This is a genomic window from Kocuria sp. HSID17590 (genome assembly GCF_003989485.1).
GTDB lineage: Bacteria > Actinomycetota > Actinomycetes > Actinomycetales > Micrococcaceae > Kocuria > Kocuria salsicia.
The window spans coordinates 1-57,671 of record NZ_RBMB01000012.1 but is presented as its reverse complement, the minus strand read 5'-3'; the positions used below and the strand labels follow the sequence as shown (position 1 = coordinate 57,671).

Sequence of the window (57,671 nt, the reverse complement as noted above, 5' to 3'; positions counted from 1 at the left end):
AACAGTACACGGTGAGCCTTTGGGCCCCAAAATCGTCGCCAGGAGGAAAACACCATGCAGAACAGCACATCAACCACCCGCGCTGTTGTGCTCGGCGGTGGCGGAACGGCAGGTATCGCCTGGGAGAGCGGTCTCCTCGCGGGTCTCCTGGATTCTGGGGTGGACCTCGGGGCCGCGGACCTCGTAGTGGGTACGTCTGCGGGGTCTGTCGTGGCGGTGCAGCTGCGCGCCAACGCCCTCACCACGCATTTCCCGCGCACGGAGTCTCCCCAGGCCAGCGCGGACGCGCAGGGACCCGTCTCCTCACCGGCCGCACCGCCGTTCGACGCTGAGAAGTTCGTGCAGCTGATGGGAACGGCTGCCGAGAGCGCCACGGGTCCGCAGGATGCCCGCGCGCGGCTCGGGGCGCGGGGCGCGGGCGACGGCATCGACCGCGGTCATGACCGAGGAGGCGTGGCTCGCGCGCATCGGTCACACGCTGCCGCGCGACTGGCCGACGGGCGAGCTTGCACTCACCGCCGTGGACAGCGCGGACGGCGCCTTCACGGTCTTCAATGCCCGCAGCAGCGTGCTCCTGGAAAAGGCCGTGGCGGCAAGCTGCACGGTTCCCACGGTGTTCCCCCTGGTGCACATCGACGGCCACGCCTACATGGACGGTGGGATGCGCTCCGCGACCAACGCGGACCTCGCGGCCGGACACGACAAGGTGCTGGTGATCTCGTGCAACCCCGAACCGCGCACGAGCCCCTTCGGACCCACCCTGGACGAGTCGCTGCTGCTGATCGAGGAGACCGGCGACGCGTTCCACATCACCGCAGACGGCGCCAGCCGCGCGGCGTTCGGCAGGAATCCCCTGGATCCTGCGCGTCGGATACCCTCGTTCGAAGCCGGTCTCGCACAGGCGGAACAGCTCGCGGACCGCGTCAAGGAGTTCTGGAGCGCGTGAGCACGCGGTGCCCGTGTTCCGGGGACGGCACCCCAGCAACCAAGGAGTGGACAGTGGCATCGGAATCATCGTTCGACGTGGTCAGCAAGGTCGACAAGCAGGAGGTCTCCAACGCCCTGAACCAGGCGCAGAAGGAGGTCTCCCAGCGCTACGACTTCCGCGGTGTGGGCGCGGACATCGACTTCTCCGGGGAGAAGATCCTCATCAAGGCCAACTCGCAGGAGCGCGCGGAGGCCGTGCTGGACGTCTTCCAGTCCAAGCTGGTCAAGCGCGGCATCTCGCTGAAGTCCCTGGACTCCGGTGAGCCCTACGCCTCCGGCAAGGAGTACCGCATCGAGTCCACCGTCAAGGAGGGCATCGCCCAGGACCAGGCGAAGAAGATCACCAAGCTGATCCGGGACGAGGGCCCCAAGGGCGTGAAGGCCACCATCCAGGGCGACGAGCTGCGCGTCTCCTCCAAGTCCCGCGACGACCTGCAGGAGATCATCTCCCTGCTCAAGGGCTCGGACCTGGAGGTCGACCTGCAGTTCGTGAACTACCGCTGACCCCGGCCGCCGGAAAGCTTCCGGCACCGCTCGCGGACGAGCAGAACGAGACGGACGACGCCGCCCAGCCCGGGCGGCGTCGTCCGTCTCCTCGTGTCAGCGGTTGCCGTAGAAGCCGCCGGAGCGCGCCATGTTCTCCAGGCGCGCCACGCGGTCGTCGGTGCTCGGGTGGGTGCGGAACAGTCCGGAGACCGCCCCGCCGCGGAACGGGTTGGCGATCATCAGGTGGGAGGTGTTCACGAGCTTCTGGTCCTCCGGGTCCATGGGCCGCTGGTCCGCCCCGCCCTCGATCTTGCGCAGCGCGGAGGCCAGGGCCAGCGGGTCCCCGGTGAGCTTGGCGCCGTCCTCGTCCGCGTCGTACTCGCGCGTGCGGGAGATGGCCAGCTGGATGACCGAGGCGGCGAGCGGGGCGAGGAACGCCATGAGCAGACCCACCAGCATGTTGCCTCCCCCACCACGGTTGTCGTTGCTGCGTCCGCCGAACATGGCCGCGAACTGCAGCATCTGCGCCGCGGAGGTGATCAGCCCCGCCACGGCCGCGGCCACGGACGAGGTGAGGATGTCCCTGTTGTAGACGTGCATCAGCTCGTGGCCCAGCACGGCGCGCAGCTCGCGCTCGTCGAGCATCTGCAGGATCCCCTCGGTGCAGCACACCGCCGCGTGCTCCGGGTTGCGTCCTGTGGCGAACGCGTTGGGGCTCATGGTCGGGGCGATGTAGAGCCGCGGCATGGGCTGCCCGGCCGCCTGCGAGAGCTCGCGCACGATCCGGTACATGGCGGGCGCCTGTTGCGGGCTCACGGGGACCGCGCGCATGGATGCCAGCGCCAGCTTGTCCGAGTTCCAGTAGCTGTAGGCCGTGCCGGCCAGGCCGATCACCCCGAACAGGATGATGAAGAATGAGCTGCGCGTGGCGCCGGCGATGACCCAGCCGATCCCGAGCAGCACCGCCCACATCCCGCCCAGCAGCAGTGCGGTCTTCACGCCGTTGTAGTGCCGATGCATTAAGTCTTCTCCTCCGGGGCTCGCGCCCGTGGGTCGTGTGGGTTGGTATGAGGTTCCGCGCCCGGCGCCGGGGCCGCCGTTCGGCCCGTGGGCGCCGCCGCCGTACGCCCGGCCCATCACAACGGCAGGCAGAGGACGATGTCGCCGAGGACCAGCGAGATGGTGCAGTCGCTGGGCGAGGGGCTCGGGTTAGATTCCCCGGGCCTGGGATCGGTGCTCGGAACCACCGTGACCTGCGACTCGCCGCTCGGCAGCGGATCACCGGTCTGGACGGGGTCCGTCGACACAACCGGGGAGGACTCCCCCACCGGCTCACTCGGATCCGGGTTCAGTGGGCTCTGCGGATGGGGAAGCAGCGTGGAGCCGGGGAGTTCCGAGAGACCCGTACCGGGAGGATCGACGATGGTCGGCAGGGACGGCTCGACCGCCGGACGAGCCGGCGCGGCGTCGTCGACGTTCCGAACGGCTCCCGACTCCTGGTCGACGTCGCTGACCTGGTCGGTTTCCTCACCCGCCGCCTGCTGCCCAGCTGCGGCGTCGTCGGCACCGGCACCGGCCGCACCCTGGACCCCCGCAGCGCCCGCCGGGCGGTCCCCGCTGGCCGGTGACCGCCCACCCCCGGGCGCCACCCCGTCACCCGCGGTGGCATCGAGTCCCTGCGTGGGTTCGGCGGCCACGGAGACCGCGTCCCCTCCGCCCGAGTTGGTCGCGGCCACGATCCCCACGGCCGCGGCGGCAGCGACGAGGACGGCTGTGGCCGCGACGGCGAGCCCGGCCCCGGATCCCACCAGTGAGGCCACCCCACCGGCGGAGGAGGCGGCGCCTGCGCCAGAGGAGCCGACGGCGGTGCTTCCCTCGGACACCGAGGCGCCCGCGGCGCTCTCCGCCGCCACCCCGGCTCCGGCCGCCGCACCCGCGCCGAGCAGCGGCGTGCCGGCGAGTGCCGTGGCCAGGTGGGATCCCTCGGCGCCCCACAGGGGAAGCCCGGCGAGCACGGGCAGGATCCAGCCGCGCAGCCCGAGCCCCAGGTCCTGCAGCTGCAGGTACTCCGCCGTGCAGCGGGGGCACCCGTCCAGGTGGTCCTGGACGGCCTTGGTGCGCGGCGGGGTGAGCGAACCGCGGGTGAACGCGCCGAGCTGGGACGAGTACTCGCGGCAGTCCTCGAGCGCCCGCGCGGAGACGTGCTCCTGCACGTAGGCGGCACGCAGGCCCTCGCGTGCCCGCTTGCCGAGCGCGGAGACCGCATTGGGCTGGGCGCCGACGACGCCCGCCACCTGCCGCGGCCTGCGCCCCTCGACCTCGAGGTACCACAGGATCTCCTGCCAGCGCTCGGGCAGGGACGCGAACGCGCGGGCCACCACGGCGGAGTCCACCTGGCGCACCACGGTGTCGTCGAAGAGCTCCACCCGGTCCAGCGGCCCGTTCGGCTGGGGATCCTCGGGGCGGGTGCGCGTGAGCTCGTTGGCACGGTCAGCCGCCAGGCGCGAGACGGCGGTCACGAGGTAGGCGCGCAGGAACTCCCGGGGGCCCTTGCCCTCGCGCAGCAGCCCGAGCACACGCGTGAACGCCTCCGAGACGAGGTCCTGGGCGTCCGACTCGTTGCGAAAGTGCATCCGGGCGACGGCGAGCGCGGCTCCTCGGTGGCGCTCGTAGAGTTCCGCGAACGCCGCAGAGTCCCCGTTGCGCACGGCGGTGAGCAGCCGTTCGTCGCTGGCAGGAGGCTCGTCCCGGCCCTGGGGACGCGCGCTGCGGGAGGCTGCGCTGTGTGTCATGACGCTCTCTGGAAGAAGAAGACGGTGGTGCTGCTGAGCCCATTGTGTCAGTACCCGCGGGGAAGCGGCAGTGCGTTTGCTCCACGCGGGGCCGGGAGAACGGTCGGGGGTGGAGCCGGCCCCCACCGGCTCCACCCCCGTCTCCTAGCACCGCTCTCTCCCCCTGGCCGGGCAGCCCGCCCGGCCGAGAGTCGCTCTCACCCACCGTGTGCCACGCGATGTGTCCCCGTACGTGAGGTGGCACCGGTTCGTCGGCCCCGAGCGATCGGACCGTCCGGAATCCCGTGCGGCCCGCACGCGATTCACTGTGTAGACAGGCGGGGAGGGAAAACGTGACGCGGGATCCGAAAACTTTTTTCGCGGGCCCCGCCCGAGCCCGTCCGAGGCCGGGAGGGGCGGCGCCGGGCCCCCTCCAGGAAGCCGCACGACGTCGTCGTCCCCCGGCTCCGTGCCCACCTCCCGAGGCCGCGGAAGGCGCGGAATTCCACGGAATCCTGCGACTTAGGACACACTAACTATTGTGAATGGCTCAGAATAAGATTAGAGTGAGGCGCATGGAGACCACTGCTGCGGCCGAAACGCACCCCTCACGGGACGCGTGGACCTCGCACCTGCGCTCGCACGGGCGCAGGGTCACCAAGCAGCGTCTCGCGGTGCTGGACGCCGTGGACGCCGTGCCGCACGCCACCGCGGAGGACACGGTGCAGCAGGTCCGCGCGGTCCTGCCCACCATCTCCGTCCAGTCGGTGTACGTGGTCCTCTCGGACCTCGCGGCCATCGGCATGGTGTCGAAGTTCGAACCGCCCGGATCCCCGGCGCGGTACGAGATCCGCACCGGTGACAACCACCACCACGCGTACTGCATCTCCTGCGGCGTCATCCAGGACGTGCCGTGCGCGGTGGGACACGCTCCGTGTCTCACGCCCTCGGAGGACCACGGCTTCCAGCTGCTGTCCGCCGAGGTGGTCTTCAGGGGCATCTGCCCGAGCTGCCAGCACAGTGGCGCGCAGCAGGACCCCGAGGCCCCGTAGTACCGTCCACACCTTCGTCGGATCCCATCCATCACCCAGGAGGAACCATGTCTGACACCACTCCCCACGAGCACGGACTGCGCAAGACCGGCTCGTTCACCACGAACCAGGAGGGCCTGCCCCTCCCCACGAACGCCGACGCGCACTCGCTGAGCGTGGGCCCGGACGGGCCCATCGTCCTGCACGACTCCTACGTCGTGGAGAAGCTGGCGGCGTTCGACCGCGAGCGCGTTCCCGAGCGCGTGGTGCACGCCAAGGGCGCCGGTGCCTTCGGCGAGCTCGAGATCACCGAGGACGTCTCCCAGTACACGAAGGCCGCGGTGTTCCAGAAGGGCACCAAGACCCCCATGCTGGCGCGCTTCTCCACCGTTGCCGGTGAGCAGGGCTCCCCGGACACCTGGCGCGACCCCCGCGGCTTCGCCCTGAAGTTCTACACCACCGAGGGCAACCTGGACATCGTGGGCAACAACACCCCGATCTTCTTCGTGCGCGACGGCATCAAGTTCCCGGACTTCATCCACTCGCAGAAGCGCCTGCCCGGTTCCGGCATGCGCGACAACACCATGCAGTGGGACTTCTGGACCCAGTCGCCCGAGTCCGCCCACCAGGTCACCTACCTCATGGGCCCCCGCGGCATCCCGAAGTCCTACCGCCACATGAACGGCTACGGCTCCCACACCTACCAGTGGAGCAACGAGGCCGGTGAGCGCTTCTGGATCAAGTACCACTTCATCTCCGACCAGGGCGTCGAGGGCCTGACCGGGCCCGAGGCCGAGGAGATCGCGGGCAAGGACGCGGACGCGCACCGTCGCGACCTCTACGATTCCATCGAGAAGGGCGAGTTCCCCTCGTGGACCATGTACGTGCAGGTCATGCCGTACGAGGACGCCAAGACGTACCGGTTCAACCCGTTCGACGTCACCAAGACGATCTCCCAGAAGGACTACCCCCGCATCAAGGTGGGCAAGTTCACGCTGAACCAGAACCCGCTGAACTACTTCGCGCAGATCGAGCAGGCGGCGTTCTCCCCCAGCAACACCGTGCCCGGTGTGGAGATCTCCCCGGACAAGATGCTCATGACCCGCGTGTTCTCCTACCCGGACACGCACCGTCACCGCATCGGCGCGAACTTCGCGGACCTGCCCGTGAACTTCCCGTACCGCTCGGAGATGAACTCGTACTCGCAGGACGGGCCCATGCGGTACACGTTCAAGCACCCGAACCAGCCCGTCTACGCGCCGAACACCCAGGGCGGGCCCGTGGCCGGCTCCGGTCCGGTCAAGGCCGACGAGCTGCGCTGGGAGTCGGACGGGGACCTGCTGCGCGCCGCCGCGACCCTGCACTCCGAGGACGACGACTTCGGTCAGCCCGGCACCCTATACCGCGAGGTCTTCAGCGACGAGGAGAAGGCCGAGACGGTCGAGAACATCGCCGGTCACATCGGTGACGTGACGGACCCGACGATCAAGGAGGCCGCCTTCCAGTACTGGGAGAAGGTCGACGCCGATCTCGGCCGCCGCGTCCGCGAGGCCGAGGCCCGCAACGCAGGTTCGGACGCCTACGGCATCTGATCCCACACCGGTGAGCGGGCCGCGCGCCCGCTGACCCGGCTACGGCAGAGGCCCCGTTCCCTCTTCGGAGGGGACGGGGCCTCTGCCGTACCTGCTGCCCGGGGTCGGTGGCGGCGCCGCGCGGTGGTGAGATGGGGCTCAGGCCCCGGACGCGGCGTCGTCGCCCTTGGAACCCTCCGGCTGCTCACCCTGGGACTCGGCGAGGTCCTTCTCGTGCTGCGTGACCAGCTCGAGCATCTCCCGCAGCTGCTCGGTGGGCAGCGTGGTGACCGGGGCGATCGCGTTGATGCAGATGGCGGCGGCGTCCGAGTCCAGGACGAAGTCGAGGATCTGGCGGGTGGGGGCGGAGCGCACCGTGAGCTGCGGGTCCAGGGCGGCCACCTCGGCGGCGGAGGTGAACACCAGCAGGGTGTCCGGGGCCGCACCCTCCTGCGAGGGCTGCACCATGACCGGCACCGCGTTCTCCCCCTGCTCGCGCGTGCCGAGCAGCAGGTGCCCGCCGGGGTTGAAGAGGGCACCCAGGACGCCGGACATGTTGTTGTCCAGCAGCGCCTGCTTCAGCGCCTCGTTGTGCGGGGAGCGCGCCACCCACTCGATCTGCTGGCGCGGGATCCGCAGGGCGTGCTCGGAGGCCGGGTCCACCACCACCTCGTCGTACTGCCGGTCCTTGGCAACCATCTCCAGGGTGGCGCTCGCGCGCTGGCGCAGCAGCACGGGCTCCGCGAGCTCCTCGTTGCGGTTGCTGCGGGAGAACATCTCTCGGGCCTGCTCCGCGGAGGTGTAGACGGCCAGGGCGCGCGTGCCGTCCGCCTGGGACACGGTCTGCACGCGGATGTGGGACTCCGGGCCCACTGGCTGGCCGTCCTCCCCCGGCACCAGGTCCGAACCGGAGACGTCCAGCAGCACGGTTCCCACCAGTGCCTCGCGCAGGGCCCGGGCCATGGCCCGCTCCCCCGGCTCCCGGGTGTAGGCCTCTGCCGCGGCTCGCAGCCGGGGGTGGATGTCCCCGCCGGAGGCGTCCTCGGCGGAGTCAGCGAACGGCAGCTCGACACCGGCCTGCTCGGCCAGCTCCACGGCCCACTCCGGCGTCCGCTCACGGGTGCGGGGGAACGCCTCCAGCTGGGCGAGGACGTCCTGCGCCGTGTACGGGCCCTCCTGCGCGTAGACGTGCGGCAGGTCGTGGAAGTGGTAGGAGGCCGTGGTGCTCAGCTCCGGTTCTGGCCAGCCCTTCGCGGTGATCGTCACGGACGCCGAGAACCAGCTGCCGCGGCCCGGCACGTAGCAGCTGCGCTGCAGCTCCGTGAGGGTCTCCAGCACCGCGCTGTCCTGCTTGATCGGACCCGCCGCACCGGGGGTCGCCACCCCGCCGCGGTCCTCAATCACGCGCAGGTGCACGCGCCCGCCCTGGGGCTTGAACTCCACGAGCATGGCGTCCCACCCCGGTTCGCTGCGCAGGACGGACATCACCCACTCGCCCACCCGGGCGACGAGTTCGCGTTCGCCCGTGGTGGGGGCTCCGAATGCGGGCTGCGGCTCAGAGGTCATTCGTGTCAGTGTCCCTTCGACCCGCTCGCGCCGGGTCAGGTCGTCCGAGGGTGCGGGGAGTCCCGGGAGGTCCCGGGCCGCGCGCCCAGCCTAGCGAACGGGGCTGCGGGGCGCGGGGGAACGACGACGTCGTCCCGGGTCCCGCCCGGCACGTGTCCCGCCCGTGCCCCGGCACGTCCCGGCGCGGTCGCCGCCCCGGCGTCGTCGTCACCTCGGCGCGGTCGTCATTCCAGCGCGGTGGCGGTCCGGACGCAGTGGCCGCGGTGGTGCTAGTGACGCGGAGGGCGCCCCGGCGCAGAGGTTCCTGCGAAGCGCCCCTGACCCGCCACGACGGCGCTGTGGGAGTCCGAGGCAGTTGTTAGCCTGGACCCATGACAAAAACCTTGCAGGAGCTGATCGACGCGTCGATCTTCATTTCCACCGAGTACCAGGCAGTGCTGGCCGAGCTGTCCCAGGGTGCGGATTGGGACGTGGACTTCTCCGCGCCGTCGTTCACCTTGCAGACCACGCCTCCCGTCACGCTGACCCCGTACCTGCTGGGCACGGAGTCCGCGGCCCGCGGGTCCTTCGTGTGGTCGTGGCGCGAGCTGGGCCACTTCAACCCCCGCGTGGTCTCCGCGGCGGTGCAGGCCGAACAGGCCGGTGAGCGCCACGAGGTGGGCGAGCTGACCACGGACGAGCTCCCGCTGCAGGAGGGTCTCGCGCGCCGGCTCACGCTGGCCGCCAAGGCCGTCACCGGCCTCTACGCCCACTACCCCGCGCGCGCCGGCGGCAACATCACCGCGTGGCTGCTGCTGGACGGCCCGGAGTTCGAGCTCCCCCGCCTCACCGAGCAGCGCATGATGCAGGTCATCGGCGAGTCCCTCACCACGGACACCGCCGTGGACCACAACCTCGCCGTGGCCAGCTACGCCAAGCTGCGCGGCGCCCACGTGGAGTGGGACACGGACGCCACGTGCGTGGTCACCGTGCACGACGGCGCCCAGCGCTTCTGGTTCGACGACCACCAGATCACGGGCGTGGAGCCCGCCGAGCCCTCCGTGGGCGAGGACGAGCTGCGCGAGCTCGAGCGCCAGGCCGCCACCCACCGTGAGGCCCTGCTCGAGGACCGCCGTGCCGCCGAGCGCCGCGCCGAGCAGCTGGGTCAGGAGCAGCGCGAGGCCGACGCCGAGCGCAAGCGCCGGGAGCGCGAGGAGGCCGCCGCCGCGGCGTCGACCCCCGCACCCTCTGCCGTAGCCGGGCAGGACGCCGAGGAGCAGCCGCTGCCCAGCGAGCTCGCCCCCGAGGAGATCGAGGCGCCCGAGCCCGAGCAGCCCGCCGACGACGTCGCCGTGCCCGCCAGCCAGCTGCACGAGGCGGACCAGCCCTTCGACCAGGAGCCCACCCACGAGCCGGCCGCGCCGGGCCGCGTGGAGACCCGGGTGCTGCCCGGTCCCCAGGGCGAGCACGCCACGGCCGGTCCGGCCGCGTCCCCGCACCCGGACACCACCGCCATGTCCCGGATCCCGGACCCGGACTTCGCCGCCGGCCAGCCCGCCAGCCAGGATCCGGAGCGCGTCGAGTCGCAGCGCACCGAGTCGCAGGGTGTCGAGGCAGAGCGCCTCGAGTCGGAGCGCTTCGGAACTGCCCGCGACGAGGACCGCGTGGAGCGCGAGGTCGTGGTCGAGGAGGAGACCGTGGTCCGCGAGGACGCCCGTGCTCCCGAGCGGGACCGCACTCGCGCCGCCGGAGAGCGTCTCGGCCGTGGCGAGCGTGGCGTCCGCGAGGACCGCTTCGCCCGTGAGGAGCGCGAGGAGGTCGTGGAGCGCGAGACCGTGGCTGGTCCGGGCGCACCGGACGACGACCTCTCCGCCCCGGCCGTCGTGGACGGCGAAGAGGTCGAGACCAACGAGCAGGCCGAGCGCAAGGGCAAGAAGAAGCGCGGCTTCCTCAGCCGCTTCTTCGACCTGTGACCGGCGCCTGAACAGACGCATCACCGGAGCACCCGTCCCCCGTGGGGGCGGGTGCTCCGTCGTTGGTGGCGCCGCAGCCGCCGTGCACGCGTGACCCCTCGTGAACACCGCGGTGGGCGCCCCCAGATAGGATCGGTCGGTGACTTCCACCCTCAGCCCCGGCCCGGAGCCCGACCACCAGCGCAGAACCCGGGCCGGTGTGGGCTACGGGTTCGGGGCCTACGCGATCTGGGGGCTGCTGCCCCTGTACTTCGTGGTGCTCGCCCCCGCCACCCCGTACGAGATCGTGGCCCTGCGGGTGCTGTTCTCCCTGGCGTTCTGTCTTCTGCTGCTCGCCGTGACGCGCGGGCTGCGGCAGTTCGTGCGGGTCTTCCGGGACGGGCAGGCCGTGGCCGCGCTGTCCCTGGCGGGGGTGCTGATCGCGGGCAACTGGCTGCTGTACACGGTGGCCACCACCACGGGCCACACCCTCGAGGCGTCCCTGGGATACTTCATCAACCCCATCGTCGCGATCCTGCTGGGCGTGCTCGTCCTGCACGAGAAGCTGCGGGCGCTGCAGTGGGCGGCCATCGTGGTGGGTGTCCTGGCGGTGCTCGTGATGGCCGTGTTCTACGGCGCCGTCCCGTGGCTGTCCCTGGGGCTCGCGTTCTCCTTCGGCTTCTACGGGCTCGTGAAGTCCCGCCTCGGATCCCGCTACCCCGCACTGGTGACCCTGACGGCGGAGACCGCCACCATCACGCCGCTCGCCCTGGTGGCCGTCGCGCTGCTGGGCGCCAACGGCCAGATCACGCTGACCTCCGAGGGCCCCGGCCACTTCCTGCTGCTGCTCTCCGCGGGCGTCATCACCGCCGTGCCCCTGCTGCTCTTCGGTGCGGCGGCGTCCCGGCTGCCCCTGAGCACCGTGGGGATGATCCAGTACGTGGCCCCCATCGGCCAGTTCATCCTGGCGGTCGCCCTGTTCCACGAGGAGATGCCCCCGGAGCGCTGGGCCGGATTCGGTCTCGTGTGGGTGGCCGTGGTGCTTCTTCTGCTCGACGCCGTGCGCGCACCCCGTGCCCCGCGGCTGCCCAGGCGGCCGACCCCTGAGCCCGGGCAAACATCTGAGGTGTAGCAATGCGGCTCTTCACGAACGAGGGTGTAGTCGGTTGAGCGCGTCGGTGGCCGGGTAGGGGTCGAGGTCTCCCGGATGATGGAAGTTCTTCACGCTCACCATCGCCGAAAGACCTCGACGTGCTCCACCCTACGTTCGCGACCCCTGACCTGACCACGTTCTGCCGCCTCGATGAGCTCGGGCTCGTCGCCGTCGGCCAGTTGATCGAGCCGGATCGGGCGACGATCGAGTGCCGGCCAGTAGAGACGGACCCGTGGTGCCGGAGGTGCGGGTCGGAGGGCGTGCCGCGGGACACGGTCACGCGTCGACTGGCGCACGAGCCGTTCGGGCACCGGCCGACGACCCTGCTGGTGCGGGTGCGCCGGTACCGGTGCGGACACTGCCGGCGCACGTGGCGGCAGGACATGACGCGGGCAGCGGCGCCGCGTGCGAAGATCTCCCGCGGCGGCGTGGAGTGGGCGCTGCGGGGCATCGTCATCGACCACCTCACCGTCACCCGCGTCGCCGCAGGTCTCGGGGTGTCCTGGAGTGCCGCGAACGCCGCCGTCCTCGCGGAAGGCAAGCGGCGCCTGATCGACGACCCCGCCCGGTTCGACGGGGTCACCACGATCGGTGTCGACGAGCACGTCTGGCGACACACGAGGCTGGGCGACAAGTACGTCACCGTGATCATCGACCTCACGCCCGCGAGGAACAAGACCGGGCCGGCGAGGCTGCTGGACATGGTCGAGGGACGCTCGAAGGCGGTGTTCAAGCAGTGGCTCGCGGCGCGGCCGACCGAGTGGAGCAAGCAGATCGAAGTCGTCGCGATGGACGGGTTCGCAGGCTTCAAGACCGCCGCCGCCGAAGAACTCCCCGACGCCGTCCCGGTCATGGACCCGTTCCACGTGGTCCGCCTCGCCGGCGACGCGTTGGACCAGTGCCGCAGGCGCGTCCAGCAAGACCTGTTCGGGCGCCGCGGGATGAAGAACGACCCGCTCTACAAGGCCCGCCGCACCCTGCACACCGGCGCGGACCTGCTCACCGACCGGCAGCGCGTTCGACTGGACGCGGTGTTCGCGAGTGAGGAGCACGTCGAGGTCGAAGCGACTTGGGGCATCTACCAGCGCATCGTCGCCGCCTACCGGGAGTCCGACAAGAAGAAGGCCAAGGCGATGATGCAGGAGGTGATCGCTGCGATCAGCAGCGGCGTTCCCGCGGCGCTCGTCGAGGTCCGCAAGCTCGGCCGGACCATGAAGCAGCGGGCGGGCGACATCCTCGCGTTCTTCGACCGCCCCGGCACCAGCAACGGCCCGACCGAGGCCATCAACGGGCGACTCGAACACCTCCGCGGCTCCGCCCTCGGCTTCCGCAACCTCACCCACTACATCGCTCGGTCGCTGCTCGAAGCCGGAGGGTTCAGACCCGCGCTACACCCTCGTTCGTGAAGAGCCGCCAACCCGAAGGAGTACGACATGAGCACCCTCGAAGGCATGACCCCCGGCACCTGGACCCTGGACCCGGCTCACACGGAGGTGGGCTTCTCCGTCCGCCACGCGGGCATCTCCAAGGTCCGCGGCGTCTTCAGCGACGTTTCCGGCGAGCTGAACGTCACCGATGACTCCGCCAACAACACCGGCCTCGTCACCATCCAGACCAACTCCGTGGACACCAAGAACGAGGGCCGTGACAACCACGTGCGCAGCGCCGAGTTCTTCGACGTCGAGAACTACCCGCAGATGACCTACAAGATCACGGGCGTGGAGCTCAACGGCGACGAGGGCACCGTCAAGGGCCAGCTGACCCTGCGCGACGTGACCAAGGACGTGGACCTGGCCGTCGAGTTCAACGGCGTGGCCGTGGACCCGTTCGGCGCTACCCGCGCCGGTTTCAGCGCCTCCACCTCGATCTCCCGCAAGGAGTTCAACGTGACCTGGAACGCCGCCCTCGAGACCGGCGGGGTCATGGTCTCGGACAAGGTGAACATCACCCTGGACGTGGAGTTCACCGCTCCCGAGTCCAGCTCCAACTGAGCTCGGCTGCAACTGAGCCAGAGCTGGACGCAGTGAGCCACTGACTCCGGACAGCACTGAACGCGCCCCTCAGGACACAGTCCTGAGGGGCGCGTTCTGTGCGCACGCTGCCCGCTCTCGGGGCTGCCGTCAGCGCAGGGACTGCACCACGAAGTAGACGACCGGCACCAGGATGAGCCCGATCAGCGCAATGCGGCGCACCCGCACCTCCATGCGCGCGGGGTTGACGTGATGACGGGTCGGGTGGCGATCCGCCTCGGTGTTGAGGTCACTCGCTGTCTGATCGGCGACGTGGCGCGAGTCGCCCTCCTGCGGCGGGTTGGACGGGATGTTCACGGGCACTCCTGACGGGCCTGGCGGGCGGGATGGCTGACCGGGGCCGGGGTCATCGCCAGCGGGTGGTCATGATCAGGCCGGTGAGCATGAACCCGAGCCCGATCACGAGGTTCCAGACGCCGATCCCGGGAATGGGGATCAGGCCCTGGAAGAGGTAGTAGGAGATGATCCACAGCAGGGCCACGATCATCAGCCCCACCATGATGACCTTGTACCACGTGGGCGTGGGCTGGTAGTCGACAGCGCGGCGCTCGCGCTCCTCGGCCTTGGCCGCCTTCTCCTCGCGGCGCTTCGCGGCCAGTTCGCGCTTGCGGCGGGCCTTGAGCTCGGCCGGCGTCTCCTCGGCAGTCTCCGTACTCTTGGCGGCCGCGCCCGTGGCCCTCTCGCTCCTCGAGCCCTCAGCGGCAGCGGACGCCGCGGCGTCCGTCCGCGCCGTCGCACCGACCCTGCTCGCGCCCTTGCGGGGGTTGTTCCCGGCGCGCTTCTTGCGGCCCGCGGACTTTGCGCCCCCGGCGGACGCGGCATCGCCCTCGGCTCCGGTGGCTGCGTCCGCATCGGTGCCTGCCGTGGCGGTGCCCGTGCTCTTGCCCGCCGCCTTCTCCGAAGTGCCGTGCGCGCGGGCAGCGGGGGCGTCGTCGTCGACCAGCTCGTGGTCCGTGACCGCGTCCTTGGCGGAGACGGACGTGGAGCCGGCATTGCGCGCCGCGTGCCGTTCGAAGGAGGCCGCCGCGCTGTTACGGGGGAGGATCTCGGCGGCGAGGGCCGCGAGCTCGCGGTCCCGATCGGTCAGGACGAACTGCTGGGCGTCGTCGTCATCCTTGCGGGAGCGGCGGAAGCGCTTCTGGGACTGGGCCAATGCTGTTCATTCCTCCTGATGGGTGGGCTCCCGGTGAGGGGCCGGCCGGGGCGGAGCGCGGGTGGGCCGCTGCGGCCCGAGGCACCTCATCCGCCCGGCGCGGTGCGGGGCCCGGTGTGAGATCGGCGTTCAGTCTATCGGCCGCCTCGGGCGTAGACTTGCGCACGTTCTGTCAATTGGTGAACGCGCAGGAGTTCTTGAGTGTCCGTGAAGATTCTCGTGGTGGACAACTACGACAGCTTTGTCTACACCCTGGTGGGCTATCTCCAGCAGCTGGGCGCCCAGACCACCGTGGTCCGCAACGACGACCTCGACGTCTCCGCCGCCACCGCCTTGGCCGGTGAGCACCAGGGCGTGCTGCTCTCTCCGGGCCCCGGTGCCCCGGCGGACGCCGGCGTGTGCTCGGACCTGATCCGCTGGGCCGAGGTGAACCAGAAGCCCTTGCTCGGGGTGTGCCTGGGCCACCAGGCCCTCGGCGAGGTCTACGGCGCCCGCGTGGGTCACGCCCAGCAGCTGATGCACGGCAAGACCTCCCGCCTGGTCCACAACGAGGACAGCGTGTTCCCCGGCGTGCCCTCCCCGTTCACCGCCACCCGGTACCACTCCCTGGCCGTGGAAGCGGACACCGTCCCGGACTGCCTGGAGGTCACCGCCACCACCGACGACGGCCGCGCGGTCATGGGACTCAAGCACCGCAGCGCACCGCTGCACGGGGTCCAGTTCCACCCCGAGTCCGTCCTCACCGAGGGTGGTTACCTCATGCTCGGCAACTGGCTCGAAAGCGTGGGCCAGCACGGTGCGGCGGCCGCGGCGGCGGGGCTCTCCCCGCTCATGACCGCCTGAGCGGACTCCTTCGCCCCTCGCGGCACACCACGACGACGCCGCGCGCGAACCTTGCGGAGGCGGCGGACCGCCGCCGTTCGGAGATCCCAGACGCGCCGACCTGCGAGCCCCTCGAACCGTGAACGCACCACCAACGACGAACGCCCCGGACACCATCGAGTGTCCGGGGCGTTCGCTCATCCGCTCAGCCGTTGCCACGGCCCCCGCGTGACGCCGTGGGCCGTGGTGTGGCGTGGCTCTGGGTGTGTTGGGCCGTGGGCGCCGTCGTCTCCTCCTCAGTGGGCGTGGGCTCCGCGGTCTCCTCCTGCGTGGGGGTGGGGGAGGGCGTGGTTCTGCGCGCCACAGTCAGCGTGATCGTGGAGCCCTGGCTCACGGACGAGCCGGCGGGCGCGGACTGCGCGAGCACCGTGCCGGTCTCGGCGTCCTGCGTCTCCTCGATCTTCACGTCCGAGCCCAGCCGGACGTCCAGCGCGCGCAGCGCCTGCTCCGCCTCCGCGCGGGTCATGCCCACGACGTCCGGGACGGTGACCTTCCCGGAGGAGACCTGCAGCTTCACAGCGCTGCCGTGCGCCACGGAGGTGCCCGGAGTGGGATCGCTGGAGATCACCACGTTCTCCGCCACGGTGGCGCTGTTCACGGTGGTCACCTCGCCCACGCCCAGCCCGGCCTTCTGCAGCGCCTGACGGGCGTAGTCCAGCGACTGGCCCACGAGGTCCCCGGGGACGTCCACGTTCTCGGGCCCGTCCGAGACCACCACGGCCACGCTCGAGCCCTCGTCCACCTCTGTCCCGGCCGTGGGGTCCATGCTGATGACGTGCTTGTCCGGCACGCTGCTGTCGTGCTTGGTGGTGAACACGGGGTTCAGCCCGGCGTCGCGCAGGGTGTTCTCCGCGGTGGTGCTGTCCATCCCCACCACCTGGGGGACGCTTACGCGCGTCACCTGCTCGGCCTGCTGGGACTGCCACCACTGCACCCCCATGACCGTGCCGACGCCCAGCAGGGCGAGCAGCAGCAGGAGGAGGACGGGCAGCAGCCAGGCCCGCCGCTCGCGGGGCGCCGCAGCGGAGGAGTGGGCGGCCCCGGGCCCCGGGTCCGTGGCGTCGTCCGGATCGAGGTCCCCGTGCTGGGCGGGCGTGGGGCCCGAGGGTTCGGTGTCCTCGCTGCGCCCTGCCGCGGTCACCGCCGCGGCGGGTGCACCGGCCCCCACCGCGGGCAGGGTCTTGGTGCTGGAGTCCCCCGCCAGGGCGGTGTCGATGGGCTGGGTGGCCCCGAGGTCCCCGGGCAGCGCCGCACCGAGGTCGCGCAGGGCGCGTCGCATCTCCCCGGCGTCCGCGAAACGGTCCTCGGGGTTCTTCGCGAGCGCGCGCTCCATGAAGCGGTCCACGGCGGGCGGCAGCTGGGGATTCAGTGCCGACGGCGCCGGGGGAGCGTCCCGCACGTGCTGCGCGGCGATCGCCACGGAGGACTCGCCCACGAACGGCGCGCGCCCGGTGAGCATCTCGAACATCACGCACGCGGCGGAGTAGAGGTCGGAGCGGGGATCCACGGCGGCACCGCGGGCCTGCTCCGGGGAGAGGTACTGCGCGGTGCCGAGCACCGCCTGGGACTGCGTGAGCGCGGCCTGCGTGTCCTCCACGGCGCGCGCGATCCCGAAGTCCATGACCTTGACGCCGCCGTCCGGGGTGACCTTCACGTTGGCGGGCTTGATGTCCCGGTGCACGATCCCGGCGCGGTGGCTGAAGGACAGCGCGTCCATGATGCCGAGCATGTACTCGACGGCCTGCTCGGGGGTGACCCCGCCGCCGTGGATGAGCTCCCGCAGGGTCTGGCCGGGGACGTACTCCATCACGATGTAGGGCCGCAGGACGCCGTCCGGGCCCTGGGGTGTGATCTCGCCGGTGTCGTAGATGGCGACGATCGAGTGGTGGTTCAGGGACGCCACCGCGTGGGCCTCGCGCTGGAAGCGCTCGTGGAACGTCTCGTCCGCGGCGAGCTCCGGTCGCAGGATCTTGATCGCCACGCGGCGCCCGAGCCGGACGTCCTGGCCCAGGTGCACGGTGGCCATGCCGCCCCGGCCGATGACCTCGCCCACCTGGTAGCGGTCGTTGATCAGATCAGGAATCGAAGACGCCCCCATGCCCGCTACCCGTCCGTACCGGTGCCCGGACCGCCCGCAGTGGCGGGTACCGCCACGGCGTCGCCGTTCGAGCCCTGCCCGGACGTGTCCTGGCCGGAGGAGTCGTTGCCGGTGCTCGTGCCGGGGTCCTGGGCCTGCGCACCGGAACCGCCCTCGGCGGGGTCCGCCGCGCCGTTCGTGGCCGCACCGCCGTCGTCAACCCCGCCCTGGGTGGCGCCGCCGTTCGCGGGCTGGGTGGGAGCCGCGGGCGCGGCGGTCTCCTCACGCGCGGGCGTGGTGGCCTCGCCGGAGCGTCCGGTGCCGGCACCGGAGTCCTGCGTGGCGCTCGAGGACGGGGTCCAGGCCACGTAGAGCACCACCGTGGAACCGACCTCCACCTTGGAGCCGCCCTCGGGGTCCGAGGAGACCACGGTGTTCTCGGCCTTGCCGGTGCCCTGCTGCAGGCGCTTGTCCACGTTCACGCCGAGCGCGACGATCTCGTCCGAGACGCTCTGGGCGTCCCGGCCCACGATGTTGGCGGGCAGCGTGACGGTGTTGGCGTCCGTGGGGCTCACGGTGGAGGACGTCACGGTTCCCGGCTCGGGGGAGTCCGAGGAGTCCCGGCCGGTGAGGAACCAGACACCCGCCACGGCGAGCACCACGAGCAGGATCAGCAGCGGCAGGAACCAGGCCCAGACGGAGCGCTTGCCCGACTTCTCGGCCTTGCGGGACCCGCCCGCGGAGTGGTCCACGGCGTCGAACTGGGCCGTGGAGGGGTGCGCGCTGTACCTGGGGTCCGGGCGGTCCGCCGCGGCGGCGGACCCCGTGCCGATCGCCGCGGGGGAGGCGGCCGTGCCGTCCATGGCCCGCGTGCGGGGACCCGTGACGGGGGCGATCGCCTCCGTGGGCTGGTCGTCCTGCGTGTACTTCTCCGAGAGCAGCGGCGCCATGCCCGGGACCATGGCCACGGCGGACTTCATGTCCCCGCGGCGCAGCGCGTCCACGGCGTTGGCGAGCTTGCCGGCGTTCTCCGGCCGGTCCTCCGGGTCCTTCGCGAGCATCGACATGATGAGCGCGCGCACCGGCTCCGGCACCGAGTCCGGCAGCGGCGGCGGGTTGTCGTTGACCTGCGCCAGAGCGATCGCGATCTGCGACTCCCCGGTGAAGGGACGACGGCCCGCGAGCAGCTCGTAGCCGATGATCCCGAGGGAGTAGATGTCCGAGGAGCCCGTGGCGGTCTGGCCCGTGGCCTGCTCCGGCGCAAGGTACTGGGCGGTGCCCATGACCTGCCCCGTGGCCGTGAGCGGCACCTGGTCCGCGAGGCGGGCGATGCCGAAGTCCGTGACCTTGACCCGGTTGTCCGGGGTGATGATCAGGTTGCCGGGCTTCACGTCCCGGTGCACGAGACCCTGGGCGTGCGCGGCGGCCAGGGCGCGCGCCGTCTGCCCGATGTAGTTGAGCACCGTGTCCGGGTCCAGCGTCTTCTGCCGGTCGATGATGTTCGACAGCGGCTCACCCGGCACGAGCTCCATGACCAGGAAGGCCGAGCCCTCGTCCTCGCCGTAGTCGAAGACGTTGGCCACGCCGGGGTGGTTGAGCAGTGCGGTGTGCCGGGCCTCCGCGCGGAAGCGCTGCAGGAACGTGGGATCCCCGTTGTACTCGTCCTTGAGGATCTTCACCGCGACGATGCGGCCCAGGACCTGGTCCTTGGCCTTCCACACCTCGCCCATGCCACCGATGGCAATACGTTCCGTGAGCGCGTAGCGACCGCCCAGAATGGTGTTCGACGATGGTCTCACTTGTTCAACACCGCCTCGAAGAGTTGCCGTGCGCTGGGGCTGGTCAGGGCCGAGCCCGTGGTGACGTCCACGTCCTCGACCACCACGGACACCGCCAACTGGGGGTCATCGGCGGGTGCGAATCCAGTGAACCACGAATCGTTCAATCCGTCCTTGCCGATCTCCGCCGTGCCGGTCTTGCCGGCCACCTTGACGCCGTCGACCTTGGCGCCGGAGGCGATGCCGTTGTCCACCACCGAGGTCATCAGGTCCGTGACCGTCTTGGCCGTCTCGGTGTCCGTGGAGCGCCGCAGCTGCTCCGACTTGAACTCGTCGATCACGGAGAGGTCCGAGGAGCGGACGGTCTTGACCAGGCTGGGCTTCATCATCACTCCGCCGTTCGCGATGGCCGCGGAGGTCATGGCGACCTGCAGCGGGGTGGTCCGGACGTCGTACTGCCCGATCGAGGACAGCGCCAGCTGCGACTGGTTCATCTCCTCCGGGAAGACCGACGGGGTCACCTGCAGGGGGATGTCCAGGTCCTGGCCGTAGCCGAAGTTCTGGGCGGTCTGCCGGATCTTGTCCTGGCCCAGGTCCATCGCGATGGAGGCGAAGGGTGTGTTGCAGGACTGCTCCAGGGCGAACTGCAGGTTCACCTGCGTGCGCGCCGCGCACCCGCCCTGCCGGTAGTTCGGCAGGGTCACGGTGGTGTCCGGCAGCGGCAGCTCGCTCGGGTTCTCCAGCGTGGAGTCCGTGGTGTACTTCCCGGACTCCAGGGCCGCGACGGCGTCGATGAGCTTGAACGTGGAGCCGGGGGCGTAGAGGTCCCCGCCGATCGCGCGGTTCACGAGGGGCTTGTCCGGGTCCGCGTTCAGCTCGTCGGACGCGGCCACCACCTTGTCCGTGTTGTGCGAGGACATCGAGTTCGCGTCGTAGCTCTTGCGGGAGACCATGGCCTTGATCTCGCCGGTCTTGGGGTCCACGGCCACGATGGAGCCGTTGTGACCCTCCAGCGCGTCGTAGGCGATCTTCTGCAGGTCCGGGTCGAGGGTCAGCTCCACGGACGCGCCCTTGGGCTGGTCGCCGGAGAACAGGGACATCACGCGGTCGTAGAACTGGTCGTCGGACGCGCCGGAGAGCTCGTCGCCCAGGGCGGACTCCAGGCCCGTGGCCCCGTAGACCAGGGAGAAGTAGCCGGTGAGGTTCGAGTACATGGGGGAGTCGGTGTAGACGCGCTGGTGCTCGAAGTCGTCGTCGGACGGCTGCGAGGTGGCGATCTCCTTGCCGCCCACCAGGATCGAGCCGCGGTCCTGGCCGAACTGCTCGTACAGGGTCCGGTTGTTCCAGGGGTTGGCCTTGAGGGAGCCGGCCGCGAAGAACTGCACGTAGGTCAGCGCGAGCAGCAGCACCACGACGATGGCCGCCACCATGAGCCACATCCTGCGGATCGCCTTGTTCACGGGGTCCCTCCTTCCTGCTGGTCGTCGTCCTGCACCGGGGCATTCTTCTTCTTCGTGCCGGTCCCCGCGTGGGGGCTGCCTGTGGCCTCGCGTTTCGCGTCCCCGCGCCTGCCCTGCGCCGGGGAGCCGGAGCGGTCCGCGAGCCGGGACATGACCTCGGTCGCGGAACCGGCCTCCGCGGCGTCGTCGGTGTCCACGTGCGCTCCCGCGGAGGAGCTCAGCGCGGCCGAGCGCGTGGGCTCGGTGCGCGCCTCGGTCGGCGCGCCGCCCGAGGCGCGGGCGGAGGAGCCGGCGACGTCGCGCTGCTGCTCGCGTGCGCGGCGTCGTCGTTCGATCGAGGCGAGGTCCTCGTCCGTGGCGGGACCCGTGACCACGGGCCGGCGCGCGCTGTGGGAGATCGCGAGCAGGATGGCCACGATGATCCAGTTGGACAGCAGCGACGATCCACCGGCGGACATGAACGGCGTGGTGAGACCGGTCAGCGGCAGCAGCCGCGTGACACCGCCGATCACCACGAGCAGCTGGAGCACCATCAGGGCGGAGAGGCCCGCTGCGAGCAGCTTGCCGAACGCGTCCCGGGTGCCCAGTGCCGCCCGCAGCCCGCGCGTGGCGAAGAGCAGGAACAGCACGAGGATCGCGCCCAGGCCGATCAGCCCGAGCTCCTCCCCGAACGCCGTGATGATCATGTCCGAGTTGGAGTAGGAGACCAGGTCCGGGCGGCCCTGGCCGAGCCCCTTGCCGAAGAGCCCGCCGGAGGCGAGACCGAACAGGCCCTGCACGATCTGCGCGGAGCCACCGGGGGAGCGGTTGTAGACCTCGGGATTGAAGGCGTCGAGCCACGCGTCCAGGCGCAGGCTCACGTGCGAGAAGACCTTGCTGGCGGCGAAGCCGCCCACGGCCATGAGGACCACGCCCAGCACGATCCAGCCGAGACGGCCGGTGGCCAGGTAGATCATGGCCAGGAACAGGCCGAAGAACATGATGGCCGTGCCCATGTCCTTCTGCAGCACGAGCACGCCGATGGCGATCAGCCAGGCCGCGAGCATGGGGGCGATATCCCGGAAGCGGGGCAGGCGCACCGGGCCGATCTTCCGACCGGCCAGCAGGATCAGGTCCCGGTTGGTGGAGAGGTAGCCGGCGAAGAAGATCGCCAGCGTGATCTTGGCGATCTCACCGGGCTGGAACGTGCGTCCGGCCACGGAGATCCACAGCCGGGCGCCGTTGATCTCCACGCCGAGGCCCGGGACCATCGGCAGCAGCAGGAGCAGCGCCGAGAGCAGCAGCATGATGTAGGTGACGTTGCGCAGCCGGCGGTGGTCCTTGAGGAACCAGAGCACCACGCAGCACGCCACCATGGCCACCGCGGTCCACACCACCTGGGTGTTCGCCGCGCTCTGGCCGGTGGAGAGGTCGATGCGGTGGATCATCGCCAGGCCCAGCCCGTTCAGGGCCACGGCGATGGGCAACAGGTAGGGATCCGCGTAGCGCGCGCGGATCCACAGCACCACGTGCACCAGCAGGGCGCCCCCGGCGAGCACGGCGCCGCTGAGGACGATGTGCCGGGGGTCCTCCCGCAGCTGGTCCGGGTCCACCAGGATGTTCGCGCCCACCCCGATGCACAGGGCGAGCAGCAGCAGGAACAGCTCGATGATCCGCCGGGGCCTGGGGCGCGCGGCGGGCTCGGAGCCGGCGGGTGCGGTGCTCGTGGTGGTCGCGGGGGAGCTCACGAGGCGTCACCTCCCGTGGTGGACGAGGAGGCGCGGGGGCTCGGCGAGGTGCTGCCGGAGTCCGACGGCGTGGGGGTCGTGACGGTCACCCGGCCCGTGGGGTGGGGTCCGGGCCCGGTGGAGGTCTTCAGGTCCGCCACGATCTTCTCGGCCTCCTCACGGCTGCCGGCGGGGATCGTGGCGCGCACGCGCTCCCGGGCGTACTGGGAGAGCGAGTCCACGGAGATCTCGGTGGTGGAGTCCAGCTCGCTCAGCGAGATGGGCCCGAGGGACTGCGAGACGCCCTGGAACACGGCCACCTTCCCCTGCTCCTCGCCCACGTAGTACTGCGAGGAGGTCCAGGCGCGGGCGGCCCAGCCGCCCAGCAGCAGGGCGACAGCCAGCACGAGCACACCCGCGACCACCAGGGCACGACGCCGCCCGGAGCCCCGCCCGGGGTCCTCACCCCTGCGGCGCAGCAGGCTGCGCACCTCGGCGGGGTCCGCGGTGACGTCCAGGGTGGACGTGGAGAGCATGGTCGCGCGGCGCTGGATCGCGGAGTCGGAGACCGTGGGGATCCGGCCGGTCTGGGTGGCGTTGGCCGCGGCGCCCACCAGCAGGTGGGGGCGCTCGGCGAGGTCCCCGCGCAGCACGGACGCCGAGGACCGCGCGTCCCCGGGTGCGCCCGGGGCGGTGCCGCGTCCGGGTTCGCGGTAGTCGCGGCCGCCACCGGCCACGGGGGAGTCCATGGGGCCGTCCCAGTCCTCGACGACCTCGCTCTCGCTGCGCAGCTGCTCGTCCGAGGTGCGGGACTCGTCCGGGACGGCTCCCATGGCCTCACCGGTCATGGGGTGGGCCTCCCGGCCGTCCGGGATCTCGCCCACCTGCACGACCACCACGGTGACGTTGTCCGGGGCGCCGCGGTCCAGGGTGAGCTCCACGAGGGAGCTCACGATCTGGTTGAGGTCCCCGGTGGAGCGCATCACGTTCTCGATGGTCTGCGCGTTCACGACGGCGTTGAGCCCGTCCGAGCACAGCAGCCAGCGCTCGCCCACGGCGGGGCGCACGGTGCGCACCTCGAGCTCGGGGGAGGCGTCCACGTCCCCGAGCACCCGCATGAGCACGTTCTTGTGGGGGTGGGTCTCGGCCTCCTCCGGCCGCAGCCGCCCCTCGTCGATGAGCCGCTGCACGAACGTGTGGTCCGTGGTGACCTGCTCGAAGCCCTCCGACTCGGAGAGCCGGTACGCGCGGGAGTCCCCGATGTGCGCCACGGAGATCTCGTCCCCGTCGATCAGCAGCGCGGTGACGGTGGTGCCCATTCCCCCGAGCCGGGGGTTGGACTGCACGAGCTTCGCGAGGTTCTGGTTCGCGTTCTGGATCTCGTCCGCGAGGACCGTGGCGCCGTCGCCGTCGTGGCCCGCGTGGTCCAGGTGCGTGAGGTCGATGACCGCGGACGCGGAGGCCACGTCACCGCCCACGTGTCCGCCCATGCCGTCGGCGACGACGGCCAGGTAGCGCCCCGCGTAGGCGGAGTCGTCGTTCTTGGAGCGGATGCGGCCCACGTCGGAGCGCGCCGCGTAGCGGAAGGCGATGGGCATGGGCTACGGCCTCAGTTCCATCACGGTTCGTCCCACGCGGAACTGCATGCCGGGGTCCACGGCGGCGGCGCGGGAGAGCTTCTGGTCGCGCAGGAAGGTGCCGTTGGTGGAGCCCAGGTCCTCCAGGAACCAGCGGGAGCCCTGCGGGAACAGCCGGGCGTGGCGCCCGGAGGCGTAGTCGTCCTCCAGGGGCACGGTGGCCTCGGGCGAGCGGCCCAGCATCACCGGGGCGGAGCCGAGCTGGTAGCTGCTGCCGGCCAGCGGGCCCTCGACGACGACGAGCTGCTGGGGCCGGTGGCGCGTGCCGCCGGTGGTGGGTGCGGGGGTGCGGGGCTCCGGCGCGGGCTCGGGCGCCCTGCGCTCCTGCCGCGGGGGCTCGGCGGCGCGGGCGCTGCCGGCACGGGCGGCGGCGCGCGCACGGCCGTTGACGGTCAGGTCACGGGCCTGTGAGAACACCACGGCCGCGATGAAGACCCACAGCAGCGCGAGGAAGCCGTAGCGCAGCAGGGTCACGGTCAGTTCGGACACGTCAGCGCCCCTCCTTCGGCACCAGCAGCCGGAAGACCAGCCTGGTGCGTCCCATGGTGATCACGGAACCGTCCACGAGCTGGGCCCGTCCCTGGATCTTCTGGCCGTCCACGTAGGAGCCATTGGTGGATCCGAGGTCCACAGCCAGGAAGTTGCTCCCCTGGCGGCGGATCTCGAGGTGTTTGCGGGAGACCCCGGTGTCCTCCACGGTGATGTCCGCCTGCGAGGAGCGGCCCACGCTCACGCTGTCCGCGTTGAGGGAGAACCGTTCGGAGCCCACCTCGATCACCGGCACCTGCCGCAGGGCGGGCGCCGGGGCCTCGTGGTCGGCGGGCCCGGCAGAGGCGTACCCGGAGGCGGAGGTCGTGGTGCGGCCGTCCCGCGTGGTGCGGGCCGGCGCGTGCGGTGCGGGTGCCGGAGGCTGGGGTGCGCGCGCGGAGGTCCCGGCGTTGGCTGGGGCCTGGGGCGTGCTCGTGCGCTCGAACGAGGGGACGACGTCGAAGTTCCCCGCCTCGAGCTCCGAGTTGCGGGTGAAGCTCACGCGCACCGCGCCCTGCAGCGTGTAGGCCTGGGAGCGGGCGTGGCGGATGACGACGTCGCACAGCTCCTCCGCGAGCTGCACGCCCCACTCCTGGGCTCGGGGGAAGTCGTCGTCCGAGAACTCCACCGTGAACACGTTGGGGGCCATGGTGCGCCCGCCGCTCACCGTGAAGGACTCCTGGTCCAGCTCGCGGCGCAGCGCGCTCGCGATCTCCACGGCCTCGACCCGCTTGCGGGAGCCGGCGGTGAAGGCGGTGCGGACCGCTTTCTCGATCCCGTTCTCCAGTCCGGTCCAGAAACCCATCCCGCCTCCTTTCTCGGCCAGCCAGTGGCGGTGCGTTCAGTGCAACCGCAGGGGGGCGGTGTGGCACACGGTCGTCAGCAGTCCTCAGAATAGTAGCCGCAGAGACTGTGCGAGCGGTGACAGGTCCGTGGTCCGCGGCGGTGACGGCCCGCGCGCGGTGCGATCGGGAGCCGCCACGCCGGGCGCGGCGTCGTCGCCCCCTCCCCGCTCACGGCAGGCTGGCGGCGAGCTCCACGGCCTCCTTGATCGCGCGCTTGGCGTCCAGCTCGGAGGCCACGTGGGCGCCGCCGATCACGTGGACCGGGCGCGCGCCCGTCAGCTGCTCCGCGAGCTCGGCGCGGGACTCCTGCCCCGCGCACAGCACCACGGTGTCCGCCGGCACGAGCAGCTCGACCTTCCCCGGGGCCTGCGCCACCGCGGTGCCCGCGCCTGGACCCCCGGCGCCAGGGCGTCCTGCGCCGAGGTCCCCCGCACGGGCCTGGCGGTCCGGTGCGGGTCCGGCGCCGCCACCGGCCGCGTTGTCCTCCAGCGTGGCGGTGTCCGGGACCAGCACGTGCACGCCGTCCTCGTCGATGCGCTGGTACTCCACGCCGGTCACGAAGTCCACGCCCGCCATGCGCAGCTCCGCGCGGTGGATCCACCCCGTGGTGGTGCCCAGGCGGGCCCCCGGCTTGCCCTCGCTGCGCTGCAGCACCGTGACGCGGCGCAGCGGCGCGGTCGGCTCCGGGTGCAGCAGCCCGCCGCGGGCCTCGAGCGTGCGGTCCACGCCCCACTCGCGGTAGAAGTCCGCGTCCGGGTCGTGCGTGAGAAAGTGGGCGACGTCGAAGCCGATCCCGCCGCCGCCGATGACCGCCACGCGCTCGCCCACGGGCGCGCCCTCCAGGACGTCCTTGTAGCCGAGCACCGTGGGGCCGTCCTCCCCGGAGATCCCGGGGATGCGCGGCGTGACGCCCGTGGCCAGCACCACGCGGTCCGCGTCCGCGAGGTCCCGCGGGGTGGCGGAGTGACCGGTGCGGACGGTGACGCCCAGCTCGGCCAGGCGGGTGCCGAAATAGCGGATGGTGTGGCCGTAGTCCGCCTTGCCGGGGATCCGGCGGGCGAGCTGGAACTGGCCTCCGATCTCGGGCTGCTCCTCGAACAGGGTGACGCGGTGCCCGCGGGCGGCCGCGGCCTCCGCGAACGCCATCCCCGCGGGGCCCGCGCCCACCACGGCGATCCGCTCCGCGGTGCGCGTGGGACCGAGCACGAGCTCGCCCTCCCGCATAGCCCGCGGGTTGACCAGGCAGGACATCCGCTTGCCGGAGAAGGTGTGGTCCAGGCAGGCCTGGTTGCACGCGATGCACGTGTTGATCTCCGCGGGGCGCTCCGCGCGGGCCTTGGCCACGAACGCGGGGTCCGCGAGGAACGGGCGGGCCATGCACACGAGGTCCGCGTCCCCGCGCGCAATCACGTCCTCGCCGATCTCCGGGGTGTTCATGCGGTTGACGGCCGCGATGGGCACGGAGAGGTTCTCGCGCAGGGCGCGGCTGACCCACGTGAACGCGGCGGGCGGGACGTTCGTGGCGATGGTGGGGATGCGCGCCTCGTGCCAGCCGATCCCCGTGTTGATGATCGAGGCGCCAGCCTCCTCCACCTCGCGGCCCAGCGCGAGGACCTGCTCGAACTCCTGCGCGTCCGGGACCAGGTCCAGGGCGGAGAGCCGGTACATCACCAGGAAGTCCGGACCCGTGGCCTCGCGCACGCGGCGCACGACCTCCACTGCGAAGCGTCGTCTGGCGGCGTCCGAGCCCCCGTAGCGGTCCGTGCGCTGGTTGGTGTGGGCCACCAGGAACTCGTTGATCAGGTACCCCTCCGAGCCCATGATCTCCACGCCGTCGTAGCCGGCCTGCTGGGCAAGGGCTGCGGCGCGGGCGAAGTCCTCGACGGTGCGCTCGACCTCCTCGGTGCTCAGCTCCCGCGGGGTCACCTTGTTGATCGGTGCGCGCAGGGGCGACGGCGCCACGGCGTCCGCGTGCATGGCGTACCTGCCGCTGTGCATCAGCTGCAGGGCGATCAGCCCGCCCTCCGCGTGGACGGCGTCCGTGACCGTGCGGTGCGGGGGCAGCTGGTCCTCGCGGCTCAGGTGGGCACCGTCCTGGCGGGCCGCCCCCTCCTCGTTGGGGGAGATGCCGCCGGTGACGATCAGCCCGGCGCCGCCGCGCACGCGCTCCACGTAGAAGCGCGCGAGCTCGTGCTCACCGCCCGGCGCCTCCTCGAGGCCCGTGTGCATGGAGCCCATGATCACGCGGTGCGGCAGGGTCAGCGAGCCCACGCGCAGGGGCGCCAGCAGGTGGGGGTAGGACGTCATCCGATACTCCAAGTCTCAGGTATTTCCTCCACCCTAGAGCTCGTGAGCTGGATCACCAATCCGACGGGTGGCAGGGGTGCGGGTGAGAGCGAGGCGCCGAGCCACCCCTGGTGGAGAACGGGCAGCGGTGTTATTATGAATACATCAAAATAAGGGGTGAGGGGCGCGCCGCTCCGGCCGCGCCCGGCCCCGACGAGGAGGTTGTCATGGCCAAGAAGTCCAGCAAGAACGCCACCTACACGGTCCCCGGTCTCACCACCGAGCAGGGCCACGCGGTGGCCGATGTCCTGCAGCAGCGCCTGAACGCGCTCAACGATCTGCAGCTCACCCTCAAGCACGCCCACTGGAACGTGGTGGGTCCCAACTTCATCTCGGTGCACGAGATGCTCGACCCCCAGATCGACGAGGTCCGCGGCTACGTGGACGAGGTGGCCGAGCGCATGGCCACCATGGGCGTCTCGCCCAACGGTCTGCCCGGCACCATCGTGGCCGAGCGCACGTGGGACGACTACACCGTCATGCGTGCCTCCGGGGTGGAGCACCTCGCGGCCCTCGACCTCGTCTACGACGGCGTGATCCAGGACCACCGTGCCGCCCTGGCGGAGGTGGGGGACGTGGATCCCATCACCGAGGACATGCTGATCGCCCAGGTGCGCGGTCTCGAGCTGTTCCAGTGGTTCATGCGCTCGCACATCGAGAACGACTCCGGTGTGCTGGAGAACAGCTCCGCGCGCACGGAGAAGGCCGCCGCCAAGGCCGCGAAGAAGGCCGCGGCCGGCAGGTCGGGCAAGTCCGCCAAGAAGAACTGACCCCGCCTCACCCGGGCAGAGGCCCCGGGCGCCCCGCACACCGTGCGGTGGTGCCCGGGGCTTCTCACTGCTCGGGCTGCTGAACTGTCCGGACTTCTGCGCCGCCCCGGGTTTCCGCGCTGCCGGACGACGACGGCGCGGCACCCAGGTGGGCCCGCGCCGTCGCCGTCGTCGCCCCGCGCCGTCGTCGCCCGGGTCGTCAGGAGACGTCAGTAGGCGAGTCCGAAGACCCACACGGCCAGGGTCATGGTCGTGATCGTGATCAGGACGAGCGCCGCGAGGTTGAGCCACACGCCGCCGCGGATCATCTGGCCCACGGTCACGTACCCGGAGCCGAACGCGATGGCGTTCGGCGGGGTGGCCACCGGGAGCATGAACGCGCACGTGGCCGCGAGCGCCACGGGGATCGCCAGGAACATCGGGTCCACGCCGATGCCCATGGCCACGCCGCCGGCGACGGGCAGGAACGTCGCCGCGGTGGCCGTGTTGGAGGTCAGCTCGGTGAGCAGCAGGATGCCGCCGGCCATCAGGAGCACCAGCAGCACGGTGGGCAGTCCGCCGAGGCCCGCGGCGCGCTCCCCGATCCACTCGGTGAGTCCCGAGGACGAGAACTGCGCGGACAGGGCCAGCCCGCCGCCGAAGAGCAGCAGCACGCCCCACGGCAGCTTCACTGCGGAGTCCCAGTCCAGCAGGCGCACGCCGCGCGCGGCACCGGCGGGGCACAGGAACAGCAGCAGGCCCGCGGCCACGGCGATCCCCGCGTCCGAGATCAGCGGGTCGTCGAAGAGCACCGGCACGAAGATCCAGGCCAGCGCCGCGAGCACGAAGAGCACGAGCACTCGCTTCTCGCCGGAGGACATGGGCCCGAGCTTGTGCAGCTCCTCCTGGATCAGTTCCTTGCCACCGGGGATCTCACTGATCTCCGGCTTGAACAGCACCTTGGTCAGCAGGAACCAGCACACGGCAAGCAGCACCACGGCCAGGGGCACCCCCACGAGCATCCACTGGCCGAAGCCGATCGTGATGCCGTGCGCGTCCGAGAGGTAGCCGGCCATCAGGGTATTCGGCGGGGTGCCGATGATCGTTCCCAGTGAGCCGATCGACGCGGCGTACGCGATGCCGAGCATCAGCGCCGTGCCGAAGTTGGACTTGATGATCTCGTCCTTGACCTCGGCCGACTCGGGGTCCGCGTCCGCCACGGCGGTCGCGGGGGCGTCGTCGGCGCTGCCCACGGCGCCGTCACCGGAACCCGCCGTGGCGCCGGACGTGGGACCGGGGGTGGAACCCTCGACGGAACCGCCCGCGGGGCTGCCCGCCGCGGCGTCGTGCGCGGTGGCCTCCGCCCCGATCTTCGTCACGAGCAGCAGGACGGACACGCCGATGGGAAGCATCATGACGGCGGTGGCGGTGTTCGAGACCCACATGGACAGGAAGCCCGTGGCCACCATGAACCCCGCGACCATCTGGGTGGGCCGGGTGCCCATGACCTTGACCGTGAGCAGGGCGATGCGCCGGTGCAGGTTCCACCGCTGCATGGCGAGGGCCAGCAGGAACCCTCCCATGAACAGGAAGATGATGTTGTTGCCGTAGGAGGCGCCCACCTTGTCGAAGGTGACGTCCGTGCCCAGGGTGGGGAAGACCACGAGGGGCAGCAGCGCGGTGGCTGGCAGCGGAAGGGCCTCGGTCATCCACCACACGCCCATCAGCACGGCGGTGGCGGCGGTGAGCTTCGCGGCGTGGGGGACGTCCCCCGGCATGAGCGCGTAGATCAGGATCCCGAGGACCAGCCCGCCCAGGAAGCCCGCCAGACGCACGTGGCGCGTGTGGGCCTTCTCCTCGGGGGCGCGCTCACCGGGTGAGCGGAACTCGATCTCCTCGCCGCGGTGGGGATCGGGATCGAGGCTTCTGAGGTGTGCTCCGGGTACGGCGGGGTGGCTCATGGTGCGTCTCCACATCGTTGTGGGGGCAGGGTGATGCCTCCAGCGTAGGGGAGGGGTGGCGTGGACCCGGGGGCGGCAGGCCGGGGCAGCGGTATGTGACGGCCCCGCCGGAGACCGGGAAGGCCGACGGCCCACTCCGTGGGGAGCGGGCCGTCGGTGCGGGGCGGTCGAGCGCCCCGAGCTGTCGTGGGTGGGCGTCAGGAGACGGTGGCCACCCGGATGGTCTCGGGCAGGGCCTTGATGGCCGCCACGACCTCGTCCGTGGCGCCGTTGGCGCAGTCCGTGACCATGTAGCCCATCTGGCCCTTGGTCACGAGCTGCTGGCGGTCCACGTTGATCCCGTGCTCACCCAGCGTGGAGTTCACGCGGGCCAGCACGCCGGGGACGTTGCTGTGGATGTGCAGCAGGCGGGTGCCGTGGATGAACGGGTCCAGCTGCACCTCCGGGAAGTTCACGGACAGGCTCGTGGTGCCGTAGCGGCAGTAGTCGATGAGCTTCCCGGAGACGAACTCGCCGATGTTCTCCTGCGCCTCCGCCGTGGAACCGCCCACGTGCGGGGTGAGGATCACGTTGGGCAGCCCCTGCAGCGGAGACTCGAAGGGCTCGCCCGCGGCCTTCGGCTCGGAGGGGTAGACGTCCAGGCCGGCGCCGGCCAGGTGCCCGGAGACCAGGGCCTCGTGCAGGGCCGCGATGTCCACCACGTGGCCGCGGGAGAGGTTCAGGAAGATGGAACGGGGACGCATCTGGCGGAACTGCTCGCGGCCGAACATGTTGGTGTTGCTCTCGCGGCCGTCCACGTGCAGGGTCACGGTCTCCACGGTGCCCAGCAGCTGCTCAAGCGAGTCGCACTTGGTGGCGTTGCCCATGGCCAGGCGGTCCACGACGTCGTAGTAGTAGACGTCCATGCCGAAGGCCTCGGCCACCACGGAGAGCTGCTTGCCGATGTTGCCGTAGCCCACGATGCCCAGGGTGCGGCCGCGGACCTCGTGGGAGCCCTTGGCGGACTTGTCCCACACGCCCTGGTGCATGGCCGCGTTCTTGTCCGTGAGGTGGCGGGCCAGGGCGATGATCTCGCCGAGCGCGAGCTCGACCACGGAGCGGGTGTTGGAGAACGGTGCGTTGAAGACCGCGGTGGCGGTGTCCGTGGCCGCGGTGAGGTCGATCTGGTTGGTCCCGATGCAGAACGCCCCCACCGCCTGCAGCTGCGGGTGGGCCTCCAGGACCTCGCGCGTCACCTGCGTCTTGGAACGGATGCCCAGCAGGTCCACGCCGTCCAGTGCGGTGAGCAGCTCCTGGGGATCCAGGGCGCCCTTGCGGGTCTCGACCTCGAAGCCGCGGCTTCGCAGCGCGTCCACGGCGTCGGAATGAATGTTCTCAAGGAGTAAGGCCTTCACCCGTCCATCCTAAGGGGTGGGTCTGCGGCGTTTCCTCCCGCGTCGGCCATGCCAGGTATCCGGGCACACCGTTCGGAACCGCCCCGGGACAGGGGGGGGAGGGGGTGTTGTCCCCGGGGCGGTTTCGAACGGCCCAAGGCCCCCACCGCGGGTGGGGTACTTGGAGCCGGGCGGTGGAGCGTCCCCCCGCCCATGCATGACGAGCAGGCTCACAGGGTGAACCCGTCAGCCCGCGATCCCGAAGGCCGTGAGGAAGTCCAGCTCGATGCCGGCCACGCTGCCCAGGGACTGGGTGGCGGAAGTGGCGATATCCACGGTGTACGTCCTTGTCTCGTTGCTCTTGCAGTGCGCGTGAGCGAGCAGCGATCGTGACTGAGTAGTGATCGTGACTGTGCAGTGCCGGGCCGGTCCGTGCGGAATCTGTGTGCTCCGTCCGTTCTCGAACCCGGCAGCAACCACCGTACGGAGAGTACACACCCCGCGGATACTGTCCATCGGCCAGACTTCCGATGGCCGATGGACAGCTCGGACTGGCCGTTCGGCCACTCCCGTGTCCCCTGCTCGGGGGACGGTACCTACGGCTTGTAGGGGCCCGCGCGTCGCGCTGCGGGGCCCCGCGTGGACCGTGCACCGAAACGCACCGTGGGAACCGAGAATCATCTTGGGGTCCGCGGTACGTGATCCTGCGCGGCGCTCAGTCCTGGTAGGCCTCGAGCAGCCGCTCGAGCACGGCGTCCATGCCGTACTCCCGCGCGATCGTCTCCCGTGCGGCCTCTCCCCGGCGTCGCCGCAGCTGCGGATCCGCCAGCAGCTCGGCGAGGGCCGCCTCCAGATGCTGCTGGGAGTCGTCAACGACAGTCCCAGACCCCGTTCGGCGGACGGTTTCCGCCAGACCGCACGTGTCTGTGACGACCACCGGCAGGCCGGTGGACATGGCCTCGAGGACGGACATGGGGTACGGCTCGTTGACGGAGGGCAGCACGTAGAGGTCCGAGTCATTCATCCAGCGGGCGGCACCGGCGGAGTCCACTGCGCCGGCCCACGTGAGGCGCTCGCCCAGACCGGAGTCCTCGATCGCGTGGCGCACGGCGTCTCCCTGGCCCTCATCGGGGCCCACGAGGGTGAACACGGCCCGCGGGAAACGCTCCGCCAGCGCACGCGCGGCGGCCACGAACGCGAGCGGGCGCTTGCGCTCCTGGAGGCGGGCGAGGAACAGCACCCGGCACACGTCGTCGTCCCCGGGAGCCCGCGGCGTGGGGTTCACGGGCATGCCGTTGTGCAGCTCCATGAGGTTCACGGGCCCACGTGCCACCTCTGCGACGTCCTGCTCCTCCTGCGGCGTGAGGTAGAAGACGCGGTGGGCGTCGCGCAGCACGCGCCGGGTGAGGGCGGCGTCCAGCGGGCCCGCGAGGGGGTGGTCCGAGGGGTCGATCATCCCGTGGGTCTGCAGCACCACGCGGGTCCCGGAGAGCTCCGCGAGCCACGCGGACGGCAGGGTCAGCAGGTCCCGGGCGGTGTGCACGTGCACCACGTCCGCGCTCGCGGCCACCCGGCGCACCCAGGTGAGCATCGCGGGTGAGGTCAGGCCCGCGAAACCGGCCCCCGGCAGCACGTAGGACGGGCGGAAGAGACGGGTGTGCACGCCGCCGCGCTCGGTCGGCAGCGGCGTGCCGAGGCCGGATCCGGTGGCGGCGAGGACGACGTCGTGGCCTGCCTCGGCGAGCGCGCGGCACTGGTTGAAGGCGACGGTCGTGGGGCCGCCGTAGGCGTTTGTCCCGGAGACGAGCGCGACGATCTGCAGGATGCGCATGCCGCTCACGCCCTCGCCGAGACCGGGGCGAGGACGCGCTCACCCGCGGGGACGTCACGCGTGACGAGTGCAGTGGCACCGACCACGGCTCCCTCGCCCACGTTCACGCCGCGCAGCACCGTGGCGCGCAGGGCGATCCAGGCGCCGTCGGCCACGGTGATGGGGGCGTTGTCGAACTCGAAGGCGGGGTCGTCAGCGCGGTGGCTTCCGGTGCAGAGCATGGCGCCCTGCGAGATGCACACGTCCGAGCCGATCGTGATGGGCTCCAGGTTCAGCAGCCAGGCACCCACTCCGATCCACGTGTTCTCACCCACGCTCAGCTTCCAGGGCCAGTGGATGCGCACGTCGTGGCGGATCAGCGTGCCGTCGCCGATCTGCGCCCCGAACGCGCGCAGGATGCGGGTGCGCACGCTCGGCGGGCACAGCACCGAGCGCTGCAGCGGCTCCGCCACGAGCGCCCATGCGGCGCACTGCAGCGTTCCCCTGCCCTTGTCGTAGCCTCGGCCGGTGAATGTGGCCAGGCGGCGTGTGGTGGTTCCCATGCTTCTCCCCTTCGTGGATGGCTGTGTGCTCGTGCTGCTCGCGGTGGTGAGCACGGCGGTGGATCAGGTGTCGTGTGCGGTGGTGAGGTTCCGGGTGGGGCGACGACGCCGCGTCACCCTCCGGTGCCGGATCCGGAGGTCGTGCTGTGGTGGACCGGTGCGGAGTACGCGATCTCCCCGGAGTCCGTGACCAGGCGGGCCACCGTGAAGCCCTGTGGCACGGTGGCGACCTCCTGGCCCCCGACGAGGGAGGCCGGCGGCGCGCGGTAGGACAGCTCCCGGGCGTCGAGTGCGAGCCCCGCCGGCCACGTGTTGTGCAGGAACTCCACGGAGCGCACCGTGCGTTCGGCGAGGACCCGCAGGTTGGCTGGCGACGCGGCGTCGTCGTCTTCGCCCTCGATCCTCGCCCACCGCGAGAAGTCGACGGAGGACGCGGACGAGAGCGAGTAGTAGCGCCGCCGTGGCGGGTCCGGGATCGCGGGGTCCCCTGCGGCGAAGACGACGACGGGCGCGCCGCGGGTGCTGCTGAGCAGCTCGCCGGAGGCGTCCCGCAGCTCCACCACGGCGACGACGTGACCGCCGCCCGAGACCCGGACGGTGCGTTCCAGCACGGCCGCGCCGACCTCGCCCGCAGCAACCGTGACCTCCTGCGAGGTGGCCAGGGTTGTGCCGTCCGCGTCCGTGACCCGCACGGTGACCCGGGCGTCCTGTGGCTCGTGGTTGATCGCGAGCCCCTCCACGAGCAGCTCCTGACCCGCCACGAGGTGCTGCGGGCTCGTCACGTACGCCGTGAGGTTCTTGTCCTCCGGCTCACGCCCGCGGAACGCCGCGGCGTGGTGGGCCAGCAGGTCCGCCCGGGTGGTGCCCCAGTCCGTGGTGGGCTGGACGCTCGTGTGCTCCACGGCGTCGTTCCAGGTTACGGCCGTCAGCCAGGCCGCGCCGGCGCTCCGGGCCCGCTCCAGCTGGGTGCGCCACAGCTGCGTGCCGCGCGCGTCCACGTAGCCGCCGTGGCTCGTCTCGCGGTCGTAGCCGGGCAGAGTGCCGCCCGCGAAGACCGTGCCGTGCGCCGCCGCCCACGCCGCGAAGTCCCCGAGGACCTGCGACTCCCGGTCCTCGAACAGCCAGACCGCCTCGAACGTGTCCGCGTAGGGGTCGAGCAGGGAGGTGTCCAGGGAGTCCCCGTGCTGGCTCGCCGCGGTGGCCAGCTCCGCCACGAGGTGCAGCCGGGTGCCGCTCTCCTCCACGGCCTCGCGGCACGACGCCCAGTCCTCGGGGGACAGCGAGCGCGCGTTGTAGATCCACACCACCAGGGCGTCCTCCACCCGCGCGGCGGAGGACCTGCCGTCGGCCGCCTCGGCGTACTGCCGGATCATCTCGACGGCGCCGTCCCGCGAGGACACGAGCAGGCACGGTGCCACGGCGAAACCCTCCGCGCCGTCCTGCCACGTGGGATCCGCGGCATCCATCCAGTCGATGACGAAGTCCGAGCCCCTGTTCTCCCCCTCCAGCAGGAGGATCTGCATGCCCGTGAGACCGGCCGCCCGGCCCTGTTCCAGCTGGCCGGAGACAAGGCTCGCGTAGTCCGTGCCCGCTGGTGCGAGGGACAGGGGGCGCTCGCTGCCGTAGTGGATGTCCTCGCTCTCGGCCAGCGGCAGCCCCTGCGGCACCATGTGGGCCCAGACCTGCTGCTGGGCTGCGGCGGAGGAGGGGCCCCGTGTGGCACCCGGCCGTCCGGAGGCGGAGCAGGCCACGGTGGTGCCCACCAGTGCGGTGCCCGCCAGGGCGAGGAAGGTGCGGCGGGTGGCGCCGCGCTGTCGGGTCACCTCCGGGCCGCGCGGGTCTGCCCCGGGCAGATCACCACCGCGTGGCGTCGAGCCGCGAGGTGCGCTCCCACGCCGCGGCATTCCGTCACGCGGCGTGGACATCGCGAACTCCACGGGGCGCGGCGGGCCCCGCCCACGGCACGGGGCGCAGGGAGCGGCTGCGGAGGAAGGACTCCGTCCACGGCCGCACCACGCGCTCGAACAGCGTCAGCACGATCATCATGGACACGATCCGGCTCACGGCCCGGGTGTTGTACTGGGTGACCATCACCACCGTGAGCATGGACATGCCCAGGACGGCCGCCAGGAAGAGGGCCATGGTGGGGTGCGGGTTGCTCCCCACGCTGCGCAGGCACGCCCGCACGACGACGCCCCACACCAGCAGGAACAGCATCAGGGCAAAGCCGCCGAAGCTCGCCCACTCGCCGAGCGCGGAGTACGGGATGAAGTCGTGGACGCGCATGGTGGGCATGATCTCGTCCCAGCCCACCAGCGATCCCGGCCCCGGGTTCACCGAGATGAGCATGTCCGACGCCGTGATCGACTGCTCACGGCTCGTGAACACGAGCAGGGGCACGCTGAAGCCGAAGCTGCTCGTGGTGGTCAGCAGGGAGTCCGTGAAGAAGGACGGGTTCTCCACGAGGTGCACCATGGCACGCGCGTAGGGGATCAGTCCGTGGTCCGTGAGCGCCCGGCAGTGCAGCGGGATGGGCAGCAGCACCACGGTGACGACGGTGGTCAGCAGCCACGTGGGCCAGGCCACCCGGCCGCCCGCGAGGAACTTCCCCACCATGTAGAGCACCAGCACGCCGGCGAACACGCGGGTGGCGCACGCGAAGAGCAGCACGAGCCACAGGCCCAGGGCGATCCGGCCCAGGTTCGGGTGCCGCACGGAGAGGAACCCTGCCGCGAGCACCGCCATCGGCTGGGCCACGCTCGCGGCGGAGACGAACGCGGAGGGTGCCGTGAACATCAGGTACTGGGGAGCGTGCAGCAGGTACGGCCCCTTGGCGAGCACCAGCGCGGCCATGGTCCCGAACGTCACGACCAGCCACAGGCCGGAGAGGGACTGCACCTGGCGACCCACGGTGCCCAGCAGGGACGGCCACGAGGCGACCCGGCCGGGCAGTGGCACGATCAGTGCCAGCGCGAGTCCCAGCAGCGCCCACAGGACCAGCCGCATGGCGTCCGCGTGGTCGTACGCGCCCCACACGGGTGTGAAGGGGCTGGGCGAGGCCACGACGGCGTGACCCAGGTAGTACTCGGTGGAGGCCCAGCTGATCAGCAGGAAGACGACCAGCGTGAGGACCGGGACCCGGTCCATCGTGAGGGCGTCGCGCCACTTCACGAGGACGCGGGTTCGGTCCGCGCGGCGGCCGAGGAGCCCGCGGCACGGGCGCGTTTGGCTCGCCGCGTGCTCAGGGCCTGGGCTGCGGCGAGACCGACGATCGCGCCCACCACACCGCCCACGGTCGCCCAGCGGCTGACCTGCGGCGTGCTGCTCGACGTCGCTGAGGCACCGTCCTGGACGATGGTCACGTCCACCTGCGAGGTGCCGTCGGCGCGGGGAGAGTACTCGCGGATGGCCTTCTGCAGCCCGGCGGCGAGGTCGTCTGCGACGGCCGCGCTGCGCTCGCGGTCGGTGTCCGTGTAGGCGAGCTTGATCAGCGTGGAGCCGGTGGGGACCTCGACCGCGAGGTGCTGCGAGATCTCGTCCGTGGAGCGGCCGTGGTCCGCCGCCTCCTGCAGGACGGTGGTGGTCGTCGCCAGGTTGTTGTAGGTGGGCATGTTGCTCAGCACGTACTGCGAGACGGAGTCCGTCTGCGCGTTCGGCAGGTCCTTGTCCGGGGCCACCATGACGGTGGCGGTGGACGTGTAGGTCTCCGGCCGCAGCGCGGCCGCGGCGCCCGCAACCACTGCCCCCAGCACCGCGGTGCCCAGGACGACGGCCAGGAATGCCACGACGGCGTTCTTCGTTCGTGCGCTCATGTGATTCCCCCGATAGTTCTTTCGCGTTCCCGTCAGCCCGACGGAAATCCCCATTCCCGGTCGTTCCCCGAATGGGGGACAAATTTTCATCACATTCCCCAGCTCGGGGGACAAATCGCTCGTCCCGCGAACTCCGCTGCGCGGTGGCGGCCCCTGGAGCTGCGGACCGGAGTGCGCCTCGGGCGCCGTGCACCGGCCGTGCCACCGCGTGTGACCCGGGGACAGTTCGGTCCTCGTGACCCGTCTCTGCCCCCATCTCTGTTCATCGTAGCCCCAATTTCCCGCGAAGTTCACTTTGGCAAAGACCTTGTCCGCACATGTTCCTCGTCGCACCGGGGGCCGCGCAGTCCGTCCCAGGGGCGGGGGTCCGGCACGGCCTCCTGGGCGACGGCGCAGGTGGGAGGCCCCTCCTCTCGGTGTCGAAGTAGTTGTCGCACTCATGGGATTCCGGGCAGTGCACTTTCGACACCCCTCATTTTCCGGGCGAAACGCACGAGCCCACCCTGCCGGAGGTAAAATTCATCCCCCGATGTGGGTACAAAGGAATTCCGCGGAAACTGTCTGAGTGTTCATGGAGATGAATCCGCGCGATAGACTTCCCTCAGATTCATTTGGGGAGAGACGGATGGGCCGGTCCCGATCGCCGTGTGCGCTGGGCAGCGCGCAGGCTCGGGTCCACCGCGACACCGTCACCATGGGGGATGGAGGACACATGACGCTGCGCGACTACGCCGAGGTTCTGAAGAAGTGGTGGAAGACCATTGCCGCACTGGCGGTGGTGGGCCTCGTGGCGGGAGGGGTGCTCGCCGTGGCGCTGCCGGCCAAGTACGAGGCCAGCTCGCAGCTCTACGTCACCATTCCCACGAGTGACTCCGCGACCGAGCTGAACCAGGCGGCCACGTACCTCTCGCGGGAGCTGAAGTCCTACGCCACGGTGGCGACCACCCCGTACGTCCTGGACCCTGTCATCCGTGACAAGGGCCTGAACCGCTCGGTCTCGGACCTGCAGGACATGCTGGACGTCACCAACCCCACGGCCACGTCCGTGATCCAGGTGACCGCCACGGCGGAGACGCCGGAGGAGGCCCAGCAGGTGGCCAACGGCGTCGCCGACCAGCTGACCAAGGGCGTGAAGTCCCTGTCCCCCGAGGTGGCCAACCGTGAGGGCGCCGTGAAGGCCGAGCTCCTGAGCCGGGCCCAGCTGCCGGAGAAGCCGAGCGGGATTCCCGCCGCGGTGTACCCCGCCGCGGGCCTGGTGCTCGGTGCACTGCTCGGAGCGGTCCTGGCGTTCGTGCTGGAGAGTCTGGTCCGGCGCCCCCGCACCCTCACCGAGCTGCGCAGCGTCCCGGGGGCGGCTCTCACCGCGAGCGTCCCGCGCCTGAAACACCTCAGCGACGCGCTGAGCTTCGACCCCGCGGCCATCGAGCAGCCCGGCTCCGCGGCCCCGACCCCGCACGTGACCGCGCTGCGCTCGCGGCTGCAGCAGCGCCACGCGGAGGTGCTGCCCCAGGTGGAGGGCGGCGCGACGTTCGTGGTCACGGGAACCCGTTCCGGCGACGGCGCGAGCACGGTGGCCCTGGAGCTCGCCCGCAGCTTCGCGGGCCTCGGCAGCCGGGTGGTCCTCGTGGACGCACATCTCTCCGACCGCGGGATGACGGAGCTGCTCGCGCAGCAGGCGCACCCGGGGGTCTCCGACCTCCTGGAGCGGCGCGCGGCGGCCGAGCAGAGCGCAGTGCGCCTCGAGCCGGGGCTCACGTTCCTGCCGGCGGGCTCGCCCGCGTCGCGGCCCAGCGACCTCGTGTGCTCCGAGCCCATGGTGGCGCTGCTGCGAGAGCTGCACGGCGAGTTCGACGTCGTTATCCTGGACTGCTCGCCGCTCAGCGAGTCTGCGGACGCCGCCGTGCTCGGCGAGCTCGCGGACGAGGTCCTGCTCGTCACGGTTCCCGGGCGGGTCTCCACGGACCAGCTGCACAGCGCGGTGGCGGGGTTCCGCGAGGTGCCCGTGTCCCTCGTGGCCAACAAGGTGCGCTCGGGCCGCGGACACGCCGGACTGGTCTGAGCGCGGTGACCGCGGTGAATCCCGTTGCCGGCGCCATCCTGCTGCTCACCGCCTCCGCCGTGGTGGGTCTCCTGGCCCTGATCCACATCCGCACCCGTGGCCGGGTGGACGGACTCAACCTGCGCCTGTTCATGGTGCTCAACTTCCTGCTGGCCAATGTGGTCTCCGGCTTCGCCCACGTGCTGGGCTGGTCCAAGGACCGCGGCTTCTACGAGGTGCTCTCGGGCGATCCTGTGGGCTCCACCTCCGGGCTGACCACCGCCGCGTGGGCCACGTTCCTCGCCAGCTGCGCACTGTGGGCCGGTCTGGTCGTGCCGCGCCCCCGGCTGTTCCCGGCCCGTGACGACTCCCGGGAGGTCCCGCGCCGCCCGCTGGCACCGGAGAACCTGTACTCGTTCGCCGCCGCCCACCGGGTGAGCGTGGGTGGTCTCGCCCTCGTGCTGGCCGCTGCGGGAGGAGTGGGACTGATCCGGGTCATGGGTGCCACCACGGACCAGACCGGCGGCCGGATTATCTCGGTGGACGGCGGCAACGCCCGCTACGCGTTCCTGGCCGGATGGCTCCCGTGGGCCGTGACTCTCCTGGTGCTGGCGTTCGCAGCTCGCCGGCGTGCCACCGGGCAGGCCGTGTGGAACACGCTGCTGCTCGTGGGAGGGCTGGCCGCGCTGGCCGTCAGCGCCACGTGGAACGGTGGCCGCGCCGAGATCGCCTACGTCGCGTTCCCGCTGCTGGCGATCATGCTGCCGCGGATCAGCATCCTGCGGTGGCCCCTGATCGTGGCGGGCGCCGTGGCGATGGTCGTGTTCGTCGTGGCGACCACCTCCCAGCGGGTCGGTGCCACCACGGACCCCTGGTCCTTCATCGACTGGCAGTGGGGGCGGTTCTCGATGTCCGCATGGGCGTCGAACCACACCGCTCTGCACGGCTCGCTGCACGGGGAGACCATCTGGAGCGCGCTGATCAACGTGCCTCTCGCCCTGCTGCACCTGGGGGGCGTCTCCGTGGACAACCCCTTCCGCTCCATGGTCCAGGTCTCGGGCTACGACCTGCTCGGAGGGGAGGACCAGATCTACGTGGTCCCCGGCTTCAGCGCGGAGATGCTGCTGAACTTCGGCCTGGTGGGCGTGGTCGCGGGGTACTTCCTGCTGGGGATCTTCTCCGCGGTCATCTCGGACGCGTACAGCCGCAGCCGCAGCGAGACCAACCGGGTGCTGCTGGCCACGGTCGGCTCCACCCTGGTGTTCCAGGGCATCGTGGGGCAGCTGGAGTCGTTTGAGGTCTTCGTGACGTTGTCGATCCTGCCACTGTGGGCACTGTGGGTCGCCGAACGCCTCTTCGCGCGGCCCTACGACCTGGGACAGCCGCTGGAACCGGGGCCCGCGACGTCGTCGGCACCCGGGTTCCCGGGCGGCCAGGGCGGTCCGAACGGCACGAGCGGTGCGAGGGCGCTGGGCGGCGCGAGGGCACCCGCGCGGCTCTGAGCCGCCGCGGACAATCCGAGGGAGGGGCGCCGCACGCGCTCCGACAACACTTTCTTGGGGGAAAAGACATGCCATTGCTCACGGTCATCATGCCCGCCTACCAGGCGTCCGGCACGATCGGACGCAGCATCAGGTCCACGCTGCGCGCCATGCCGCGCGACGCACAGCTCGTGGTGGGCCTCGACGGGCCCGACGACGCCACGGAGCGGGCTGCGCGCGCCGTCACGGACCCGCGCCTGGTGGTGCGGGCCCACGACCGCAACCGGGGCTCGGTCGCGTGCACGCGGGAGCTGCTGCTGAGCACCGACAGCGAATTCGTGGCCAAGATGGACGCGGACGACCTCTGCGCCCCGTGGCGGTTCCGGCTGGAGCTCGCGGCGATGCGCCACGCGGACATCGTGTGCGGCAGCGGGATCCGGTTCGGCGGTGGCGCCGTCCCTCGGCCCTCGTACTTCGGCTCGCTGACCTCCGAGGAGATCGGGGCGCTGCTGCCGTTCACCAACCCGCTGTTCCACCCGAGCATGCTCGCGCGGCGCGAGACCCTGCTGGAGGCCAACGCCTACGCCGTGGACTCCCCGGCGGAGGACTACGTGCTGTGGCACGACGCCCTGCTCAACGGGGCACGCCTGTCGAAGATCGCGGCTCCCGTGATTGCCTACCGGCTCAGCGCCGGACAGATCTCGGGCGCGGAGGACTACCACCGGCGCGTCGAGGCGGACCCGGAGGTGCGCCGCGTCTATCAGGCGTGGGCCGGTGCCACCGGTCGCGGCTGGCTGCTCGAGGATGGCGGGACCCCGTCCCATCCCAGCGTGCCTCCGGAGCGCGCGGCGGAAATCCTGACGCAGGTGCGGCCCGTCACCCGCCCCTACGCGCGGCGCCAGGTGATGCACCACGTGAGAACGGCGGACTCCTCGTGCTGAACCAGGTCAAGGCGCTCATCGAGCGGATCATCCCCAGGCTGTCCTCCGCGCTGGTCATCCTGACCCTCGCGGCGCTGACCAACCCGCACTACGTGGGCATCTACAACGTGGTCACGCTGCTCTACACCGCCATCCAGGTCACGATCGACTCCGGTGCGCGCTTCGCCGTGATGCGCGTGCTCACGGAGCCCGGCGGCATGAAGATCATGAACCGCTACCGGATGTTCATGCCGGTGGTCGCGTTCGAGCTGCTGGTCGCGCTCATGCTGTTCCTGCTGTGGAACGGGACCCTGGAGAACTGGGGCGAGTTCTTCCAGGTGCTGCCCGTGGCGTTCGCGCCCGGCTTCGGCGCCCTGGGGCTGCTCTACGTGGGAACGCTGCAGGCCACCAGCCAGTGGGGTCTGCTCGCCCGGCTGCAGTTCCGTGCCGCGATCGTGGGCCTCGTGGTGGGTGGCACCACGCTGCTGCTCACCCAGTCCCTACTCGGGCCCGCGCTGCAGCTGGCCGTCACGGAGGGTGTGTTCGCGCTGCTGTGCTGGCGGCGGGCGCGGAAGAACACCATTCCCATCCCGCACTCCGCGCCGGGGGAGAAGTCGATCCTCTCGGACATGGGTGCGATGTCCGGGTACGCGCTGATGGCGTGGTTCCAGGGCCAGGCCGAGCGGCTGTTCATGACGTTCTTCGCCGGCACGGCCGTGCTCGGCACCTACACCGCGGGCAGCGCGGTGGGCCGGGCCCCGGGAGACGCCCTGGCGGCGTCGACGGCGAACATGGTGCGCGTGGCCGTGGCGGACAAGGAGACCCCCCAGGAGATCAAGGACACCAGCAACCGCTTCCTCTCCGGGGCGCTCATGCTCGCCGTGGTGGGCGTGATCGTCGCCCAGGTGGCCGCGGTGGTGCTGGGGCCCATCCTGGGCGAGAAGTGGAACTCCGCGATGTCCATGGTGCCGTTCATCGCCATGGTCTCGTTCCCCGGCGTGCTCTCCTGGGCGGCCTCGGTCCTGCTCGTGCGCACGGGCGCGGCCTGGAAGACGTTCGTGGGCCCGGTGATCGGCATCGTCTTCGGCGCGCTCGTGGCCTGGGTGGCGTCCTTCGACCTCCACCTCGCGGCCACCATCCTGGTGCTGCGCGAGTTCACCGTGGTGCTCGTGGCCTACACGTTCATCGGCAGGGCCGCACCGTGGCGCTCGTTCTGGCTCGGAGCGGCCCTGACCACGGTGGGCCTGGCGACCTGCTGGATCGTGGTGCTCTGAGGCACTGGGCCTGCCGCTCCCCACACTGTCGAGACGGCCAGTCCTTCGAGGAGGCCACCAGCTGACGTGCGGGTGGTGCTCGTAGAGTCTTCACATGCCATCCGCCGCGCCCCCTGCTGCATCCCCAGGTCTCCTGAGCCGACGCCTGGCCGAACCCGCCATCGCGGACCCGGCCGCGCGGCGTCGTCGCCTGGTCCTTGCGAGCCTGCTCGTGGTCGGGGGCGTGCTGCTCTTCACCAGCGTGTGGGGCTGGTGGCTGGAGCACGAGGAGCTCTCCCGCCTGGACACCCCGCTGATGCGGTGGCTCACGGAGCACCGGGACCCGCTCGTCACGCCCGTCCTGGCCGTGATCACCACCGTCACCGCGCCCACCGGGATGATCCTCATCAGCCTGGCCACCGTGCTTGTGTCGCTGTGGCGCAGCCACCACTGGTGGCGCCCGGTGCTGCTGGCCGGCTCCATGCTCCTCGCCGTGACGGGCATCGTGGGCGTCAAGTGGATCGCCGAGCGCAGGCGACCCCCGATCGCCGAGATGCTCCTGGACCCGGACCACTCCTCCTCGTTCCCCTCGGGGCACACCCTGGCCACCACCACGTTCGTCCTGGTGCTCGTGTACCTCCTGCACTTCCGCCCCCGCGCCGTCGCACCCCGGATTCCCGCGGACGTCGCCGCCCCGCGGTCTCCCGCGGGTGCCGCGCCGACGTCTCCCGGGGACGACGCCGCCCGGAGGCCCGCGACGAAGGCCGGGTCCGAGCCCTGGCGGGGCCGGTGGTGGGCGCTGCTCGGGGCGCTCGCGGTGATCGCCGTGGTCGCCTTCAGCCGCCTCTACCTCGGCTACCACTGGCTCACGGACGTCACCGGCGCGTTCCTCCTGGCGCTCGCGGTGCTGGGCGTGGTGATCGGCGTGGATGCGTGGCGGCCGACGGCGCGGCGGGAGCTCCACCCGGAGAGCCTCTGATCCCGGCGCTCTCCTGCCCGGGCACACGACGACGGCGCGTGACCCCTTTCCGGGGCCACGCGCCGTCGTCGTGGTGCTGCGGTGCTACGCGCCGCGCGCGGAGTCGCGGTGCGAGCGGTACCAGGCCACCGCATCCTCGAGCCCGGTGGGCAGGTCGATGGACGCGGTCCAGCCCAGGGAGCTGAGCAGGGAGACGTCCATGAGCTTGCGCGGGGTGCCGTCCGGCTTGCTGGCGTCCCAGTGGGTGGCGCCCCGGTAGCCGGTGGCCTCGGCCACGAGTCCGGCGAGCTCCTTGATGGAGACGTCCTCACCCGTGCCCACGTTGACCTGCTGCGGGCCGTCGTAGTGCTCCATGAGGAACAGGCACGCCGCCGCGAGGTCGTCCACGTGCAGGAACTCGCGTCGCGGTGTGCCTGAGCCCCAGTTGGTGATCTCGGAGTCCCCGTTGCGCACGGCCTGGTCGTAGCGCCGGATCATGGCCGGCAGCACGTGCGAACCGGTGGGGGAGAAGTTGTCCCCCGGCCCGTAGAGGTTCGTGGGCATCGCGGAGATCCACGGCAGCCCGTACTGGCGGCGCACCGCCTGCACGTGCATGATCCCGGAGATCTTGGCGATCGCGTAGGCGTCGTTGGTGGGCTCCAGGTACCCGGTCAGCAGGGCCCCCTCGCGCAGCGGCTGCTCCGCGAGCTTGGGGTAGATGCAGGAGGAGCCCAGGAACAGCACGCGCTCCACCTCCGCGGTGCGCGCGGCGTCCAGGAGGTTGAGCTGGATCCGCAGGTTGTCCGAGAGGAAGTCCACCGGGCGCGTGTTGTTCGCCCCGATCCCGCCCACCTTCGCGGCGGCCAGCACCATGTAGCGCGGCTTGTGCTCGGCGATGAACGCCTCCACGGCCTCGCGGTCCCGCAGGTCCAGCTCCTGGGAGGTGGCCCCGATCAGGTTCTCGAAGCCCTGCTTCTCCAGGTGGCGCCAGATGGCCGAGCCCACGAGTCCGCGGTGGCCCGCCACGTAGAACGGCGCGGTGCGGTCCAGTTCGTGCGGTGCGTAGACGACGTCGTCGCTCGTGCGGGCGTCCGCGGGGTCGCTCACGGTGTGGGGCCAGTCCGCCCCGGCGTCGACGGTCTCGATCTGATCTGCGTTGTCCACTGTTGTCCTCATGCTGCGTGCTCCGGGGTCCAGATGTTCTGGGCCACGGTATCGATCCAGGGGGTGCCCGCGCACTCGAGCGCGGCGCGGTCCGCGTCCACCATGATGCGGGCGAGCTCCGGGGCGTGCACGGTGGCCTTCCACCCCAGCTTCTCCTCCGCCTTGGAGGGGTCCCCGATCAGCGCGTCCACCTCGGTGGGGCGCAGGTAGCGGTCGTCGAAGCGGACGTGCCTCTCCCAGTCCAGCCCCGCGTGCTCGAAGGACGTGACCAGGAAGTCCCGCACGGTGCAGGGCACGCCGGTGGCGAGCACGAAGTCCTCCGGCTCGTCCGCCTGCAGCATCCGCCACATGCCCTCCACGTACTCGGCGGCGTAGCCCCAGTCGCGCACGGCGTCCAGGTTGCCCATGTAGAGGTGCTCCTGCTTGCCCGCGGCGATCGCGGCCACGGCGCGGGTGATCTTGCGGGTCACGAACGTCTCGCCGCGGCGCGGGGACTCGTGGTTGAAGAGGATCCCGTTCACCGCGAACATGTCGTACGCCTCGCGGTAGTTCTTGGTGATCCAGTACGAGTAGATCTTGGCCGCGCCGTAGGGCGAGCGCGGGTAGAACGGGGTGTTCTCGTCCTGCGGCGGGGGAGTGGCACCGAACAGCTCGGACGTGGACGCCTGGTAGAAGCGGCACTTCACGCCGGCGCGGCGCACGGCCTCGAGCAGCCGCACGGTGCCCAGCCCGGTGGTGTCACCGGTGTGCTCGGGCTCGTCGAAGGACACTCGCACGTGCGACTGGGCGCCCAGGTTGTAGACCTCGTCCGGGTCGATCTCCCCCAGCAGGGTCACGAGCCGGGCCGCATCCGAGAGGTCCCCGTAGTGCAGGAACAGCCGGGCGTCCGGGTTGTGGGGGTCCTGGTAGAGGTGGTCGATGCGGGACGTGTTGAACGTGGAGGCGCGGCGGATCAGCCCGTGCACCTCGTAGCCCTTGGACAGCAGCAGCTCCGCCAGGTAGGAGCCGTCCTGCCCGGTGATGCCGGTGATCAGTGCTTTCTTGCTCATGGTGTTCTCTCCCCTTGTGGATCGGTTCGTCGAGGCCCCCCGGCCCCGGTGGATCAGGAATTGACGGTGGCGGGCGTCCGGTCCTCGGCTCTGAGGTCCGGGCGCAGCCTGGTGAGTGCCGAGACGAAGGACCGCACCGCGGCCCCCCGGCTCAGCACCTCGCGCACGTAGCGGCGGCCGCCACGGTGGGTGGCGCCGCCGGTGGTGATCCACTCCTCGTGCAGGCGCACGGCGCCCGCCACGAGGGCCTCGGGATCACCGGGTTCCACGCGGATCCCGGCATCGGCCGCCGCGAGCTCCGCCGCGGACGGCCCCGCGGCCTCGACGGCGGCCAGCACCGGGCGGTCAGCGGTGAAGTAGCTGGTGAGCTTGCTGGGCACGCACATCTCGGTGAGCCCGGGCCGCTCGTTGACCAGCAGGATGTCCGCCGCGCGCAGCAGCCCGGCGTAGGTCTCGTTGTCCACGCTGGGCAGCACCTCGAAGCGCGGGGTGGTGGCCGCGAGCTCCTCGAGCTGCGGGCGCTGGTGCCCGCCGCCCACGAGCACGAAGCGCAGCGGGGCGCCCCGTTCCTCGGCCACCCGCGCGGCGGCGGCCACGTTGGCGAGGTCCTGCTTGGCGCCCATGTTGCCGGTGTGCAGCACCACCACGTCCTGCGGCTCCCACCCGAAGCGGCGGCGCAGCGCGGCGGTGTCCACGGTGGGCGCCTCGGCGATGTGGGTCCAGTTGCGGACAGTGGTGATCTTCTCCCCGGCCACGCCCATGTGGCGGCGCAGGTAGTCGGAGAAGCGGTCGTGGATCACGACGACGCCGTTGCAGGAGCGCAGGAACGTCCCCTCCACGGCGCGCATCACCCGGGTCACGGGCCCGCGCGCCGCGCCGGTCTCCGCGAGCCCGGCGGTGTAGATGTCGTGCACCCACACGAGCACCGGGGTGCGGGTCAGCGCGGCCCGGACCCGCAGGATCGCCGAGGCGAACAGCGCGGGCGTGATGAGCACGACGACGTCCGGGTCCCCCCACGGGGCGGCCGCGGCGCGCAGGCCGAAGACGATCTCCATGCCGAGGCGGCGCAGCTGGCCGGCGTCGTGGGGCACGGGGTGCGGGATGCGCCGGACAGGCACGCCGTCGATCACCTCGAGCGGGCCGTCCTGGCGCGGGTAGCCCTCGTGGACCTGCCACTGCGGGTAGTGGGGCAGGCCGGTGACGACCTCCACGTGCCACCCCTCCTCGCGCAGAGCGCGCGCCATCCCGGCGGTGTACGGGGCGATGCCCGTGTGCTCCGGCGAGTAGTTGAGACCGATGATCAGGATGCGTGCGGCCACGCTGACTCCTCCCCCAATGAAGACGCACGCGGTGCCTGCGTCTCCCCCAGTACGGCGGACCTCCCCAGGTCCCCCGTCACCCACGGTGCTCGCCCGTGGACAGTGAACGGTGCCGGTGCAGTGTCTCCCCAGAACACCGGCGTTTGCCATCATAACTCTGCAGATTTGACCCTATCGCCAGAATGACGACAAATCTGTGTGGGCCCATATAGGTACAAGGCAGTAAAAGCGCACGTGGGACCAGGAAAAACAGTCGTGTAAATGTAAAACCACACATTAGGGGACGGCGTCATCGAGCCGTCGTGGGGCACGAGTGGCTATGATTTATGAGTGCAAAGCCGCACGCCCCTCACGGGGGAACGTGGGGGAACGCGGCGTTCGGGGGCAGGGATCCGCCGGTGGCGCAGGCGGCACGCTCGCACGGGGAGACCCCTCCGGCAACGGGGGGGAACAGGGCAACGGGGGCACGGCTGAGGTGTTTCCGGGGCAGGACTGGGGAGAATTCATGCGTATTGCCGGACAGGCAAGTTTTCTGACGGGGGACGGGCACACCATTCACGCGTGGGTGCACGGCCCGGACAACGACCGTGTCCGCGGAGCCGTGGTCATTGCACCGGCTCTCGCGCGGGAGGAAGTGGTGAGCCACCGCAGCATGCGGCTGGTGGCGGCACGCGCCGCGCAGCAGGGCTGGCTCGTGATCAGGGTCGCCTGGAGCGGCACCTCGGAGTCCGGCGAGCGCCCCGCGGGCAGCGATCCCGTGGCCGTGTGGCAGCGGGACCTGGAGGTCGCGTTCGGCACGGCCCGGGAGCTGGTGGGGCCGCAGCTGCCCGTGCACGGCATCGGGCTGCGGATCGGTGCCGCGGTGCTCGCCACCTCCGAGCTCCCCTTCGAGAAGCGGGTGCTGTGGGAGCCGGTCTCCGGCGCCATCTACATGCGCCAGTACACGGGGCTGCGCCGGGCGAGCGGGCTGAGCCTGCCGCCGGAGGTCGAGGACGGCGTGGAGATCGGCGGTGCGCACTTCAGCGATGCCGAGGCCGCCGCCATCCGCGCCCTGCCGGACCCCCGCAAGCTCACGACCCCCGGGCTCGTGCCGGTGCGCGAGGAGGACCGCACCGTGGCCAAGAAGCTCTACGGCGTGGCCGCGATCTACGCCAAGGCGAGCCCGCCGGCCATCGCCGCGCTCGTCGCCCGCCTGGACGAGCCGGCTGCGGACGCCGGTGACGACGACGCCGCGCCCCGCGCGGTCTCGCCCGGCACCGCCGCGGACGCGGAGCACCAGAACGCTGCGGATGCAGATAACCAGAACGCCGTGGGCCCGGCCCACGAGACCACGGTGAGCGGGGCGGGGGAGGCCGCGAGCGGCGTCGTCGGGACGGCGGAGACCGCGGATGTCAGCGGCTGGCGTCCCACCACGCACGCCCGGTTCCACGTGGCCGAGTTCGGCGTGGACGTGGAGGAGGAGCTCCTCGAACTGGGGGAGGACCTGCTGCCGGCCACCTACACGCACCCCGTGGGCCGTCACGGAACGGGTGCCGGTGCGGCCGTGCTCGCCCCGCCCTCCGCGGATCCCAAGGACGGGCCCACGGGTCTGTGGGCCGTCCAGGCACGCCGGCTGGCCGCACGCGGGGTGCCCGCGATGCGCGTGGAGCGCCACCACTGTGGTGACGGTGCCGGGCTGGACGAGGTCAAGGACATCAACCCGTACAAGCACCAGGGGGTTGCGGACATCGACCTCGGCGCGTCCTGGCTGCACGAGCGCACGGGTGAGGCCGTGACCGGCGCCGGTTTGTGCGTGGGCGGCTGGCTCGTGGCCATGGCGCCGCCCACGAGCGCGATGACCACCCGCGTGGTGCTCAACAACGTGGCGTGGCGCGCCGGGGAGCGGTACTACGAGAAGCTCTACCGCAACTGGGACGTGGACGCCGTGCTGGAGCAGCTGCGGACCATGAGCGACGTGGAGCTGAACACCACGTGGCGCACGCGCGCCAAGGAGCTCGTGCGGCGCCGGATGCCCTACCGCATGTGGCTGCTGCTGGGCCGCTGCAACATCCCGAACGTGCCGGAGGTGGTCATGGAGCACGCCTCGCGCAACGCGGAGGTCTCCTTCTACTTCGGCGTGGAGGACGGCGTGTTCTTCGAGCAGGAGCGCGGCGAGGAGGGGCTCGCGCGGCTCACCCGCCGCGGCCGCCGGATCAAGGTGGCCCACGTCCCCGCGCTGGACCACTCCCTGCAGGCCCGCGCCTCCCGGCTGACAGCCATGCAGATCGTCGACGCGGCCCTCGGGCTGAGTCACTACCCCGCGGAAGAGGTGGCCACGTGCGCCGCATGAACCAGGACACCGCCCGGGCGGGCGGCACGCGATCGCTCGGACTGCGGGTGCTCACCGGGTGCACCCTGGGGGCGCTGCTGCTCACGGGCTGCGGCTCCGGGGGCACCGACCCCGCCGCGACCTCCGGCACGGGCTCCACGATCAGTTTCGACGCCGACGCCGCGAAGCAGGTGGGGTTCCAGGACCCGCAGGAGCTGCGCGAGGAGTCGAACGGGATCACCGTCACCGGCGCCCGCGCCCTGTCCCAGCGGGCGGTGGACCTCACGGTCAGCACGGACGCGGTCTCCCCGGACGCACCGGGCGGACGCAACTCGCTCGTCGTGATCACCCCGGAGGGCTACGACCCCGCCAAGACGTACCCGGTGGTCTACATGCTCCCCGGCAGCAGCTCCACGGACGCCCCCGCCCTGCAGTGGTACGAGGCCGGCCAGGCCGAGCAGCTCACCGCGGGCATGCCCGTGATCACCGTGATCATGAGCGGCGGCAAGGTGGGCTGGTACACGGACTGGGCGAAGCAGGACACCCTCAAGCAGAACTGGCGGACGTTCCACCTGGACCAGGTGGTCCCGTGGGTGGACTCGCACCTGGCCACGCAGAAGGACCGGGGGCACCGCGCGATCATGGGCAACTCGATGGGCGGCTACGGCGCGGTGCGCTACGCCGAGGAGCGCCCGGACCTCTTCGGGGAGGCCGTGAGCTTCTCGGGTCTGCTGGACGTCTCCTCCCCGGAGGCCAAGCAGAACTTCGAGCAGGCCTCGAACGAGTCCACCGGAGAGCCGGCCGCGATCTTCGGCAACGGCACCACCACCACGGACGCCCAGTGGCTCGCCAACGACCCCCTCACGCAGAGCGGGGACCTGAAGGACGTGAGCGTGCAGCTCTTCGCGGGCAGCGGCAACGGCCAGAACGGGGACATCGAGCCCGCACTGAGGGACTCCACGGCGTCCTTCGCCTCGGAGCTCGGCACCAAGGGCGTGGACTACCAGTACACGGAGTACGGCAAGGAGGGCACGTGCGACGGCGGGCACACCTTCGAGTGCTGGAAGCCCGCCGCCGTGGTGGCGCTGGGGCGCTGGGCGGACCGGATGGGCCTCAAGCGCACCACCTCCGCACCGGCCGTGGACCCGGCGTTCGAGGCCGTGACCTCGGAGGGCACGTCGTGAGCGCCGTCGACGCCGCCGTGGCACCCCGCGTGGGCTGCGACCTGCAGGGCGTGGCACCGGTGGCCGAGTCTCTCGCCCGGCAGGGGGAGCGCTACCTGCGGGCCGTGCTCGCCCCGGAGGAGATCGCGGAGCTCACCCGTTCGGGAGCGGCCGAGCCCTCGGCGGAGTCCGTCGCGGGCCGGTTCGCGGCCAAGGAGGCCGTGCTCAAGGTGCTGCGCCCGAGCCAGGAGGACGCCGTGCCGTGGCCGGAGATCGTGCTGCGCACGGACGCCCACGGCGCACCGGGCGTGCAGCTGCGGGGCACCGCCGCGCGCCTGGCCGGGGAGGCCGGGCTGGGCGGCTGGAGCGTCAGCACCTCCCACGACGGCGGGTTCGCCCTGGCCGTGGCGCTCGCCACGACGTCGTGACCCGGCACCCGCCGCACCCGTGAGACCACCCGGCGCACGACGTCGGGAACAGGACCACCGCGGGGCGCCGCACACCGGCTGACCCGCGGCTCATAAGAATCGCCAGAACAACCCAGAAAGGTTTCCCATGGATTCCACCATCGAAGCGACCGTCCGTTCCGTGCTCAGCGAGCAGGGCAAGCTCTCCGAGGACGCGCAGAGCATTGCCGCGGACGCGGACCTCTACCGTGCCGGCATGACGTCCCACGCGTCCGTGAACGTGATGCTGGGCCTGGAGGACGAGTTCGACATCGAGTTCCCGGAGGAGCGCCTAACCAAGGCGACCTTCACGTCCGTCGCGTCCATCACCGAGGCCGTGGAGGCGATTCGCAATGACTGAGAACAGCGTTCTCACCGCACAGCCGCGCACCCGCGCGGAGGACCCGGACCGGGCGGCGAGCACCGCCGCCCGCGCGGAGGCCGTGGCCAGGGTGGCCCGCGAGTACGCGGACGCCGTGGACGGCGAGTCCCGCTTCCCCCGGGAGACGATCGACGAGGCCCGCGCCCAGGGCCTGCTGGCCGCCCCCATGACGGAGGCGGACGGCGGGCTGGACTACAGCATCACGGAGCTGTGCCGGCTGCTGGAGCGGGTGGGGCGCGAGTGCACCTCCTCCGCGATGATCCTGGCCATGCACTACTCCCAGGCGCTGTGCCTCACCCGCCACGCGGACACCGAGTGGCTGCGGGAGTTCACCCGCAAGGTGGCCTCCGAGGGGCTGCTGCTGGCCTCGGCGACCACCGAGGTCAACATCGGCGGCGACACCCGCACCTCCACGTGCGCCGTGCGCCCGGTGGGTGACGGCCGGGTGGCGCTGCACAAGACCTGCCCCGTGATCTCCTACGGCGCGTACGCGGACGCGATCCTCGTGACCGCGCGCCGCAACGAGGACGCGGCGTCGAGCGACCAGGTGGTGCTCGTGGTCGAGGCGGCGGACCTGCAGCTGGAGCGCCAGCGCGGCTGGGACGCCCTGGGCATGCGCGGCACCTGCTCGGAGTCCTTCGAGCTGGACGCCACCACGAGCGAGGACGCCATGTTCCGGGTCCCGTTCGAGACCATCTCCGCGCAGACCATGCTCCCGGGCGCCCACTGCCTGTGGGCCTCGGCGTGGCTCGGGATGGCCACCCAGGCCGGGCTCACCGCCCGCTCCGTGGTGCAGAAGGCCGCCCGCAAGACCCCGGGCACGCCCCCGCCGTCGGCCCTGCGCCTGGCGGAGCTGGAGGTGCAGCTGCAGTCCATGACGGACGTGGTCCGCTCCTCCGTGGCCCGCTACGAGGCGGCCTACGACGATCCCGAGACCTGCGAGTCCATGCAGTTCGCGATCGCCATGAACACGCTGAAGGTCAACGGGGCCGAGGCCGTGCGGAAGATCGTGGGCGACGCCCTGGTGATCGTGGGGATCTCCGGGTTCGCCAACCGCTCTCCCGTGAGCCTGGCACGGCTCTACCGGGACAGCATTGGCCCGTCCGTCATGGTCAACAACGACCGCATTCTGCTCCACACCGCCACCATGCAACTCGTCTCGAGGGGACAGCGATGACCACCACCGACATCGAGCAGGACCTCACCCGCCAGCAGGACACGTTCCGCGAGGGGCTCGAGGCCAACGACTGGCTGCTGCCCACGCTGGGCGACGGCGTGACCGGGCTGGGCCCGCAGGCCGAGGACGTGGTGCAGGGCATCGCGTCCGCCGCCCGCGGGATCGCCGCACGGCTCTCGCCCGAGGCGGGCACGCGCCGGCTGCGCTTCCCACCCGTCAACGGCACGCGGCTGCTGGAGCGCACCGACTACGTGGCCTCGTTCCCGCAGCTGCTGGGCACGATCGCCGCGTTCGAGGGCGACAACAAGGCCCACCGCCAGCTGCTGGCCACCTACGAGGAGCAGGGCGACTGGTCCGCGCAGCTCACCCCGGCCGGCCACGCGCTGGTCCCGGCGGTGTGCCACCCGCTCTACGCCTACCTCGAGGGCTCGCGGGTGGACGGCACGGTGTTCGAGCTCGTGGGCGAGTGCTACCGCCACGAGCCCAGCCCGGACCCCATGCGCTTCGTGACGTTCCGGATGTTCGAGGCCGTGCGCATCGGCACCCCCGCGGAGGCCGCCGAGCACCGTGAGAAGTGGCTCGCGGCGGGCACCGGGCTGCTCACGAACCTGGGCCTGGAGGTCCAGGCGGACACCGCGAACGACCCGTTCTTCGGCCGCGCGGGCAAGCTGCTCAGCGCGGGCCAGCGCGAGGCGCAGCTGAAGTTCGAGATCCTCACGGAGGTCTACCCGGGCCACCCCACGGCCATCGCCTCCGCGAACCTGCACGAGGACCACTTCGGCGAGGCCTTCGACCTGCGCACCGCCGACGGCGCCGTGGCCCACTCCGCGTGCTTCGGCTTCGGCCTGGAGCGCGTGGCCCTGGCGCTCGCCGCCAAGCACGGCTTCGACGTCGCCGCGTGGCCCGCCTCCGTGCGCCAGGAGCTGGGTCTGTCATGACCGCGCTGACCGAGAGCACAGGTGCCGCCGTGGCCGCCGAGGCCCCGTTCGGGACCGAGGTCCTCGCGGTGCGGGGGTGCGAGTCGCTCACCGCGGCGAACGCGCCCCGGTCCGTGCTGCACGATCCCGCAGAGCCGTGGTCACCCACGAACTGCTACATGGACGTGTGGATCGGGCTCACCGCCGCCCTCGGTCTGGACCCGGTCCCCATGCTGGGGGCCGCGTTTAGCGCGGACTTCCTGGGGGACCAGTGGGAGTTCCTGAAACCGCGCCAGGAGGACCTCGAGGTGCTCTACGGCCTCGCGGTGGGGGAGTACGACACGTGGCGGCCCCTGGGCGAGCACCTGCAGCTGGCGATGTCCCGCGGGGACGCCCTGATCGTGGAGGTGGACGCGTTCCACCTCCCGGACACCGAGGGTGTCTCCTACGGGCTGGAGCACACCAAGACGTCGATCGTCCCGCTGCGGCTGGACCCGGCGGCGGGTGAGCTCCTCTACCTGCACAACGACGGCGTGCACGTGCTCTCCGGGGAGGACCTGGAGAACACCCTGGGCCCGGGCGCGCGCAGCGGGCGGGTGCCGTACCCCTACGTGGAGCTCGTGCGCGTGGCGGGGGTCCGGCGGCTGGAGCCCCGGCAGCTGTGGCAGCACACGGTCGAGCTGGTGCGGGACCACCTGCGCCGCGCCCCGGGATCCTCCGCCGGGTCGGAGGGCCCCGCGCAGCGGCTCGTCACCGCCATCCGGGAGCACCTCCCGGTGCTGGCCGAGCGGGGCATGGACTACTTCCACCTGTACTCGTTCGCGACCACGCGCCAGGCGGGGCTCACCGCCGGGCTGGCCGCGCACGCGTGCCGGTACCTCGCCGCGGGTGCCGCCCGGTGGCCGAGCGACCTGGACGCCGAGCTGCTGATCGAGGCCGCCGAGTCGTTCGACGCCGCCGCCGGGGCCGCCAAGACCCTGCAGTTCCAGCTCGCGCGCGCCGCGCGCGGCCGGACCGCGCGGGTGGACACGTCCGCGGACGCGTTCGTCGCGGGCCACACCGCCGGGATGGTCGCGGTGCGGGAAGCGCTGGGCCTCGGGGAGTGAGTCGCGTGAGCGGTGCCGACGCGCTGGAGCGCGCCACCTGGATCCTGTGCCGGGCCGATCCCGCGCAGGACCCGGGCGACCCCCTGGGTGCCGGCATCTCCGCGCGCGTTCCCGGAACCGTCTCCGGGGCGCTGCGCGACGCCCTGGGCGAGGACGCCATGGACGCCGTCCTCGCCGGGGACGGCCCCGGGACCGTCTGGGAGTACCGCACGCGGGTCACCACCGCGGGCGGGTCCCACCGGTTCGTCTCCACGGGCGTCGCCACCGTCTCCGAGCTGGTGGTGGCCGGGGAGACCGTGCACGCCAGTGACAGCGCCTTCGCGCCGTGGGACGTCACCGTCGCCCTGCCGCCGGGGGAGTGCGAGATCGCGCTGCGCGTCCTGCCCCTGTCCAGCGTGACCGTGCCGCGCAAGCCGCGCGCCCGCTGGCTCTCCCCGCTGGTCTCCGACCGCTCCCTGCGCTGGCGCCGCACACCGCTCGTCGGGGCCATCGACTGGCCCGGCGCGCGCCCCGTCCTGGGGCCCTGGGGCGGGCTCGCCGCCCTGCCGGTCACCTCGTCTCCCGACGAGGAACCTTCTTCTCCGCTCGTCTCCCTGCCCGATTCCTCGCCGGTGCTTGCGCCCTCTTCTCCCGGCGCCCTCCCGCTCGCTCTCTCGGACGACAATGACGACGACGCCGCGCGGCCCCGTTCCCGTCCGCTCCCACCGTCCGCGGTGCGCGCCCGGGTCACGGAGGACGGCCACGGCGTGGTGAGCGTGGACCTCACTGGGATCGACCCCGGGACACAGGGCTGCCGGGTGCTTGTCGAACCGCTCCCACCCGCAGAGCCGGACTCCGCCGCTCAGCACGCGAACGCCACAGAAGGCGGCGTCGTCGAGCGTGCCGTGAGTGCCACCGAGCTCGCGGCCTCCGCGACCGTCGAGGTGCCCGTGGCCGAGCCCCGCCTGTGGTGGCCCCACGGCATGGGTGCCCAGCAGCTCTACCGCGTGCGCGTGGTGGCCGGGGAGGATGAAATGCATGCCCGCGTGGGGTTCCGCACCGTGACCCCCGAGCCCCGGGACGCGGCCCACCGCGGACTGGCGCTGCGCGTCAACGGCGTGCCCGTGTTCGCCCGCGGAGCCGTGTGGACGGGGGCCGACCCGTACGAGGTCGCCGCCGACCCCCGCCGCACCCTCGGAATGCTCCGCAGGCTGCGGGACGCCGGCACCACCATGGTGCGCATCCCCGGCACGAGCTGCTACGAGGCCGAGGACTTCCACCGCGCGTGCGACGAGCTGGGGCTCATGGTGTGGCAGGACGTCGCGCTCGGCCCCCTGGACCCGCCCAACGACCCCGAGTGGCGGACCGGGCTGCACCACGAGGTGCGCGCGCTCGCGTCGCGCCTTGCCGGGCATCCCTCCACCGCGGTGATCTCCGGGGGAACGGAGGTCATCCAGGCCCCGGTGCTGGCCGGGCGACCCGCCGAGCAGTGGGCCCCGGACGTGCTCCTGCGGGAGATCCCCACCGCCGTCGCGGAGGCCGGTTCGGACGCGGTGGTCGTCCCCTCGTCCCCGTGCTCCGACGCCCACCTCGACGCCGCGCAGGCCGTGGTTGAGCGGGTGCGGGCTGCTCTGGCGCTGCCCCGCGGGGTCTGCGGCGACGGCGGGAGTCCGAACGAGGACGCGCACAGCTCGGTCGTCCCGCCCACCCTTGCCGCCCCGGCCGCCCCGGCCGCACCGGGCGTGCCGAGCGCTGACACCGGTTCTGTCGGCGCGCCGCCGTCTCGTGCCACCGCCACCGCCGCT

The 57,671-nt window shown here is 71.5% G+C and carries 44 protein-coding genes and 2 pseudogenes; 23 read left to right on the top strand and 23 right to left on the bottom strand.

Going from position 1 to position 57,671, the window contains the following annotated elements; translation table 11 throughout:
• Positions 1 to 439: 439 nt before the first annotated feature.
• Both D8M39_RS12970 and D8M39_RS05975 read left to right on the top strand, forming a co-directional pair.
• Complete coding sequence (locus tag D8M39_RS12970; protein WP_238693976.1) at positions 440 to 946, top strand: patatin-like phospholipase family protein; 507 nt, start codon at positions 440 to 442, stop codon at positions 944 to 946.
• A 53-nt stretch (positions 947 to 999) separates the two neighbouring features.
• Positions 1,000 to 1,491: a YajQ family cyclic di-GMP-binding protein gene (locus D8M39_RS05975; protein WP_126874629.1), complete on the top strand. Its 492-nt coding sequence runs from the start codon at positions 1,000 to 1,002 to the stop codon at positions 1,489 to 1,491.
• Between the two features lie 96 nt (positions 1,492 to 1,587).
• On the opposite strand, the gene htpX is transcribed toward D8M39_RS05975, so the two are convergent.
• Together htpX and D8M39_RS05965 are read right to left on the bottom strand one after the other, a co-directional pair.
• Positions 1,588 to 2,493, bottom strand: a complete 906-nt coding sequence (gene htpX, locus D8M39_RS05970; protein ID WP_126874628.1) for a zinc metalloprotease HtpX — start codon at positions 2,491 to 2,493, stop codon at positions 1,588 to 1,590.
• 116 nt (positions 2,494 to 2,609) lie between these two features.
• Positions 2,610 to 4,265, bottom strand: coding sequence for a sigma-70 family RNA polymerase sigma factor (locus D8M39_RS05965; RefSeq protein WP_126874627.1), 1,656 nt, complete (start codon positions 4,263 to 4,265; stop codon positions 2,610 to 2,612).
• 554 nt (positions 4,266 to 4,819) lie between these two features.
• On the opposite strand from D8M39_RS05965, the gene D8M39_RS05960 reads away from it, so the two are divergent.
• Together D8M39_RS05960 and D8M39_RS05955 are read left to right on the top strand one after the other, a co-directional pair.
• Entirely contained in the window at positions 4,820 to 5,296 is a 477-nt protein-coding gene (locus D8M39_RS05960; RefSeq protein WP_055083244.1) for a Fur family transcriptional regulator, read from the top strand.
• 47 nt (positions 5,297 to 5,343) lie between these two features.
• Positions 5,344 to 6,867, top strand: coding sequence for a catalase (locus D8M39_RS05955; protein WP_055083246.1), 1,524 nt, complete (start codon positions 5,344 to 5,346; stop codon positions 6,865 to 6,867).
• 138 nt (positions 6,868 to 7,005) lie between these two features.
• On the opposite strand, the gene D8M39_RS05950 is transcribed toward D8M39_RS05955, so the two are convergent.
• A complete protein-coding gene (locus tag D8M39_RS05950) occupies positions 7,006 to 8,412 on the bottom strand; it encodes an SseB family protein (protein ID WP_126874626.1) in 1,407 nt (468 codons plus the stop codon).
• A gap of 371 nt (positions 8,413 to 8,783) precedes the next feature.
• Between D8M39_RS05950 and D8M39_RS05945 the strand changes: the two genes are divergently transcribed.
• The 4 genes from D8M39_RS05945 to D8M39_RS05930 all read left to right on the top strand — a co-directional run bounded on the left by D8M39_RS05945 (position 8,784) and on the right by D8M39_RS05930 (position 13,487).
• Entirely contained in the window at positions 8,784 to 10,364 is a 1,581-nt protein-coding gene (locus D8M39_RS05945) for a DUF6882 domain-containing protein (RefSeq protein ID WP_055083250.1), read from the top strand.
• A 139-nt stretch (positions 10,365 to 10,503) separates the two neighbouring features.
• On the top strand, positions 10,504 to 11,475 hold the full coding sequence (gene rarD, locus D8M39_RS05940) for an EamA family transporter RarD (protein WP_055083252.1): 972 nt from the start codon (positions 10,504 to 10,506) through the stop codon (positions 11,473 to 11,475).
• 119 nt (positions 11,476 to 11,594) lie between these two features.
• Positions 11,595 to 12,902 (top strand): ISL3 family transposase, encoded by a 1,308-nt coding sequence (locus D8M39_RS05935; RefSeq protein WP_126874625.1) that lies wholly within the window; start codon positions 11,595 to 11,597, stop codon positions 12,900 to 12,902.
• 27 nt (positions 12,903 to 12,929) lie between these two features.
• Positions 12,930 to 13,487 carry a YceI family protein gene (locus D8M39_RS05930; RefSeq protein ID WP_055082497.1) on the top strand — a complete coding sequence of 186 codons (558 nt, stop codon included), beginning with the start codon at positions 12,930 to 12,932 and terminating at the stop codon, positions 13,485 to 13,487.
• A gap of 129 nt (positions 13,488 to 13,616) precedes the next feature.
• On the opposite strand, the gene D8M39_RS05925 is transcribed toward D8M39_RS05930, so the two are convergent.
• Positions 13,617 to 13,823: a hypothetical protein gene (locus D8M39_RS05925; protein ID WP_055082496.1), complete on the bottom strand. Its 207-nt coding sequence runs from the start codon at positions 13,821 to 13,823 to the stop codon at positions 13,617 to 13,619.
• A 49-nt stretch (positions 13,824 to 13,872) separates the two neighbouring features.
• Positions 13,873 to 14,679: a cell division protein CrgA gene (locus D8M39_RS05920; RefSeq protein ID WP_055082494.1), complete on the bottom strand. Its 807-nt coding sequence runs from the start codon at positions 14,677 to 14,679 to the stop codon at positions 13,873 to 13,875.
• Between the two features lie 201 nt (positions 14,680 to 14,880).
• On the opposite strand from D8M39_RS05920, the gene D8M39_RS05915 reads away from it, so the two are divergent.
• A complete protein-coding gene (locus tag D8M39_RS05915) occupies positions 14,881 to 15,522 on the top strand; it encodes an aminodeoxychorismate/anthranilate synthase component II (RefSeq protein WP_126874624.1) in 642 nt (213 codons plus the stop codon).
• Positions 15,523 to 15,706: 184 nt separating this feature from the next.
• Here D8M39_RS05915 and pknB read toward each other — a convergent pair whose 3' ends face one another.
• The 8 genes and pseudogenes from pknB to D8M39_RS05875 form a co-directional block, all read right to left on the bottom strand.
• Positions 15,707 to 17,659 carry a Stk1 family PASTA domain-containing Ser/Thr kinase gene (gene pknB / locus D8M39_RS05910; protein WP_126874623.1) on the bottom strand — a complete coding sequence of 651 codons (1,953 nt, stop codon included), beginning with the start codon at positions 17,657 to 17,659 and terminating at the stop codon, positions 15,707 to 15,709.
• Positions 17,660 to 17,664: 5 nt separating this feature from the next.
• Complete coding sequence (locus D8M39_RS05905; protein ID WP_126874622.1) at positions 17,665 to 19,437, bottom strand: protein kinase; 1,773 nt, start codon at positions 19,435 to 19,437, stop codon at positions 17,665 to 17,667.
• A complete protein-coding gene (locus D8M39_RS05900) occupies positions 19,434 to 20,876 on the bottom strand; it encodes a penicillin-binding protein 2 (RefSeq protein ID WP_094393412.1) in 1,443 nt (480 codons plus the stop codon). Before D8M39_RS05900 ends, D8M39_RS05905 begins: the two co-directional genes overlap by 4 nt.
• A 335-nt stretch (positions 20,877 to 21,211) precedes the next feature.
• A pseudogene (locus tag D8M39_RS05895) lies at positions 21,212 to 22,603 on the bottom strand (FtsW/RodA/SpoVE family cell cycle protein); the annotation flags it as partial.
• Positions 22,600 to 24,180 (bottom strand): PP2C family serine/threonine-protein phosphatase, encoded by a 1,581-nt coding sequence (locus D8M39_RS05890; RefSeq protein ID WP_126874620.1) that lies wholly within the window; start codon positions 24,178 to 24,180, stop codon positions 22,600 to 22,602. The pseudogene D8M39_RS05895 and the gene D8M39_RS05890, both read right to left, overlap by 4 nt.
• Before the next feature lie 3 nt (positions 24,181 to 24,183).
• A complete protein-coding gene (locus D8M39_RS05885; protein ID WP_126874619.1) occupies positions 24,184 to 24,708 on the bottom strand; it encodes an FHA domain-containing protein in 525 nt (174 codons plus the stop codon).
• 1 nt (position 24,709) lies between these two features.
• On the bottom strand, positions 24,710 to 25,552 hold the full coding sequence (locus D8M39_RS05880) for a DUF3662 and FHA domain-containing protein (protein WP_094393415.1): 843 nt from the start codon (positions 25,550 to 25,552) through the stop codon (positions 24,710 to 24,712).
• A gap of 208 nt (positions 25,553 to 25,760) precedes the next feature.
• Complete coding sequence (locus D8M39_RS05875; protein WP_055083829.1) at positions 25,761 to 27,899, bottom strand: NADPH-dependent 2,4-dienoyl-CoA reductase; 2,139 nt, start codon at positions 27,897 to 27,899, stop codon at positions 25,761 to 25,763.
• 206 nt (positions 27,900 to 28,105) lie between these two features.
• Here D8M39_RS05875 and D8M39_RS05870 point away from each other — a divergent pair, with 206 nt between their 5' ends.
• Entirely contained in the window at positions 28,106 to 28,708 is a 603-nt protein-coding gene (locus D8M39_RS05870; protein ID WP_094393416.1) for a Dps family protein, read from the top strand.
• 209 nt (positions 28,709 to 28,917) lie between these two features.
• Here the strand turns inward: D8M39_RS05870 and D8M39_RS05865 are convergent, their stop codons facing one another.
• The 7 genes from D8M39_RS05865 to D8M39_RS12615 form a co-directional block, all read right to left on the bottom strand.
• Entirely contained in the window at positions 28,918 to 30,648 is a 1,731-nt protein-coding gene (locus tag D8M39_RS05865) for a DASS family sodium-coupled anion symporter (protein ID WP_094393417.1), read from the bottom strand.
• 197 nt (positions 30,649 to 30,845) lie between these two features.
• Positions 30,846 to 32,042 (bottom strand): phosphoglycerate dehydrogenase, encoded by a 1,197-nt coding sequence (serA, locus tag D8M39_RS05860; RefSeq protein ID WP_055086073.1) that lies wholly within the window; start codon positions 32,040 to 32,042, stop codon positions 30,846 to 30,848.
• Positions 32,043 to 32,736: 694 nt separating this feature from the next.
• Positions 32,737 to 33,852: a glycosyltransferase gene (locus D8M39_RS05855; RefSeq protein WP_055086075.1), complete on the bottom strand. Its 1,116-nt coding sequence runs from the start codon at positions 33,850 to 33,852 to the stop codon at positions 32,737 to 32,739.
• Between the two features lie 5 nt (positions 33,853 to 33,857).
• The gene (locus D8M39_RS05850) at positions 33,858 to 34,394 is read right to left on the bottom strand and encodes an acetyltransferase (protein ID WP_055086077.1); all 537 of its coding nucleotides are present in this window, start codon (positions 34,392 to 34,394) and stop codon (positions 33,858 to 33,860) included.
• A 113-nt stretch (positions 34,395 to 34,507) separates the two neighbouring features.
• Positions 34,508 to 36,217, bottom strand: coding sequence for a hypothetical protein (locus tag D8M39_RS05845; protein WP_126874618.1), 1,710 nt, complete (start codon positions 36,215 to 36,217; stop codon positions 34,508 to 34,510).
• A gap of 85 nt (positions 36,218 to 36,302) precedes the next feature.
• Positions 36,303 to 37,565, bottom strand: coding sequence for a hypothetical protein (locus D8M39_RS05840; RefSeq protein WP_094393419.1), 1,263 nt, complete (start codon positions 37,563 to 37,565; stop codon positions 36,303 to 36,305).
• The gene (locus tag D8M39_RS12615; RefSeq protein ID WP_161971382.1) at positions 37,562 to 38,206 is read right to left on the bottom strand and encodes a hypothetical protein; all 645 of its coding nucleotides are present in this window, start codon (positions 38,204 to 38,206) and stop codon (positions 37,562 to 37,564) included. The genes D8M39_RS05840 and D8M39_RS12615 overlap by 4 nt, the downstream gene beginning before the upstream one ends.
• A gap of 712 nt (positions 38,207 to 38,918) precedes the next feature.
• Between D8M39_RS12615 and D8M39_RS05830 the strand changes: the two genes are divergently transcribed.
• The 5 genes from D8M39_RS05830 (at position 38,919) to D8M39_RS05810 (ending at position 44,877) form a co-directional block, all read left to right on the top strand.
• Complete coding sequence (locus D8M39_RS05830) at positions 38,919 to 40,265, top strand: polysaccharide biosynthesis tyrosine autokinase (RefSeq protein ID WP_161971381.1); 1,347 nt, start codon at positions 38,919 to 38,921, stop codon at positions 40,263 to 40,265.
• Positions 40,266 to 40,279: 14 nt separating this feature from the next.
• The gene (locus D8M39_RS05825) at positions 40,280 to 41,746 is read left to right on the top strand and encodes a hypothetical protein (RefSeq protein WP_126874615.1); all 1,467 of its coding nucleotides are present in this window, start codon (positions 40,280 to 40,282) and stop codon (positions 41,744 to 41,746) included.
• A gap of 68 nt (positions 41,747 to 41,814) precedes the next feature.
• A complete protein-coding gene (locus D8M39_RS05820; RefSeq protein ID WP_055086089.1) occupies positions 41,815 to 42,666 on the top strand; it encodes a glycosyltransferase in 852 nt (283 codons plus the stop codon).
• The gene (locus D8M39_RS05815; protein WP_126874614.1) at positions 42,660 to 43,919 is read left to right on the top strand and encodes a hypothetical protein; all 1,260 of its coding nucleotides are present in this window, start codon (positions 42,660 to 42,662) and stop codon (positions 43,917 to 43,919) included. The genes D8M39_RS05820 and D8M39_RS05815 overlap by 7 nt, the downstream gene beginning before the upstream one ends.
• A 94-nt stretch (positions 43,920 to 44,013) precedes the next feature.
• Positions 44,014 to 44,877: a phosphatase PAP2 family protein gene (locus tag D8M39_RS05810; RefSeq protein WP_083482558.1), complete on the top strand. Its 864-nt coding sequence runs from the start codon at positions 44,014 to 44,016 to the stop codon at positions 44,875 to 44,877.
• 84 nt (positions 44,878 to 44,961) lie between these two features.
• Here the strand turns inward: D8M39_RS05810 and D8M39_RS05805 are convergent, their stop codons facing one another.
• The 3 genes from D8M39_RS05805 to D8M39_RS05795 all read right to left on the bottom strand — a co-directional run bounded on the left by D8M39_RS05805 (position 44,962) and on the right by D8M39_RS05795 (position 48,388).
• Entirely contained in the window at positions 44,962 to 45,963 is a 1,002-nt protein-coding gene (locus tag D8M39_RS05805) for a GDP-L-fucose synthase (RefSeq protein ID WP_055086357.1), read from the bottom strand.
• Positions 45,964 to 46,028: 65 nt separating this feature from the next.
• Positions 46,029 to 47,069 (bottom strand): GDP-mannose 4,6-dehydratase, encoded by a 1,041-nt coding sequence (gene gmd, locus D8M39_RS05800; RefSeq protein ID WP_126874613.1) that lies wholly within the window; start codon positions 47,067 to 47,069, stop codon positions 46,029 to 46,031.
• 53 nt (positions 47,070 to 47,122) lie between these two features.
• Complete coding sequence (locus D8M39_RS05795) at positions 47,123 to 48,388, bottom strand: glycosyltransferase family 4 protein (protein ID WP_126874612.1); 1,266 nt, start codon at positions 48,386 to 48,388, stop codon at positions 47,123 to 47,125.
• Positions 48,389 to 48,893: 505 nt separating this feature from the next.
• Here D8M39_RS05795 and D8M39_RS12965 point away from each other — a divergent pair.
• From D8M39_RS12965 to D8M39_RS05750, 8 genes and pseudogenes are all read left to right on the top strand, one after another.
• The gene (locus D8M39_RS12965; RefSeq protein ID WP_232300409.1) at positions 48,894 to 50,717 is read left to right on the top strand and encodes a hypothetical protein; all 1,824 of its coding nucleotides are present in this window, start codon (positions 48,894 to 48,896) and stop codon (positions 50,715 to 50,717) included.
• Positions 50,714 to 51,880, top strand: coding sequence for an alpha/beta hydrolase family protein (locus D8M39_RS05780; protein WP_238693980.1), 1,167 nt, complete (start codon positions 50,714 to 50,716; stop codon positions 51,878 to 51,880). The genes D8M39_RS12965 and D8M39_RS05780 overlap by 4 nt, the downstream gene beginning before the upstream one ends.
• The gene (locus tag D8M39_RS05775) at positions 51,877 to 52,287 is read left to right on the top strand and encodes a holo-ACP synthase (RefSeq protein WP_055086346.1); all 411 of its coding nucleotides are present in this window, start codon (positions 51,877 to 51,879) and stop codon (positions 52,285 to 52,287) included. Before D8M39_RS05780 ends, D8M39_RS05775 begins: the two co-directional genes overlap by 4 nt.
• A 127-nt stretch (positions 52,288 to 52,414) precedes the next feature.
• Positions 52,415 to 52,666 (top strand): acyl carrier protein, encoded by a 252-nt coding sequence (locus tag D8M39_RS05770; RefSeq protein ID WP_055086348.1) that lies wholly within the window; start codon positions 52,415 to 52,417, stop codon positions 52,664 to 52,666.
• Complete coding sequence (locus D8M39_RS05765) at positions 52,659 to 53,864, top strand: acyl-CoA dehydrogenase family protein (protein ID WP_126874610.1); 1,206 nt, start codon at positions 52,659 to 52,661, stop codon at positions 53,862 to 53,864. The genes D8M39_RS05770 and D8M39_RS05765 overlap by 8 nt, the downstream gene beginning before the upstream one ends.
• The gene (locus D8M39_RS05760) at positions 53,861 to 54,802 is read left to right on the top strand and encodes a hypothetical protein (RefSeq protein ID WP_055086353.1); all 942 of its coding nucleotides are present in this window, start codon (positions 53,861 to 53,863) and stop codon (positions 54,800 to 54,802) included. The genes D8M39_RS05765 and D8M39_RS05760 overlap by 4 nt, the downstream gene beginning before the upstream one ends.
• Complete coding sequence (locus tag D8M39_RS05755; protein ID WP_055086355.1) at positions 54,799 to 55,887, top strand: DUF1839 family protein; 1,089 nt, start codon at positions 54,799 to 54,801, stop codon at positions 55,885 to 55,887. Before D8M39_RS05760 ends, D8M39_RS05755 begins: the two co-directional genes overlap by 4 nt.
• Before the next feature lie 5 nt (positions 55,888 to 55,892).
• Positions 55,893 to 57,671 (top strand): annotated as a pseudogene (locus D8M39_RS05750) (hypothetical protein); the annotation flags it as partial.

Excerpts from the sequence above, each read along its gene's own strand:
- D8M39_RS12965 (WP_232300409.1), top strand. The coding sequence starts at position 48,894 with ATGCGTATTGCCGGACAGGCAAGTTTTCTGACGGGGGACGGGCACACC.
- D8M39_RS05875 (WP_055083829.1), bottom strand. The coding sequence starts at position 27,899 with ATGACGTCCTACCCCCACCTGCTGGCGCCCCTGCGCGTGGGCTCGCTG.
- D8M39_RS05890 (WP_126874620.1), bottom strand. The coding sequence starts at position 24,180 with ATGCCCATCGCCTTCCGCTACGCGGCGCGCTCCGACGTGGGCCGCATC.
- D8M39_RS05965 (WP_126874627.1), bottom strand. The coding sequence starts at position 4,265 with ATGACACACAGCGCAGCCTCCCGCAGCGCGCGTCCCCAGGGCCGGGAC.
- D8M39_RS05870 (WP_094393416.1), top strand. The coding sequence starts at position 28,106 with ATGGCCAAGAAGTCCAGCAAGAACGCCACCTACACGGTCCCCGGTCTC.
- htpX (WP_126874628.1), bottom strand. The coding sequence starts at position 2,493 with ATGCATCGGCACTACAACGGCGTGAAGACCGCACTGCTGCTGGGCGGG.
- gmd (WP_126874613.1), bottom strand. The coding sequence starts at position 47,069 with ATGAGCAAGAAAGCACTGATCACCGGCATCACCGGGCAGGACGGCTCC.
- pknB (WP_126874623.1), bottom strand. The coding sequence starts at position 17,659 with ATGGGGGCGTCTTCGATTCCTGATCTGATCAACGACCGCTACCAGGTG.
- D8M39_RS05830 (WP_161971381.1), top strand. The coding sequence starts at position 38,919 with ATGACGCTGCGCGACTACGCCGAGGTTCTGAAGAAGTGGTGGAAGACC.
- D8M39_RS05950 (WP_126874626.1), bottom strand. The coding sequence starts at position 8,412 with ATGACCTCTGAGCCGCAGCCCGCATTCGGAGCCCCCACCACGGGCGAA.
- D8M39_RS05850 (WP_055086077.1), bottom strand. The coding sequence starts at position 34,394 with ATGGGAACCACCACACGCCGCCTGGCCACATTCACCGGCCGAGGCTAC.
- D8M39_RS12970 (WP_238693976.1), top strand. The coding sequence starts at position 440 with ATGACCGAGGAGGCGTGGCTCGCGCGCATCGGTCACACGCTGCCGCGC.
- D8M39_RS05780 (WP_238693980.1), top strand. The coding sequence starts at position 50,714 with ATGAACCAGGACACCGCCCGGGCGGGCGGCACGCGATCGCTCGGACTG.
- D8M39_RS05765 (WP_126874610.1), top strand. The coding sequence starts at position 52,659 with ATGACTGAGAACAGCGTTCTCACCGCACAGCCGCGCACCCGCGCGGAG.
- D8M39_RS05960 (WP_055083244.1), top strand. The coding sequence starts at position 4,820 with ATGGAGACCACTGCTGCGGCCGAAACGCACCCCTCACGGGACGCGTGG.
- D8M39_RS05945 (WP_055083250.1), top strand. The coding sequence starts at position 8,784 with ATGACAAAAACCTTGCAGGAGCTGATCGACGCGTCGATCTTCATTTCC.
- D8M39_RS05810 (WP_083482558.1), top strand. The coding sequence starts at position 44,014 with ATGCCATCCGCCGCGCCCCCTGCTGCATCCCCAGGTCTCCTGAGCCGA.
- D8M39_RS05955 (WP_055083246.1), top strand. The coding sequence starts at position 5,344 with ATGTCTGACACCACTCCCCACGAGCACGGACTGCGCAAGACCGGCTCG.
- D8M39_RS05880 (WP_094393415.1), bottom strand. The coding sequence starts at position 25,552 with ATGGGTTTCTGGACCGGACTGGAGAACGGGATCGAGAAAGCGGTCCGC.
- D8M39_RS05855 (WP_055086075.1), bottom strand. The coding sequence starts at position 33,852 with ATGCGCATCCTGCAGATCGTCGCGCTCGTCTCCGGGACAAACGCCTAC.
- D8M39_RS05760 (WP_055086353.1), top strand. The coding sequence starts at position 53,861 with ATGACCACCACCGACATCGAGCAGGACCTCACCCGCCAGCAGGACACG.
- D8M39_RS05930 (WP_055082497.1), top strand. The coding sequence starts at position 12,930 with ATGAGCACCCTCGAAGGCATGACCCCCGGCACCTGGACCCTGGACCCG.
- D8M39_RS05865 (WP_094393417.1), bottom strand. The coding sequence starts at position 30,648 with ATGAGCCACCCCGCCGTACCCGGAGCACACCTCAGAAGCCTCGATCCC.
- D8M39_RS05820 (WP_055086089.1), top strand. The coding sequence starts at position 41,815 with ATGCCATTGCTCACGGTCATCATGCCCGCCTACCAGGCGTCCGGCACG.
- D8M39_RS05770 (WP_055086348.1), top strand. The coding sequence starts at position 52,415 with ATGGATTCCACCATCGAAGCGACCGTCCGTTCCGTGCTCAGCGAGCAG.
- D8M39_RS05755 (WP_055086355.1), top strand. The coding sequence starts at position 54,799 with ATGACCGCGCTGACCGAGAGCACAGGTGCCGCCGTGGCCGCCGAGGCC.
- D8M39_RS12615 (WP_161971382.1), bottom strand. The coding sequence starts at position 38,206 with ATGAGCGCACGAACGAAGAACGCCGTCGTGGCATTCCTGGCCGTCGTC.